52 protein-coding genes, 1 tRNA gene and 1 pseudogene (2 of these 54 running past the window's edge) are annotated in these 57,671 nt (G+C 57.7%); 31 read left to right on the top strand and 23 right to left on the bottom strand.

The window, feature by feature from the left end:
- On the bottom strand, positions 1–502 hold the 5' portion of the coding sequence (locus GOV89_RS15855) for a hypothetical protein (RefSeq protein ID WP_171238595.1). 206 nt of this gene lie to the left of the window's left edge; the window shows 502 of its 708 coding nt (coding positions 1–502); its start codon is at positions 500–502; its stop codon lies off the left edge, out of view.
- Positions 503–994: 492 nt separating this feature from the next.
- Complete coding sequence (locus GOV89_RS15850; RefSeq protein ID WP_171238594.1) at positions 995–1,522, bottom strand: DUF2796 domain-containing protein; 528 nt, start codon at positions 1,520–1,522, stop codon at positions 995–997.
- Between the two features lie 256 nt (positions 1,523–1,778).
- On the opposite strand from GOV89_RS15850, the gene GOV89_RS15845 reads away from it, so the two are divergent.
- The 10 genes and pseudogenes from GOV89_RS15845 to speB all read left to right on the top strand — a co-directional run bounded on the left by GOV89_RS15845 (position 1,779) and on the right by speB (position 12,790).
- Positions 1,779–3,050, top strand: coding sequence for an imelysin family protein (locus GOV89_RS15845; RefSeq protein WP_171238593.1), 1,272 nt, complete (start codon positions 1,779–1,781; stop codon positions 3,048–3,050).
- A gap of 77 nt (positions 3,051–3,127) precedes the next feature.
- Positions 3,128–3,421: pseudogene (locus GOV89_RS22895) on the top strand (bacterioferritin-associated ferredoxin).
- The gene (bfr, locus tag GOV89_RS15840) at positions 3,369–3,854 is read left to right on the top strand and encodes a bacterioferritin (RefSeq protein ID WP_171238592.1); all 486 of its coding nucleotides are present in this window, start codon (positions 3,369–3,371) and stop codon (positions 3,852–3,854) included. The pseudogene GOV89_RS22895 and the gene bfr overlap by 53 nt, the downstream one beginning before the upstream one ends.
- Positions 3,814–5,361, top strand: a complete 1,548-nt coding sequence (locus tag GOV89_RS15835) for a di-heme oxidoredictase family protein (RefSeq protein ID WP_171238591.1) — start codon at positions 3,814–3,816, stop codon at positions 5,359–5,361. The genes bfr and GOV89_RS15835 overlap by 41 nt, the downstream gene beginning before the upstream one ends.
- A gap of 2 nt (positions 5,362–5,363) precedes the next feature.
- Positions 5,364–6,374, top strand: a complete 1,011-nt coding sequence (locus GOV89_RS15830) for an imelysin family protein (RefSeq protein WP_171238590.1) — start codon at positions 5,364–5,366, stop codon at positions 6,372–6,374.
- Positions 6,375–6,377: 3 nt separating this feature from the next.
- Positions 6,378–7,463 (top strand): DUF1513 domain-containing protein, encoded by a 1,086-nt coding sequence (locus GOV89_RS15825; RefSeq protein ID WP_171238589.1) that lies wholly within the window; start codon positions 6,378–6,380, stop codon positions 7,461–7,463.
- 101 nt (positions 7,464–7,564) lie between these two features.
- Positions 7,565–9,454: a biosynthetic arginine decarboxylase gene (gene speA / locus GOV89_RS15820; RefSeq protein WP_171238588.1), complete on the top strand. Its 1,890-nt coding sequence runs from the start codon at positions 7,565–7,567 to the stop codon at positions 9,452–9,454.
- A gap of 15 nt (positions 9,455–9,469) precedes the next feature.
- A complete protein-coding gene (locus tag GOV89_RS15815; protein ID WP_171238587.1) occupies positions 9,470–10,681 on the top strand; it encodes a saccharopine dehydrogenase family protein in 1,212 nt (403 codons plus the stop codon).
- Between the two features lie 100 nt (positions 10,682–10,781).
- Positions 10,782–11,951 (top strand): carboxynorspermidine decarboxylase, encoded by a 1,170-nt coding sequence (gene nspC, locus GOV89_RS15810; RefSeq protein WP_171238586.1) that lies wholly within the window; start codon positions 10,782–10,784, stop codon positions 11,949–11,951.
- Positions 11,948–12,790, top strand: coding sequence for an agmatinase (gene speB, locus GOV89_RS15805; protein ID WP_171238585.1), 843 nt, complete (start codon positions 11,948–11,950; stop codon positions 12,788–12,790). The genes nspC and speB overlap by 4 nt, the downstream gene beginning before the upstream one ends.
- Here the strand turns inward: speB and GOV89_RS15800 are convergent.
- Complete coding sequence (locus GOV89_RS15800; protein WP_171238584.1) at positions 12,787–13,377, bottom strand: HD domain-containing protein; 591 nt, start codon at positions 13,375–13,377, stop codon at positions 12,787–12,789. The two genes, speB and GOV89_RS15800, sit on opposite strands and share 4 nt — an antisense overlap.
- A gap of 101 nt (positions 13,378–13,478) precedes the next feature.
- Here GOV89_RS15800 and GOV89_RS15795 point away from each other — a divergent pair, with 101 nt between their 5' ends.
- Positions 13,479–14,312 carry a LysR family transcriptional regulator gene (locus tag GOV89_RS15795; RefSeq protein WP_171238583.1) on the top strand — a complete coding sequence of 278 codons (834 nt, stop codon included), beginning with the start codon at positions 13,479–13,481 and terminating at the stop codon, positions 14,310–14,312.
- On the opposite strand, the gene lptF is transcribed toward GOV89_RS15795, so the two are convergent.
- The gene (gene lptF / locus GOV89_RS15790) at positions 14,309–15,448 is read right to left on the bottom strand and encodes an LPS export ABC transporter permease LptF (RefSeq protein ID WP_171238582.1); all 1,140 of its coding nucleotides are present in this window, start codon (positions 15,446–15,448) and stop codon (positions 14,309–14,311) included. The genes GOV89_RS15795 and lptF overlap by 4 nt on opposite strands.
- A 195-nt stretch (positions 15,449–15,643) precedes the next feature.
- Between lptF and GOV89_RS15785 the strand changes: the two genes are divergently transcribed.
- On the top strand, positions 15,644–16,570 hold the full coding sequence (locus GOV89_RS15785) for an alpha/beta hydrolase (protein ID WP_171175963.1): 927 nt from the start codon (positions 15,644–15,646) through the stop codon (positions 16,568–16,570).
- A gap of 74 nt (positions 16,571–16,644) precedes the next feature.
- The gene (locus GOV89_RS15780) at positions 16,645–16,953 is read left to right on the top strand and encodes a hypothetical protein (protein ID WP_171238581.1); all 309 of its coding nucleotides are present in this window, start codon (positions 16,645–16,647) and stop codon (positions 16,951–16,953) included.
- 128 nt (positions 16,954–17,081) lie between these two features.
- Here the strand turns inward: GOV89_RS15780 and GOV89_RS15775 are convergent.
- Positions 17,082–17,157, bottom strand: a tRNA-Trp gene (locus tag GOV89_RS15775).
- A gap of 142 nt (positions 17,158–17,299) precedes the next feature.
- On the opposite strand from GOV89_RS15775, the gene GOV89_RS15770 reads away from it, so the two are divergent.
- Positions 17,300–18,004 carry a DUF374 domain-containing protein gene (locus GOV89_RS15770; protein WP_171238580.1) on the top strand — a complete coding sequence of 235 codons (705 nt, stop codon included), beginning with the start codon at positions 17,300–17,302 and terminating at the stop codon, positions 18,002–18,004.
- On the opposite strand, the gene GOV89_RS15765 is transcribed toward GOV89_RS15770, so the two are convergent.
- From GOV89_RS15765 to GOV89_RS15745, 5 genes are all read right to left on the bottom strand, one after another.
- Entirely contained in the window at positions 18,001–18,246 is a 246-nt protein-coding gene (locus GOV89_RS15765) for a MoaD/ThiS family protein (protein WP_171105585.1), read from the bottom strand. The two genes, GOV89_RS15770 and GOV89_RS15765, sit on opposite strands and share 4 nt — an antisense overlap.
- Positions 18,239–20,494, bottom strand: a complete 2,256-nt coding sequence (locus tag GOV89_RS15760; protein WP_171238579.1) for a xanthine dehydrogenase family protein molybdopterin-binding subunit — start codon at positions 20,492–20,494, stop codon at positions 18,239–18,241. The genes GOV89_RS15765 and GOV89_RS15760 overlap by 8 nt, the downstream gene beginning before the upstream one ends.
- Complete coding sequence (locus tag GOV89_RS15755) at positions 20,494–20,973, bottom strand: (2Fe-2S)-binding protein (RefSeq protein ID WP_171238578.1); 480 nt, start codon at positions 20,971–20,973, stop codon at positions 20,494–20,496. Before GOV89_RS15755 ends, GOV89_RS15760 begins: the two co-directional genes overlap by 1 nt.
- Positions 20,970–21,836, bottom strand: coding sequence for a xanthine dehydrogenase family protein subunit M (locus GOV89_RS15750; protein WP_171235668.1), 867 nt, complete (start codon positions 21,834–21,836; stop codon positions 20,970–20,972). The genes GOV89_RS15755 and GOV89_RS15750 overlap by 4 nt, the downstream gene beginning before the upstream one ends.
- 125 nt (positions 21,837–21,961) lie before the next feature.
- Positions 21,962–25,174, bottom strand: coding sequence for a reductive dehalogenase (locus tag GOV89_RS15745; RefSeq protein ID WP_171238577.1), 3,213 nt, complete (start codon positions 25,172–25,174; stop codon positions 21,962–21,964).
- A gap of 75 nt (positions 25,175–25,249) precedes the next feature.
- Between GOV89_RS15745 and GOV89_RS15740 the strand changes: the two genes are divergently transcribed.
- Positions 25,250–26,152: a LysR family transcriptional regulator gene (locus GOV89_RS15740; RefSeq protein ID WP_171175978.1), complete on the top strand. Its 903-nt coding sequence runs from the start codon at positions 25,250–25,252 to the stop codon at positions 26,150–26,152.
- Here the strand turns inward: GOV89_RS15740 and GOV89_RS15735 are convergent.
- Complete coding sequence (locus GOV89_RS15735) at positions 26,143–26,994, bottom strand: LysR substrate-binding domain-containing protein (RefSeq protein WP_171238576.1); 852 nt, start codon at positions 26,992–26,994, stop codon at positions 26,143–26,145. The two genes, GOV89_RS15740 and GOV89_RS15735, sit on opposite strands and share 10 nt — an antisense overlap.
- Before the next feature lie 103 nt (positions 26,995–27,097).
- Here GOV89_RS15735 and GOV89_RS15730 point away from each other — a divergent pair, with 103 nt between their 5' ends.
- Positions 27,098–27,799: an SDR family oxidoreductase gene (locus tag GOV89_RS15730; RefSeq protein ID WP_171238575.1), complete on the top strand. Its 702-nt coding sequence runs from the start codon at positions 27,098–27,100 to the stop codon at positions 27,797–27,799.
- Positions 27,800–27,801: 2 nt separating this feature from the next.
- Here the strand turns inward: GOV89_RS15730 and GOV89_RS15725 are convergent, their stop codons facing one another.
- The 3 genes from GOV89_RS15725 to GOV89_RS15715 form a co-directional block, all read right to left on the bottom strand.
- Entirely contained in the window at positions 27,802–29,073 is a 1,272-nt protein-coding gene (locus GOV89_RS15725) for an FAD-binding oxidoreductase (protein WP_171238574.1), read from the bottom strand.
- A gap of 187 nt (positions 29,074–29,260) precedes the next feature.
- Entirely contained in the window at positions 29,261–30,418 is a 1,158-nt protein-coding gene (locus GOV89_RS15720) for an acyl-CoA dehydrogenase family protein (protein ID WP_171238573.1), read from the bottom strand.
- A 142-nt stretch (positions 30,419–30,560) separates the two neighbouring features.
- Positions 30,561–31,124 (bottom strand): TetR/AcrR family transcriptional regulator, encoded by a 564-nt coding sequence (locus GOV89_RS15715; RefSeq protein ID WP_171238572.1) that lies wholly within the window; start codon positions 31,122–31,124, stop codon positions 30,561–30,563.
- Between the two features lie 305 nt (positions 31,125–31,429).
- On the opposite strand from GOV89_RS15715, the gene GOV89_RS15710 reads away from it, so the two are divergent.
- Genes GOV89_RS15710 through GOV89_RS15700 form a run of 3 tightly spaced genes read left to right on the top strand, consistent with a single transcriptional unit; the run spans position 31,430 to position 32,734 of the window.
- A complete protein-coding gene (locus GOV89_RS15710; RefSeq protein ID WP_171238571.1) occupies positions 31,430–31,894 on the top strand; it encodes a nuclear transport factor 2 family protein in 465 nt (154 codons plus the stop codon).
- Positions 31,895–31,905: 11 nt separating this feature from the next.
- A complete protein-coding gene (locus GOV89_RS15705; protein WP_171238570.1) occupies positions 31,906–32,526 on the top strand; it encodes a pyridoxamine 5'-phosphate oxidase family protein in 621 nt (206 codons plus the stop codon).
- Positions 32,527–32,575: 49 nt separating this feature from the next.
- A complete protein-coding gene (locus tag GOV89_RS15700; RefSeq protein WP_171238569.1) occupies positions 32,576–32,734 on the top strand; it encodes a hypothetical protein in 159 nt (52 codons plus the stop codon).
- 7 nt (positions 32,735–32,741) lie between these two features.
- On the opposite strand, the gene GOV89_RS15695 is transcribed toward GOV89_RS15700, so the two are convergent.
- Positions 32,742–33,404: a TetR/AcrR family transcriptional regulator gene (locus GOV89_RS15695; protein ID WP_171238568.1), complete on the bottom strand. Its 663-nt coding sequence runs from the start codon at positions 33,402–33,404 to the stop codon at positions 32,742–32,744.
- 65 nt (positions 33,405–33,469) lie between these two features.
- Between GOV89_RS15695 and GOV89_RS15690 the strand changes: the two genes are divergently transcribed.
- The 8 genes from GOV89_RS15690 to GOV89_RS15655 all read left to right on the top strand — a co-directional run bounded on the left by GOV89_RS15690 (position 33,470) and on the right by GOV89_RS15655 (position 44,445).
- Positions 33,470–34,786, top strand: coding sequence for an NAD(P)/FAD-dependent oxidoreductase (locus GOV89_RS15690; protein WP_171238567.1), 1,317 nt, complete (start codon positions 33,470–33,472; stop codon positions 34,784–34,786).
- Entirely contained in the window at positions 34,783–35,685 is a 903-nt protein-coding gene (locus tag GOV89_RS15685; protein WP_171238566.1) for a bile acid:sodium symporter family protein, read from the top strand. The genes GOV89_RS15690 and GOV89_RS15685 overlap by 4 nt, the downstream gene beginning before the upstream one ends.
- The gene (locus tag GOV89_RS15680; protein ID WP_171238565.1) at positions 35,682–36,614 is read left to right on the top strand and encodes an SDR family oxidoreductase; all 933 of its coding nucleotides are present in this window, start codon (positions 35,682–35,684) and stop codon (positions 36,612–36,614) included. The genes GOV89_RS15685 and GOV89_RS15680 overlap by 4 nt, the downstream gene beginning before the upstream one ends.
- Positions 36,611–37,375 carry an SDR family oxidoreductase gene (locus GOV89_RS15675; protein ID WP_171238564.1) on the top strand — a complete coding sequence of 255 codons (765 nt, stop codon included), beginning with the start codon at positions 36,611–36,613 and terminating at the stop codon, positions 37,373–37,375. The genes GOV89_RS15680 and GOV89_RS15675 overlap by 4 nt, the downstream gene beginning before the upstream one ends.
- 78 nt (positions 37,376–37,453) lie before the next feature.
- The gene (locus tag GOV89_RS15670) at positions 37,454–39,922 is read left to right on the top strand and encodes a heavy metal translocating P-type ATPase (protein ID WP_171238563.1); all 2,469 of its coding nucleotides are present in this window, start codon (positions 37,454–37,456) and stop codon (positions 39,920–39,922) included.
- Positions 39,919–40,308 (top strand): Cu(I)-responsive transcriptional regulator, encoded by a 390-nt coding sequence (gene cueR / locus GOV89_RS15665; RefSeq protein ID WP_171238562.1) that lies wholly within the window; start codon positions 39,919–39,921, stop codon positions 40,306–40,308. The genes GOV89_RS15670 and cueR overlap by 4 nt, the downstream gene beginning before the upstream one ends.
- A gap of 90 nt (positions 40,309–40,398) precedes the next feature.
- Positions 40,399–41,271 (top strand): NAD(P)-dependent oxidoreductase, encoded by an 873-nt coding sequence (locus tag GOV89_RS15660; RefSeq protein ID WP_171176010.1) that lies wholly within the window; start codon positions 40,399–40,401, stop codon positions 41,269–41,271.
- A gap of 108 nt (positions 41,272–41,379) precedes the next feature.
- A complete protein-coding gene (locus GOV89_RS15655) occupies positions 41,380–44,445 on the top strand; it encodes an aminotransferase class III-fold pyridoxal phosphate-dependent enzyme (protein ID WP_171238561.1) in 3,066 nt (1,021 codons plus the stop codon).
- A 50-nt stretch (positions 44,446–44,495) separates the two neighbouring features.
- Here the strand turns inward: GOV89_RS15655 and GOV89_RS15650 are convergent, their stop codons facing one another.
- A complete protein-coding gene (locus GOV89_RS15650) occupies positions 44,496–44,972 on the bottom strand; it encodes a hypothetical protein (RefSeq protein WP_171238560.1) in 477 nt (158 codons plus the stop codon).
- Positions 44,969–45,136: a hemin uptake protein HemP gene (gene hemP, locus GOV89_RS15645; RefSeq protein WP_171176275.1), complete on the bottom strand. Its 168-nt coding sequence runs from the start codon at positions 45,134–45,136 to the stop codon at positions 44,969–44,971. The genes GOV89_RS15650 and hemP overlap by 4 nt, the downstream gene beginning before the upstream one ends.
- Before the next feature lie 206 nt (positions 45,137–45,342).
- On the opposite strand from hemP, the gene gph reads away from it, so the two are divergent.
- Positions 45,343–46,014 carry a phosphoglycolate phosphatase gene (gph, locus tag GOV89_RS15640; RefSeq protein WP_171176023.1) on the top strand — a complete coding sequence of 224 codons (672 nt, stop codon included), beginning with the start codon at positions 45,343–45,345 and terminating at the stop codon, positions 46,012–46,014.
- A gap of 327 nt (positions 46,015–46,341) precedes the next feature.
- Positions 46,342–48,045: a SulP family inorganic anion transporter gene (locus tag GOV89_RS15635; protein WP_171238559.1), complete on the top strand. Its 1,704-nt coding sequence runs from the start codon at positions 46,342–46,344 to the stop codon at positions 48,043–48,045.
- Between the two features lie 7 nt (positions 48,046–48,052).
- Here GOV89_RS15635 and dld read toward each other — a convergent pair whose 3' ends face one another.
- The 4 genes from dld to GOV89_RS15615 form a co-directional block, all read right to left on the bottom strand.
- On the bottom strand, positions 48,053–49,732 hold the full coding sequence (gene dld / locus GOV89_RS15630; protein WP_171176027.1) for a D-lactate dehydrogenase: 1,680 nt from the start codon (positions 49,730–49,732) through the stop codon (positions 48,053–48,055).
- Between the two features lie 19 nt (positions 49,733–49,751).
- Positions 49,752–50,903 carry an alpha-hydroxy acid oxidase gene (locus GOV89_RS15625; RefSeq protein ID WP_171238558.1) on the bottom strand — a complete coding sequence of 384 codons (1,152 nt, stop codon included), beginning with the start codon at positions 50,901–50,903 and terminating at the stop codon, positions 49,752–49,754.
- Positions 50,904–50,915: 12 nt separating this feature from the next.
- Positions 50,916–52,979 (bottom strand): TRAP transporter large permease subunit, encoded by a 2,064-nt coding sequence (locus GOV89_RS15620; RefSeq protein ID WP_171238557.1) that lies wholly within the window; start codon positions 52,977–52,979, stop codon positions 50,916–50,918.
- A gap of 116 nt (positions 52,980–53,095) precedes the next feature.
- A complete protein-coding gene (locus GOV89_RS15615; protein WP_171238556.1) occupies positions 53,096–54,145 on the bottom strand; it encodes a TRAP transporter substrate-binding protein in 1,050 nt (349 codons plus the stop codon).
- A gap of 335 nt (positions 54,146–54,480) precedes the next feature.
- On the opposite strand from GOV89_RS15615, the gene GOV89_RS15610 reads away from it, so the two are divergent.
- On the top strand, positions 54,481–55,254 hold the full coding sequence (locus tag GOV89_RS15610) for a FadR/GntR family transcriptional regulator (protein ID WP_171176034.1): 774 nt from the start codon (positions 54,481–54,483) through the stop codon (positions 55,252–55,254).
- Between the two features lie 39 nt (positions 55,255–55,293).
- Here GOV89_RS15610 and GOV89_RS15605 read toward each other — a convergent pair whose 3' ends face one another.
- Positions 55,294–55,860, bottom strand: a complete 567-nt coding sequence (locus GOV89_RS15605) for a hypothetical protein (RefSeq protein ID WP_253284467.1) — start codon at positions 55,858–55,860, stop codon at positions 55,294–55,296.
- 30 nt (positions 55,861–55,890) lie between these two features.
- Positions 55,891–56,373, bottom strand: coding sequence for an Lrp/AsnC family transcriptional regulator (locus tag GOV89_RS15600; RefSeq protein ID WP_171176036.1), 483 nt, complete (start codon positions 56,371–56,373; stop codon positions 55,891–55,893).
- Between the two features lie 108 nt (positions 56,374–56,481).
- On the opposite strand from GOV89_RS15600, the gene putA reads away from it, so the two are divergent.
- On the top strand, positions 56,482–57,671 hold the 5' portion of the coding sequence (gene putA / locus GOV89_RS15595) for a bifunctional proline dehydrogenase/L-glutamate gamma-semialdehyde dehydrogenase PutA (protein WP_171238555.1). It continues 2,209 nt past the right edge of the window; 1,190 of the gene's 3,399 nt are visible here — the first part of the coding sequence; its start codon is at positions 56,482–56,484; its stop codon lies beyond the right edge, outside the window.

Genomic DNA, 57,671 nt, shown 5'->3' with positions numbered 1-57,671 from the left:
TTGGCTGCGTTGAACCGGCCTCGGTCAACGCGCGGATCAGCAATTTCTTGTCTTCTGACGCCCTTTGTGGATTCTGAAGCGCAAGGCCAATCGCTCTGATTGCAGATGTATTTTCAGCCTCTATCCCAGCTAGGGCCCATTCGTAGCCGTTGAAACCACCGGACTTCAAGGACTTGGCGAAGCCGGAGCGTACGACTGAACGCGCGTGAGGATCAGTTTGTAACCCCAGCAAACGAATTGCAGCCGACCTGTAGGCAAAGCGGTTCAAGTCATTCAACTCGCTCACAATCTGCTCTGTCGAATACCCGCCACCCAAGGGACGCACGCGTGCATACGGCGCAAGGCCGATTTCGACCAATGCCATGTTATGCAGCGCTTGATCCGGGTGCCACAGGTATTCAGCAAAGAACAAAACTCGCTCTGCGCTGTCTCTTTCTCCATAGGCCCACAGCCGACCCGTGGTTTGAAGTTTCTCAAAAAACGCAGTTCGGTCCGGGTTCATCGTGAATATGCGCTGCCATCCCCTTGAAAGACCACGGCCGGCGCTATCCCTGTAAGTCGGCCCATACGTGAGCAGAACGGTTCGCGTCGGATCGGCACGGAATGCTCTGCGCGTAACACTATCAATCAAAAAAGGGATTTCCGGCACAGCACTAAGACGTTCGGGACTTCCTTTAAGGATTTTGCGCGCTGTAAATCTGAATGGATTTTCTGTTGTCGGGCCAGCCAGCACAATGACTTCCGCCGATAGTATGTGATCCGCGATGGATGCGTCCGGCAGGTCTGTACAAACTACACAGGCATATGAAGCCCGAGGCGCAACCAGCCCGAGAATGCATATCAGAATTGCAAGATGCTTTCGCAGCATCGGGCATACAATCTTAATTATCCAGCTTTGAACTGCCATCGGTAAATACAGTTACCAAAAAAGATGGTGTGACGGAATGCTGTCGCATGTCTTTGGTCATCGCGTCGCCCGAGGCTATCGAAACTTCTACGGAAGCGTCACTTGCGGCACGGCGCGCGTAGCTTCACGGGTTTGTTCCGTCCCATCAGCTTTAATGCGGACAGTCAGCGTTTCCGATCCGCTGAAACGGTCGAAATAAGCAAAATCGAACCTGTCCAGCGCGCTCATGTCCTGACATTGAACGACATAGTCCGCCTGAAATTCAGCATGACTTTCGTCGGTCGGCGATCCGCTGGACGCACGGCCCGTATCGTTCTGATCCACAATCTGGTGCATTAGGATCACATTGGCAGAAGTCGTGAAGCATCCTGCTTCGAGCGGGACAACAAACAGGTCAAGCGGCTTGGACAGCTCGGACATCGCGATTGCAACTTTCGTGCGCTCATCGTCGTTGGAGATCGGAGCTTCGAACCCCACGACATCCACGGTTGGCACATTGAGTTTCAGGGAAAACCCGGTCTGGGACAAGACAACATCCAGTCGACCAGCATCACGGTGATCAGGCGTTGTAACTTGCGTCGCTTGCGCCGCAAGAGCTGCGGGGAGCAGGGACATGGCCAAAACAGCACACTTCATCAACCAAACCACCACAAACAGAATCACCGAGTTAATTCTAACGGGAAGCACCCGCCGCGCAATCGCAACCGCCCGCTCCGGCCCTACCAGATATGGGGAGGGTAGCGTCACTTAAACATAGATTCTAAACCTGACAATAAAACTCAGGTTGACATTGTTGACTATTTCAATCAGTTACTCCAAGGCAATACCAGCGGGGCATTCCCGCACGAGTAGATAAGAAAGCACCACTTCCATGACAAAATTGTTTGCTGCAGCCAGCTCTCTGACACTTTGTACAGCGACCGCTGCATTTGCCGCTGACGCGCCCGTGAAAACGGATGTGCTTGAAAACTACGCCAATATTGCCGAAGCGAAATTTGAAGACAGCCTCATTGCCGCGCAGCGTTTGCAAGCATCGGTCGATGCCCTGATTGCCGATCCGTCGGATGACACGTTGAACACAGCCCGTGCGGCATGGATCGCGGCGCGCGTACCCTATCAGCAAACCGAGGTTTATCGCTTTGGCAACGCCATCGTTGATGACTGGGAAGGCAAAGTGAATGCGTGGCCGCTGGATGAAGGTCTGATCGATTATGTGGATGCGGCCTATGGCGGCGCCACCGACGAGAACGAATTCGCCGTATTGAACGTCATCGCCAACCCGAGCTTCGAGTTGTCGGGCATGCCCATTGACGCGAGCGAAATTACCCCCGAACTGCTGAGCGAAACGCTGCACGAGGCCGATGGAATCGAAGCCAACGTGGCAACAGGCTATCATGCGATCGAGTTCCTGCTATGGGGGCAGGATATGAATGGCCACGGCGCAGGTGCAGGCAACCGCCCGGCCACCGACTATGCGAAAGGCGATGACTGCACCGGCCGCAATTGTGACCGTCGCGCCCAATATCTGAGTGCTGCTACCAATCTGTTGGTCACTGATCTTGCCTGGATGGCAGATCAGTGGAAGGAAGGCGGAGCAGCCCGCGCCGCCCTGATGGAGAACGAAGCCGCAGGCATCAGTGCGATCCTGACAGGCATGGGGTCACTGTCTTACGGTGAGCAGGCCGGTGAAAGGATGCGTCTGGGGCTTATGCTGAACGATCCAGAAGAAGAGCATGACTGCTTTTCGGACAACACCCATAACAGCCATTACTACGATGGCCTGGGTGTCCAGAACGTCTATCTGGGCAGCTACACACGCATCGACGGCACCCCGGTTTCGGGCGCGTCCCTGTCGGATCTGGTTGTCGCAACCGACCCGGCGCTGGATACCGAGATGAAGGCGAAACTGGCCAGAACCATGCAAGCATTGGGCAAGATCAAGTCGACCGCCGAAGCGGGGTTTGCCTATGATCAGATGCTGGAACGCGGCAACGAAGGTGGCGAAGCCCTGATCATGGGTGGCGTCAACGGTCTGGTCGATCAAACCAAAACCATAGAACGCATCGTGACAGCACTTGAACTGGACGGGATCGCGTTTGAAGGGTCCGACAGCCTGGATAACCCCAACGCCGTTTTCCAATAACCCCCGAGCGGGCCGGGAAGATCTGTTTCCCGGCCCATATCCCCACCTGATCGCCTGAAAAAACCGAGCCAACGACAATGATTGTCTGCCACTGCACCAACATCTCCGATCATGATATCCGCGCGACCATTGAATGGATGCGATCGGCGGACCCGTAGACAGTAATCACCCCCGGTAAAATCTATCATGCCCTTGGAAAGTCGGCGGATTGAGGCGGGTGCATGCCCCTTTTCCTAGCCACGATGCGGTCAAACGATAGTCTGGAATTACCGATGCAACTCCGCGCCTTGCGTGCCGGAGTAACACAGGAGAAAGCAGATGAAGGGCGATCCAAAGGTCATCGAATATCTCAACAAGTCTCTGCGGCATGAGCTGACCGCGGTAAGCCAGTATTGGCTGCATTATCGGCTGCAAGAGGATTGGGGTCTTGGCCACATGGCCAAGAAAAGCCGCGAGGAAAGCATCGAAGAGATGCAGCACGCGGACAAGCTGATCGAGCGGATCATCTTTTTGGAAGGCCACCCCAACCTGCAGAAACTGGACCCGCTGCGCATTGGGCAAACGCCCAAGGAAACACTGGAATGTGACCTTGCCGCCGAACTGGACGCGCGTGCACTTTATGCCGAAGCACGCGATCACTGCCGCGAAGTGGGCGACTATGTCTCAATGTCGCTTTTCGAAGGATTGATAGCGGATGAAGAAGGTCATATCGACTTCCTCGAAACGCAGCTCGACCTGTACGAAAGGATCGGCGAAGCAAATTATGCGCAACTCAACGCGTCAAAAATGGACGAAGGCGAGTAGCCTTTTTACGCTGTCGGTGGCCGCTTTTGCGGCCGCCCCTGCCCTGTCTGCGGATCTGAAGGATCTGCATCTGAACATCACCCCTCGAACCACGGATGAACGCGCCCGCATCGCCGTCGTCACAGCCCCACCGCAGGACTTCAGCGCACCGCAGCCGTTTGAAGAGCTCTCTGCCGGGGCCGCGACTGTACGAGTGCGCAATGACGCAGATGCGTTTTCACAGCCCTCTGGCAATCTGAGCTTCGATCAAGAGCTGGACTTCAAGGTCGGCAATGGGTTGTTCAAAAAAATCTGGGTCTCGTCGCCTTCCTCCACGCTGGCCTCTGACGGGTTGGGGCCGCTGTTTAACGCACGATCCTGCCAACGCTGCCATATCAAGGATGGACGCGGGCATACCCCGAACGGGCTTGAAGACAAGGCGATTTCCATGTTCCTTCGGATCTCGATCCCCGGAGCGCCAGAAGATGGCTATGCCGAGATCGCAGACTATGTCGCCACCCTTCCCGAGCCCACCTATGGCGGACAGATGCAGGATTTTGCACTAGCAGGGCATCCGGCGGAGTACCGGCTGGATATCTCGTACGAGGAAATCCCGATCGCGTTGTCAGGGGGTGAAACCGCGTCACTGCGCCGCCCAACCTACCGGGCAGCCGACCTTGGCTACGGGCCCCTGCACCCCGAGGCGATGCTAAGCCCACGGGTCGCCCCTCAGATGATCGGGCTTGGCCTGCTTGAGGGGATCCCAGTCGAAGATCTATTGGTCAACGCTGATCCTGAAGATGCGGATGGGGATGGCATTTCGGGTCGTCCCAACATCGTCTGGTCCTTGGAATATGGCGCACCGATGATGGGTCGGTTCGGGCATAAAGCGGGAATGCCGACGATCATGGAACAATCGGCTGCGGCATTTGCCGGGGATATTGGAATCTCCAGCCCACTTTATCCTGCCCCGCAAGGCGATTGCACCGAATTGCAGGTGAATTGCGTTGAAGCACCTCATGGCGACAATGATTTGCGCGGGTTCGAGATTGATCAGTTGGGCATGGACCTGGTGGCCTTCTACAGTCGCAATCTGGGGGTGCCCGGTCGCCGGGATGTAGACAGCCCCGAAGTGCTGCGCGGCAAGGAAGTATTTCACGCCACCGGTTGCGCTTCCTGCCACACGCCGTCGCATGTCACCCACCGCATGGACGACCGGCCCGAACATAGTTTTCAGCTGATCTGGCCCTATACCGATCTGCTGCTGCATGACATGGGCGACGGTCTGGCAGACAATCGCCCCGAGGCCCGCGCAACGGGCCGCGAATGGCGCACACCGCCCTTGTGGGGTGTCGGCCTGACTGAACGCGTCTCGGGCCACACTCAGTTCCTGCATGACGGGCGGGCGCGCAATCTGTTAGAGGCGATCCTATGGCATGGCGGCGAAGCACAAGCTGCACGCGATAGCGTGGTGTCGATGCCCAAACCGGACCGCGATGCCCTGATCCGTTTCCTGGAGAGCCTTTAAACATGCGTTACCTTCCTCTCCTCGCTGCGTTGATAATGCCCGTCGTGTCACTGGCACAAGATCGCGCCCCAATCCTGATGGATGTGACCGAAACGCATATCCTGCCTCGGTTCGACAAGCTGCCAGAGACAACAGGTGCTCTGGTCAGTGCCGCGTTGGTGGATTGCACCCCGACCTCACCCGGGCTGCGTGCCGCATACGATGACGCCTTTGACAGCTGGATTTCCGCCAGCCATCTGCGATTTGGCCCAACCGAGGTAGATGACCGCGCTTTCGCAATGGCTTTTTGGCCCGACACGAAAGGGTTCACCTCCAAGGCGCTGTCGCAACATATCGCCAGTAAGGATGAAGCGGTCCAAAGCCCCGAAGCTTATGCCGAGACGTCAATCGCAGGGCGCGGTTTCTTTGCCCTGGAACAGATGCTGTACGACCCTGCGTTTGCTGATCAGGGCGATGCAGAATACCGCTGTGCTCTGATTCAGGCTATCACGGCGGATATCAGTGCCAACGCACAAGCAATGGCCGAAGACTGGCTGAGCTATGCCCCAAACCTAACCCGACCCGGAGAGGACAGTCGCTATCGGACGCAGGATGAGGCGATGCAGGAGTTATTCAAAGCCCTGTCTACAGGTCTTGAGTTCACCGCCGAAACCCGGCTGGGTCGTCCATTGGGCACATTCGACCGCCCCCACCCCAACCGCGCAGAAGCACGCCGGTCCGAGCGGTCCCTGCACCACATAGAGCTCTCGCTGATCGCCCTGCGCGATCTGGCCGCCCGGCTGTACTTCGATTACCCCGAAATTGCAACCAATCTGGACGCTGCGTTTGCGCGCGCCATCGAGAAAGCCCAATCCATTGATGATCCCGCGTTGGCGGGTGTCGCTGATCCGCAAGCGCGGTTCCGCATCGAGGCCCTGCAACAATCCATTCGCGACATCCGTGCCATTGCCTTCACAGAACTTGGCCCGACACTGGGGATCAGCGCAGGTTTCAATTCGCTGGACGGAGATTGATCAGTGCCGTCACGCCGTCACTTCCTGGCCGGTCTGACCGCAGCCACTCTCTCGCCGATCCGCGGCTGGGCTTCGGTTGGGGCGCCCGACTTTCTGGCTGCAGGGCTGTTTCCCGATGGTTCACATAGGCTGGCGGGTCTGAATGAGCAGGGCGAAACCCTGTTCTCGGTGCCCTTGCCTGCGCGTGGGCATGCCGCCGCAGCGCATCCGTTCAAAGCACAGGCCGTAGCTTTTGCCCGTCGCCCCGGAACATTTGCCGTGGTGGTCGACTGCGCCACCGGCGCGCAGATTGCGCAACTCACCGTTCCTGAGGGCCGCCATTTCTATGGCCATGGCACCTTTTCACCCGATGGTACAACTTTCTTCGCGACCGAGAACAACTATGAGGCCGGAATAGGAGTCATAAGTGTCTGGAACGCGGACAGCTTTGTACGGATAGCAGAGTTTCCCTCGGGTGGCGTCGGACCGCATGACATGCGCTTGATGCCCGATAGGCAAACGCTGGTGATTGCCAATGGCGGGATCCAGACACATCCCGAAACCGGACGCACCAAACTGAACCTGCCGGTGATGGACCCCAATCTGACCTATCTGAGCCTTTCCGGCACTTTTCTTGAGCAGATTTCCTTGCCCCGATATCTACACAAGAACTCGATCCGGCATCTGGCCGTTCGACAAGACGGGCTGGTGGGCTTTGCGATGCAGTGGCAGGGCAGCACGTCTGAACACCCGCCGCTGCTGGGCCTGCACCGTCTCGGCGAAGCCCCGCGCCTGCTGTCGGCCCCCGACAAGGATCAAAGCATGCTCCAAGGCTATGCGGGGAGTGTCGCGTTTTCGGCGGACGGTACGGCCATTGCCATCACTTGCCCGCGCGGCAATGTACTACATCAGTTTGACGTCACCAACGGGACCTTTGCGAATGCCCATGCATTAGAGGATGTCTGCGGCTTGGGTGCAGGGTCAGACGGGTTGGTCTTTACCACCGGAACTGGCTTGTTTGGTACTTTGACCGGTTTGTCCCCTATGATCCGCGCCCACGCACACTGTCAGTGGGACAATCACCTGATACCGATCCGCCACCCTGAGTAAAACTCGGTTTTATTCGTCACTTAGTTTACACTTGGAAGAATCAAACTGCTGCCGTATTGGCGGGCGCGAAACTGGCACCCTTACGTTAAGGATCAACTTGATTGAAACAGACGCCCGATGCACCGCATTCCATCTACGGGATTGAGAAATGGGGCAAAGGCCTCATCGAGGTGACGGATCAGGGCGAGATCGGTCTGCGCAACCCCATGTCGCCAGAGACAGCAGCGATCAGCCTGCTGGGTATTATCAGCGATTTAGATGACCGTGGCATCAAAGCCCCCATGGTTCTGCGCGTGACCTCTTATTTGGAACATGAAATCGCGCATCTGAACGATAGCTTCCGCGAGGCCATCGCGCGTGTTGGGTACAAGGGATCCTATCGCGGCGTTTTCCCGATCAAGGTGAACCAGCAGGCACAGGTCGTCGACCGGATCGTCGAGTTCGGTAAGAAGTACAACTATGGCCTCGAGGCCGGGTCCAAGCCTGAACTGGTGGTAGCCCTTGCGCATCGACTGGCGTCTGAGGCGCTGATCGTCTGCAACGGTGTCAAAGATGCCGAGTTCATCCAGCTGGCGATCCTGTCTCGTAAGATTGGTTTCAACACAGTCATCGTTTTGGAAAGCCCGAAAGAGGCCGACACGGTGATCAAGGTCTACAACGAACTGGGCATCGAACCTCTGATCGGTGTCCGGGTCAAACTGACCAACCAGATCAGCGGCAAATGGGAAGAAAGCTCGGGCGACCGCTCGGCCTTTGGCATGAACACGGATCAACTGGTCGCTACGGTGGACAAGCTGCGCGACGCAGGGCTGTTGCATTGCCTAAAGCTGCAACACTCGCATCTGGGCAGCCAAGTTCAGGACGTCAACGATGTGCGCCGTGCTGTGGGCGAAGCCTGCCGGTACTACACCGAGTTGACCCGTGAAGGCGTGCCGCTGACCCATCTCGACCTCGGCGGCGGCATGGGAGTGGACTATACCGGCGAGAAGAAGGCCGCCGAAAACTCGATCAACTACACGGTCGAAGAATACTGCGCCAACGTCGTTGAAACCGTGGCCTATGCAATGGATGAGGCCGAAATCGACCACCCCACGTTGGTCACCGAAAGCGGGCGCGCAGTGGTGGCGACGTCCTCAATGCTGGTGTTCAACGTGCTGGAAAGCACATTGTATGATGCGCCAAACGGCCCCGAGGTTGAGCCCGATGATCACCACATGGTCTCGGACCTTGCTGCAGTGCGTGGATATCTCAGCAAAGATCGCCTGCAGGAATGCTGGAACGACGCCACCTTCTATCGCAACGAGTTGCGCGCCCTGTTCCGCCGTGGCTATGTCGACTTGCGGCAGATGGCGCGTGCCGAACGTATCTACCTGTCCCTGATGGCGCGTCTCAAGGCGCTTGCTGCCAGCGACGATCTGGAAACGGATGTGGATGATCAGCTTGAGAAAGTGGCCGATATCTACCACTGCAATTTTTCGCTGTTCCAATCCCTGCCCGACGTCTGGGCCATCGACCAGCTCCATCCAATCGTGCCGCTGCAGAGTCTTAACCGGACACCCGACCGCCGCGCGGTGCTGTCCGACATTACCTGCGACAGCGATGGCAAGATTGATCGGTTCATTTTGTCCGACGGCGTCTCGCCCAGCCTGCCGGTGCATTCTCTGCCCGAAGATCAGGAATACTTGATGGGTGTCTTCTTCGTCGGCGCCTATCAGGAAACGCTGGGCGACCTGCACAACCTGTTCGGCGACACAAACGTCGTCACCATCGACCTGCGCGCCGATGGCGGCTTTGACCTGCTGCACGAACAAGAAGGCGACACGATTTCCGAAGTCTTGTCTTATGTCGAGTTTGATCCGCAGGATTGCGTCGCCGCCTTCCGCAAAATGGTGGACGAGGCGATCTCGACCGGTACTTTGAAAGCCAAGGACCGCAAAACCCTGATGAGCGCCTATCGCGACTCGATCAACGGCTACACCTATTACGAATAATAAGGAGACGACCCAATGGGAAAAACACTGGTTGTCGGTGCAGGCGGCGTATCCCACGCAGCCGTGCACAAGATGGCGATGAACTCGGACATCTTTACCGAAATCACCCTGGCCAGCAGGACCAAGTCGAAATGCGACGCCATAGCCAAAGCGGTGAAAGAGTGTGTGGGTGTTGATATCGCCACCGCCGAACTGGACGCCTACAAGGTCGAAGACACAGTCAAGCTGATCAAGGACACCGGCGCGGAAATCCTCGTGAACCTCGCCCTGCCCTATCAGGATCTGGTCCTGATGGACGCCTGCCTTGAGGCCGGTATTCACTACCTCGACACCGCAAATTACGAGCCCGAGGATGAGGCCAAGTTCGAATACCATTGGCAATGGGCCTATCAGGAACGGTTCAAAGAGGCCGGCCTGACCGCCATCCTCGGTTCGGGCTTCGATCCAGGCGTGACCAGCGTGTTTGCCAAATGGCTGAAAAAACACAAACTGGACACGATCCGCCAGATCGACGTGCTGGACGCCAATGGCGGCTCGAACGATCAGGAATTCGCCACCAACTTCAACCCGGAAATCAACCTCCGCGAGGTTCTGGCCGAGGTGCGCCACTGGGAAGGTGGCGAGTGGAAACACTCCCCCGCCATGACCCACAAGGTCGAGTTCGACTTTCCTGCCATCGGCCCCAAGAACATGTATCTGATGTATCACGAGGAACTGGAATCGCTTTCGACCCACTTCCCCGAGATCGAGCGTGCCCGCTTCTGGATGACCTTCGGCGACGCCTATATCACCCACGCAAAAGTGCTGGAAAACGTCGGCATGACCCGCATTGACCCTGTGATGCATGACGGCAAGGAAATCATCCCGATCCAGTTCCTGAAAACCCTGCTGCCCGACCCCGGCGATCTGGGCGCGGAAACCAAAGGCAAGGCCTGCATCGGCGATATCGCCACGGGTCAGGCCAAGGACGGCTCGGGCGAGAAAACCTTCTACATCTACAACATCTGCGACCACGAAGAATGCTACGCCGAGGTAGGATCACAAGCCGTCAGCTACACCACTGGCGTTCCCGCCATGATCGGTGCCGCCCAGGTACTAAAAGGCAACTGGCGTGAGCCGGGCGTGTGGAACATGGAACAACTCGACCCTGATGACTTCATGGATATGCTGAACGAACACGGTCTGCCATGGCAGGTCCACGAACTTGACCGCCCGGTCGAATTCTGACTAACCAGTGGGGATATCGCTCCCCTTCTTCTTGTTCACAAATACGGCGGGGGTCCGGGGGCAGAGCCCCCGGCCTCTCCACAACCCAGAGACGCCGGACATGCCCGACATGATGACCACGCAGGCCGGAGACGCCGGTGCCTTCCGCAATTTCGATCTCAGCCGTGTACCCACGCCTTGCTTTGTCGTCGATGAGAACGCTGTAGAACGCAATCTGCGTATCCTCGCGGATGTCGGCACAGGGTCCGGTGCACATGTCCTAAGCGCGCTAAAGGCGTTTTCGATGTTCTCGCTGGCTCCGTTGGTGCGCCAACACCTCGGCGGCACTTGCGCGTCCGGCATCTATGAGGCCCGCCTGGGTCGCGAGGAATATGGTGGCGAGGTTGCCACCTTCTGCGCGGGATACAAAGACGCCGACATAGATGAAATCCTGTCGCTTTCGGACCACATCATCTTTAACTCTCCGGCACAAAAGGACCGGTTTCTTGCCAGGGCTCAGGCTGCCAAGGTGCAAGTCGGTCTGCGCATCAACCCGGAACATTCCGAAGGCGAAATTCCAAAATACGATCCCTGCGCCCCCTGTTCGCGGCTTGGAACCCCAGTGAGTCAATTGACCACCGAGGCTTTGGCCGGTGTCGATGGCCTGCATATGCACACGCTCTGCGAACAAGGGTTCGAACCGCTTCAACGCACTTGGGAGGCCGTTCAACCCAAAATCGCCCCCTTTATGGGCCAACTCAAATGGCTGAACTTTGGCGGTGGCCATCATATCACCCGTGACGATTATGACCGCGAAGGGCTGGTTGCCTTCATCAAAGCCATCCGCGAGTCCCATGGCGTCGACGTCTACCTCGAGCCCGGTGAAGCCGTCGCGTTGGATGCGGGAATTCTGGTTGGGGAAATCCTCGACCTGCCGAAAAACGGCATGAACCTCGCAATTTCTGATATCTCAGCCACATGTCACATGCCCGACGTGATCGAAGCCCCCTATCGCCCCGCCCTGATGGACGAGGCCGAGGCGGGCCATACCTACCGCTTGGGTGGTCCCTCCTGTCTGGCCGGCGACGTGATCGGCGACTACACTTGGGACAAGCCATTGCAGATCGGTCAGCGGTTCGCCTTTCTTGATCAGGCCCATTATTCAATGGTCAAAACCAACACCTTCAACGGCGTTCCCCTGCCAACCATCGCCTTGTGGAACAGCGAAACGGACGAACTGAAAATCATCAAAAAGTTCGGCTATAACGACTTTAAGGACCGCCTCTCATGAGCATTTTCCTCGATAGTGAACTGACCGAAGCCGAGCGTACCGAGGACGCCCGTTTTCGCGTGATCCCGGTCCCGCTGGAACGCACCGTGTCTTACGGGTCAGGCACAGCCAAAGGCCCCGAGGCGATTATCGAAGCCAGCAACGAACTGGAACGTATCACCGGCCACGCGGAACCCTGTGTCGAAGGTATCTTCACCGAAGAGCCGCTGGATTGCGACGCTGCCCTGCCCAACATCATGGAACGCCTCGCCCAACGCACCGAAGCTGCCGTCCGAGCAGGCAAAGTGCCCGTAACATTGGGAGGCGAGCATTCCCTCAGCTACGGCGCAGTGATGGGCGTGGCGCGCGCGCTGAACCAACCCATCGGTATCGTTCAAATCGACGCTCATGCTGACCTACGCAACGCCTATCAGGGCGAAAAACACAGCCACGCCTCGGTCATGCATCTGCTGGCCGAGGAAGGCATCCGTTTGGCCCAGTTCGGCGTCCGCGCCTTTTCCACAGAAGAAGCCAAAAGCCGTCTGAAAAACCACGTCTTTCACGTGGATGCCGAGGAACTGGTCACCGGCAACATCCACGCAATCGACCTGCCCGAAGATTTCCCCGAGCTGGTCTATGTTAGTTTTGACGTGGACGGCCTGGATCCGTCACAGATGCCAGCGACCGGCACGCCAGTACCCGGCGGTCTGGGCTACTATCAGGCGCTTCGACTGGTCGAACACGCACTGAAGGGCCGCACATGCGTAGGTTTCGACGTGGTCGAACTGGCCCCGGACGGCAATGCCGCCTGGGACTTCACTGCCGCGCAGATCGTTTATCGCCTGATGGCGGCCTGCTAAGCGTCAGAGGTTTCGTTCAACTCCATATGCCCCTCGCCTTTGTTCAGGACACGGCGCAGCATGGGCTCGAAAAACTCCAACGGTTTGGTCGGATAATCCGGGTCGAACGCTTTCTGATCGTATTCGTGACAGAAATAGCGGCAGTCCTCCCAATAGGGGCTGTCGCGGTACTTGTCACGGGCGTTGCGGTCACCGCCGAGGTGATGGTTGTAATAATAGCCCTGAAACACACAGTGATGCTTGAGAATCCAGTAGGTCCGCTCGCTGACATAGGGCTTCATCATCGCCGCTGACAGCTCACCATGGTTGTAGGGTGACAGAATATCGCCAGTGTCGTGGATCAGGGCCGCGACCACCAACTCTTCATCTGCCCCGTCTTCATACGCGCGCGTCGCGGCCTGCAGGCTGTGTTGATAGCGGTTCACGGGATAGGGTGTCCATTCCTCGTCCAATGACCGTATGGCGTCGAGGATGCGGTCAGGCAATGCGGCATTATACGCTTCCTCATATTCCAATACGGCGTCCCAGTCGGCCTTGGTCGCTTCTTCAAAACTAGTCCAGGTCGGCTTGTGGCTTTTATCCAGCATGGTTGTTTCTCCGGCGTGTTTCCTGCCCCGCAGAATACAGCGAGTCTCCTACTCAAAAAAATGAATTGATTTTATCGCTTCGATGAAAAAATACTTTCAATATGCAAACCAAAGCTCTTGAGACTTTTCTATGTGTTGCTGAAACGGGTGGGTTCCACGCGGCGGCCCGAAAGCTGAACGTGACCCAGACAGCCGTTAGTGCCCGCATTCGCCTGATCGAGGAGGAAACCGGCAGACCGCTTTTCACACGTGGTGCCGGTGGCACGGCGCTGACTGGATTCGGGCAGCAATTCAAGCCTTATGCTGAGCAGATGCTGTCGCTATGGGCGTTTGCCTCGCGCGAATTACCTGATCAGACCCAAAGCCGCCCTGCGCTGCGCCTGGGTGGGCAACTCAGCATATGGGACCCATTGCTGGTGGACCTTGCCGTACGCTTTGAACAGCGCTTTGACAAGCTTCTACTGACGCTCAACTACGACCACGATCTGAACATGATCGAGGCAGTGGCAACTCATGTGCTGGATGCAGCCATCACGCATGAAAAGCCTGCGGACCGGCGGGTGACTTGGTGCGAATTGGAACCTGAGGCTTTGTCATTGGTGCAGACGCCACAGAAGCATACCGCCGAAGAGGATCTGGTTTTCGTCAATCTGGAGCTGGGCGAAGTCTATCAGGACCATGTCAGATCCGCCGCGCGACAGGCGTCTGGTCAGACCCTGTTTCTGGGCAATTGCATAATGGCGCTGCGTTATGTCCTAAAACGGGGCGGACGCGGCTATTTCCCCGATTACGTCATTTCAGACCATTTGAAATCTGGCAATCTGGAACGTGTTGCAGAAAGCGTTCCATTGCGGTTGCCAGTGTATTTGGTCACACGCAGTGACCAGCCGGACCTTGACGAGCTTCTGAGTTGCCTCACCGACCTGCGCGCCTAGGCGGGCGTGACCAACGTCTTGTCCGAACGTAGTCGCTTGCGCAGGATCGGACGCCCCGCGATCAACAGGAAGACACCGGAAATCAGCACCCCCATTATAGCCGGAAGATAGAGTAGGATCCAAAGCTTGGGGTCGTCGATAACAACAGGAGATACAAACCCGCGCACACCTTCGAGCAGCACCAGAATCGTGAACGCACCCAGGATTTGGGGCCAGAGTCCAAACCGCGAAAAGCTGCCCAGCATAAGTGTCGAATACCCTGCCAGGGCAACAGCGACACAAATGGCGATCCAGGAAAACCGCTGATGCAATTCTTCGACCAGCTTGCCCTCGCTATACCCTTCGGCGGCAGAAATCTCACTGCGGTTCTGAATCAGCTCAACGGTTGGGATAGCCTCAAGACTACGTTTGGCCATCGGGCTTGTACTGGTCAATTCGGAGATGTCGTATGACGCGTCCTGAAACAGGGTCGAAGATAACCGTCTGCCTTCTTTGGTCAGGCGCAGCGCCACGCCGTCAACCATAACAAGGTGAATGCCGATGTCATTGTTGACCAGATAGGCAGTGGCACTGGAGTAGCTGACCGCGTTTTCAGGATCGCGCCGGTCCGAGACAAATACCTCACGCAGTGTCCCGTCCAGATCGATCTGGCCGATATATACAGTAACATCTTCGGCCGGGTGCAGGAACTCGCCTTCGTTCAGCAACTGCGCCGTCACATCGCCAGCGACCTCTGCTTGCCGAATCTCCAATTGCTCGACCGAAGCGGGGCGCAGAAAAACACTGATTGCCGCCATCATCAGGCCGGTAATCGCCCCAAACAGAACGACGGCACGGGCTAACCTGCGAGGGCTGGAGCCCGTGGCCAGCATTACCGTCAACTCACTTTCCCGGCTCAGACGATTGGTGGCGTAAACAGCAGCAGCAAACACGGCCATGGGCATGACCGTGCGGATCAAAGTTGGCAGGGTCAGGGCAGTGAATTCCAGAAAAACCATCGCGGACTGACCACCGCTGATCACGCGGTCAAACAGGCTGACCGACCGGGTGATCCAGAAAACGCCGACTAGCACAAGGGTGAAAAAGCCAAACAGAATCAGCAATTGCCGCAGGAAATATCCATCAAAGCGCGACATGGGTCCTCGTGCGTGTGTTCGTTTGCACCGGACACTAGGGCATTCGGCGGTCAGAGGAAACAGGGATTGGTTGGCCAGAGGAACCCTGTTTGCGCTTTGGCTGAAGAAGTCCAAAGCATTGATCAGAACATAGAGCTTTGTGAAAAGGGCGCTTCGTGGCACATTTCGACGATTACTTGGAATGGAGTTTGACACATGGCCCTGTTTTTTTCCCGCCGCACCTATAACGCGCAAAAAAAGAAATTCACTTTCAAGCCCGCTGCAAAAACCAGATACGTTCACATCACGCAAAAAAGCCCGAGCGGTAAAATTCGCAAAGGCGGCATCGTCAAAAAGGCCAAATGGCTTGATCTTGTCCGCCAAGAGGGCGGAGATTCGGACGTCCTGATCTATGTCCATGGTTTCAACACCAGCCAGAAGAGTATGCTGGACCGGCTTGAAAAGATTGAAAACGGGGTAAGGGCCAACGGGTATCAGGGGGCCGTTGTGGCCTTTGACTGGCCAAGTGATGGGTCGATTCATGCGTATGACTCAGACCGCTCCGACGCCAAGGCAGTTGCCCCACACCTCGTGGGGGATGGAATTTTACCGCTGTTGGGGATGCCTTCTCGCCCAAGGGTTCACCTGATTGCACATTCCATGGGGGCTTTGGTCGTTCTGCGCGGTTTCTCGGATTTCGGGGATTCGGCTGGACCGGGAAACAAGATTTGGTCCGCGGGTCAGATCATGTTTGCGTCTGGCGATGTCGACGCAGAGTGGCTTGAAAAAGGCGCTTGGGGAGATCTGGTTCTCAAAAAGCGTAGCAAGCGATTCACCAACTATTACAGCAGCAGGGACAAGGTTTTGGCCCTGTCTGGCGGACTTGTGCATGGCGGGCGGCAACGCGTGGGTCGCGTTGGAATGCCAAAGCTGACCTCGAAAGGTCATTGGGACATTTATTGCAACGAGCAATACAAGCGCGACGTACCAAAGGCGCAGCGCAAAATGATGAAATCCCATCGCTGGTGGTTCGACAGCGACGGGTTTTATCAGGACCTTGCGCTGACGATCGGCGGGCATCCTGCAAAAACGATGCCTACTCGGCGGAAGACAAACATCGGAGACCAAGCACTGCTGGTCTGACCCCTCGGTCGCCTAGCTTTTATCCGTCGAAGCAAACTGTTTTCGCTAATGGTTAACAGTCCGTGGACGCCCCGTTGGCCACACGTTCATGTGGCAGCTGCATAACGGACCATGAAAAAGTGGCCAATTCACGCGCCACGCCTTTATTGAAACGGTTTCGACTGACGCGGGGATTTGGCGCCAACGCACAAGTCGTCAACACTGGAAGCCGCTGCACTGCACGCTCAAATACCAAAAAAAGCGACGCCGAATACGGCATCGCCACTTGGGCCGCTTGCTCCTTGGCAACTCTTCACCCAAAGAATTCCGAACTGTTTCAGGATTATCGGCAAATTTGGGCACAGAAACCGAAGCCAATCTCTCTTCCTGAAAATTCAGAATGACTTGAACCACATCGCAAGACGCGTCCCGGCGCGCTTCAGGTTGTCAGCAGTGTTTACACCTAAAAAACGTGCGAACCAATGGGCGTGCTCTGCACATTACCAAACCAAGTTCTTGCTGTGGTTTTTAATGGCAGGGGCAGCAGGGTTCGAACCCGCGACCTACGGTTTTGGAGACCGTCGCTCTACCAACTGAGCTATACCCCTGTGGTGAGCACCCAGATATGCCAGCCGCGCAGCGGACTCAAGAGGCTTTTTCAAATTCCGCTCCACTATCTGATCCGACAAACAAGTTGCGCAAAATGTGCAGTGCGCTAAGACAAGGTCCGGTCAACTAAAGGAAGCCCGAGTGAACCTCCGCAAGAAGATCGCAGACAGCGAAGTTGTGCTGAACTGGGTGGCACGTCGGATCGCCAGCTATATTCGATGGGTCAACCGCAACACGCGCTGGCAACGCATCGGGTATGAAGAACTGGACCAACTGGCTGAACAGGGAGAGCCGGTCATCGTTGTGCTGTGGCACCAGCGGCTGGCGCAGTCCCCGTATTTCTTTCCGCTGGACAAGGGCAGGATCTGTTCGATCACGTCCGCAGCCCGCGCCGGCAGCATGGTGGGCCGGGTGCAGGAACAGTTCGGCATGGACACAATCGCCATGTCCAGCCACAAGCGGCACGTGGCCCTGTCGCGTGAAGTGCTTGGTAAGATGAAGCAGGGTATTTCCATCGGTATTGCTGCTGATGGGCCGCGCGGACCAGAACGGGTGCTGTCGACTGTACCGCTGGTTTGGGCGCGCACCTCCGGCAAACGGGTGTTCGGCATCACCTTTTCTGCGAAACACGCGCGCGAGGCCGGTACATGGGACCGCCTGCTGATGCCACGCCCCTGGCGCAATGAAGGAGTGTTTTTGTGCCGCGAATGGACCGAAACGGTGCCTCGCAAAGCCAGCGAAGAAGAGTTTGAGGCCCTGCGCCTGAGCCTTGAGCAGCACATGAACGACATCACAGCCGAAGCCGACAGGATGGTCGGGCGCGAGCCTTGGTCGCCTGATGCCTAACCGCCCCTGAGGCGTTGCATCAGATAGACCTCGCTGCCCTCGGGGATTGGTTCCGTAAGCCCCGTGGCAATGACGCGCCCGTCAATCGCGATGGAGACCCCCGCATCGATGGGGGCTTGCAACTGCGGGTGGGCCTGAACCAACGCACGTAAAAGCTCGCCGGTGGTTTTGGCCTCGACCTCCACCACCTGTTGGCCCCCGGTCAATGACCGGAGGCCGGACCAAAGGTGAACCTCAACCATTGTCCTTGAGCGCGGCCAGAATGCGCGGCGGGGACATCGGCAGTTGCTTCATCCGAACGCCAGCGGCGTTGGACACCGCATTGGCGATGGCCGCCAGCGGCGGGACAATGCCCGTTTCGCCGACACCACGAACCCCAAACGGGTGGCCGGGGTTGGGCACTTCGACAATCACCGTGTCAATCATCGGCAGGTCGCTGGCAACGGGAATGCGATAGTCGAGGAAGATCGAGTTCTGCAAGCGCCCGTCCTCGCCATAGATGTACTCCTCGTTCAGAGCCCAACCGATGCCTTGTGCGGCTCCACCCTGGAATTGACCCTCAACATAGGTCGGGTGGATCGCTTTACCGGCGTCCTGAATGACCGTGTAACGGGTGATCGAGGTCTTGCCGGTTTCAGGATCGACTTCGGCATCGACAATATGAGTGCCAAAAGACACGCCCGCACCTTCCGGGGTGGCTTCAAAGTGGCCCGAGATCGGGCCGCCGGCTGAACCCATATCCGCAGTGATGTCGGCCAGCGGCATCGGATCGAAATCGCCTGCATTGGGCCCCGAAGGCACCGCGCAACCGTCTTCCCATTTCACTGCATCGACCGGGATGCCCCATTTGGCCGCCGCTCGTTCGCATAGCTTCTCGACCGCATGTTTTGCGGCTTTGATCGTAGCAAGACCCGAGGCATAGGTTACGCGCGAGCCGTGGCTCACGTCGTTGTAACCCAGTGTCGCGGTGTCGGCGACGGTGACACGGATGTTCTCATAGGCAATGCCCAGAACCTCGGCCGCCATCAGCGCCATCGACGCGCGCGACCCGCCAATGTCAGGCGTTCCGACCATCAGCTGGGCCGAGCCATCTTCGGACAAGGCCAAAGATACGCTGGTCTCACCACCATGGTTGAACCAGAACCCGCAGGAAATCCCCCGCCCCTGCCCCGGTTTCAGCGGTGCTGCGTAATGCGGATGCGCCTTGGCAGCCTCAAGCGTTTCGACCAGACCGATGCGTTCATAGGTCGGGCCATAGCTGGCCTTGGTACCCTCATGGGCGGCGTTTTTCAGGCGCACGTCGACGGGGTCGAGACCCAGCTTGTTGCACAGCTCATCGATGACCGATTCAACCGCAAACGCCCCCATCGGCGCGCCCGGTGCCCTGTAGGCCGCCTGCTTGGGCCGGTTCGACATCACGTCATAGCCAATTTGCTTAACGTTGGTCAGATTGTAGGGCGCAAAGGCACACATAGCGGTCATGTCGCCCGGTGCGCCGGGGAACGCCCCACCTTGCAGGCGGAACACGCCTTGTGCTGCCGAAATTGTACCGTCCTTCTTCATCCCGATCTTTACATCCATCGACGCAGAAGAGGTTGGGCCGGTTGCTCGGAATACCTCGGATCGCGTCATGACGATCTTGACCGGACGATTGGCCTTGCGGCTCAGCGCCAGTGCAACAGGCTCGATGAAAACGGTGGTCTTACCACCAAACCCGCCACCGATCTCGGACGCAGTCACCCGCAATTGCGAGGTTTCGATGCCCAGCAAAGCTGCACAGGTTTTCTGCGCGATCCAGTGGCCTTGCGTTGTGCACCACAGTTCGCCCTTGCCGTCATTACCCAGCATGCCCAGACAGGCGTGCGGTTCGATATAACCCTGGTGCGTCGCCTCGGTGACAAAGCTGTCTTCGATCACCAGATCGGCCTCGGCAAAACCTGCCTCGACATCTCCGTGACCGCTTTCGTGATAGCGCACGACGTTGGGGTGCATCCCTTCGGGTACGGAATAGTCTGCCGCGCCGTCGCGGATGATAGGTGCGTCCGAAGCCATTGCCTTGTCCACGTCGGTGACATGGGGCAGTACTTCGTATTCAACCTCGATCAGCTTGAGCGCATCACGGGCCGCCAGCGCAGACGTTGCCGCCACGGCCGCCACCGCGTGACCGTCATACAGAGCTTTCTCACCGGCCATGACGTTTTCCAGAACATTCCAGAACTCGCCTTCTAGCCCCGGCTTGAAGGGCACGTCGGCAAAATCCGCTCGGGTCACAACGGCTTTGACATCATTATGCGCCTCGGCCTTTGACGTATCGATGTTCACAATCCGTGCATGGGCGTGAGGGGAGCGCAGAACAGCGCCGTGCAACATTCCGGGCGCTGAGATATCCGCGCCGAACTTGGCGCGGCCTGTCACCTTGTCCAGACCGTCAGGACGGTTGGGGCGGGTGCCCACAAATGTGAAGTCTGATTTCCGATCGTCCAGAGCCATTACGACGCCTCCCGCATCTCAGCCGCCGTATCCATCACGGCGCGAATGATCTTGTCATACCCGGTGCAGCGGCACAGGTTGCCTGCCAGCCAATACCGGGTTTCCTCTTCGGTCGGGTTCGGGTTTTTCTCCAGCAGCGACTTTGCCGCCACCAGAATACCCGGAGTACAGATACCACACTGCAAAGCAGCGTATTCGATCATCTTCTTTTGCAGCGGATGCAGAACGTCGCCGTCTGCAATGCCTTCGACGGTTTCGATTTGCTTACCCTCGGCCTCGACGCCCAGCATCAGGCAGGAACAGACCAGACGGCCATCAACGGTGACGGAACACGCACCGCAATCTCCTGTACCGCAGCCCTCTTTCGCGCCGGTCAGGTTCAGCTTGTCGCGCAGACAATCCAGCAAGGTTTCGCGCGGGTCGCAGAGGTATTCAACGGCGTCCCCGTTCACGGTGGTGGATACGTGGAGCTTTCTCATGCGTTTTCTCCCTTTGCGCGGGCATAGGCAATTTTCGCAGCGCGCTTGGCCAGAACGCCAGCGACCTCGGTGCGGAATGCGATCGTGCCGCGTTTGTCGTCGATCGGGTTGCAGGCGGCAGAGGCGGCGGCCGCCAGCGCATCCAGCGCGGCATCGTCCAGCTTGCTGCCGACAAGGGCTTTCGCGCAATCCTCGACCAGCAGAACCGTGGGAGCGACCGCCCCCAGCGACACCCGAGCCTCGGTGATGGTATCCCCATCCAGACGCAAGCTGACACCTACACCAACCACGGCAATGTCCATTTCCGTACGCGGGATAAACCGCAGATATGCGTCGCCTGCATTCTCACCGCGCGCGGGAATGTTGACGGCGGAAACAACTTCACCCTTCGCCAGTGAGATCTTGCCGGGGCCGGTTGGGATATCCTCGACTGCAATCTCACGGGTGCCATCCGGACCAGTGACCGTGACAGTTACACCCGCTGCAACCATCGCTGGCACGGAATCAGCCGCCGGAGACCCGTTGCACAAGTTGCCGGTCAAAGTTGCACGCCCCTGCACCTGGGTGGATCCGATCAGGTCCATCGCCTCGACCACACCAGGCCAGTCCTTGCCCAGATCAGGATGCTCGCTCATCTCGGCGCCTGTAGTGGCCACACCCAGTGTCCAACTGCCATCGGCATTGCGAGTGATGTCGTGTACACCGTTGATTTTCTTGATGTCGATCAGCGTATCGGGTGTCACCAGTTCCGAGCGCAACTGCACCAAAACATCGGTGCCACCCGCCAGAAACCGTGTAATACCCGTCGCATTCGCGGCCAGAGCCGAAGCTTCGGCAAAGCTGGCGGGGCTGTGATAATCCATGAAGCTACCTCGTACCTGTTGGTCAGGAATATCTGGGTTCCGGGCGACGTTAATTCACCCCTCGCCCGGCGTCTATGGGCCGAGCGACTAAAATTAGCGCTCCAAATGTCACGTAAGGTTAGGGTTCACAGATCGATTTCGATCACCCCATCGGCTTCTGCTGCGCGGCTTTGGCACAGGATCATGGCCCCTTCGCGCTGTTTCTTTGATAAAACGAAATCTCGGTGTTCGACCTCACCCGAGATAACACCGCATTTACAGACGCCGCAGATGCCGTCTGCGCATTTCACATCCACATGAAAACCCGCCTCGTTCAAAACCTGCGCCGCATCCTTGTCTGCGGGCACGGTCAGCGTTTTCCCGGACCGTGCCAGTCTGAGCTTAAACGGTTGGTTCTCATATTCGGGTTGTTCGGGAACCGAAAAGTATTCTAGATGCCGGGCCTCTTCGGGGAAGCCTTGCTGTTCTGCCGCTTGCATTACCCCATCCATGAAGCGATCTGGCCCGCAGGTGTAGACATGCCAACCCTCCTTGTACCCAGACAGGACCGCATCCAAATGGGCGCGGGTACCTTCATCTGAGAAATGATAATGCACGTGATCTGCCCACGGCATCGCAGCCAGATCCTCCAGATACCCCGCCCCGCCCCGCGTGCTAGCCGAGTAATGCAACTCGAACTCTCGACCCAAGGCGTGCAGGCGATGGGCAAAGGCGATCATCGGAGTGATGCCGATACCACCGCCCATCAGGAAGGTCTTGGTAGCCGTTTCGTCCAGTTCGAAATGGTTAATGGGTTTTGAAATGAAAACCTTGCGCCCCTCAGAGAAGATACGGTGCAGCAACGCCGAACCACCGCGCCCCTCATCCTCGCGCAGCACGCCGATCTGATAGGTCGACCTGTCTGACGGATCGCCGGACATCGAATATTGCCGCAGGTATTCCGGTGCGACCAATACGTCCAGATGTGCGCCCGCTGTCCATCCCGGCAGGGGCGCACCGTCCAGCGTTGAGAATTCATACTTCGTTACATCAGCAGTCATCTTATCGACCTTGGTCACGGCAACCCGCATCACCGGTGCATCACCGCTGATCTGATAGCGGTGGATGACCGACATATCCCCGCTGGCCTTGCGCGACTTGTATTCATCGGTTGTCACCATGGCCTCATAGGCCGCAATCCCGGCCTCTCGATCCATAGCAAAGGGATAGGGCCAAGGATGCGGGGCCAGATAGGCGGGATAGACAGCCAGCGTCTGATCTTCGTATTTCAGGTCCAGATCCGTTTGCAGGTCACGCCGGTTCAACGGGTGCGTTGTGGGGCGATAGGAACCGTCCGGCTGCAGCTCGATATCCCACCACCATTTCTTGATGTCGTTCAGACCGCCATTGCCGACCGCATCGTCCAGCTTGGCCAATGCAGGCGCGGCAGAGGGGATGTTCATCGCGGCCCAGCGGAACGGCCGTTCCTTGAAGATGCCTTCAAGGTTCCACGGGCAGGTTTTCATGCACCGCCCACACATCGCCCCTCCCGGTGTTGTCACACGATAGGTCGCACATTTCTGACTGTCGGATTTCCAGATTTCATAGCCGTTGAACATCAGCTTCGGCCCGGCCGTGATCGCACCCGACGGACATTCGCGCGCGCATTTGTTGCAAGACTCGCAAAAGCTCTGCAAGCCGAAGTCAACCGGCTTGTCATGCTCCATCGGCATATCGGTGGTCACAGCCCCGGATTTCAAACGAGGGCCCAGATATGGGTTCAGGATCACTTCTCCGATCCGACTGACCTCACCCAGACCGGACAGCAACAGAAGCGGCGGTTGCAGCACCTCACCATCCATCACCGTATGCGCCTTGGCCTTGTAGCCGAGGTTGCGGATTTGTTGCGCAATCACGCCGCCCAGCAGCGAAAAGCGCAGATAGGCGCGCATGGATTGGGCAACGCTGATCCAGTCGTCACCGCTGGCGCCTTCCATCGTTTCATAGCCCTGATCGATGATCATGCTGATCGCCTGATCATGGGGCGGTACGATTTCTTCACCCGTCGCATCATGAGAATACCACGCCCATTCTGGGCAGCGGCTAAGGCCCACCGCATCGACTCCGAGGAAATAGGTCGCCGCTTTTACATTTGCCGCATTCCTTTGGGCGTCAGTTGGTTTTATAGCCTCAGCGCTTTCGCCATCCTGCAACAGCACGAAAGCCCCCAAGGCACGCCGTTGGGCAAAGCTGGGCGCGGCCTTGCGGACATAGTAACCGCCCTTTGCCGCATCCTGCAGCCATTTGCCCATATCCCCGAATTGCGCACGGGCAAACATGTCAGCGCGTTTGGGAACGCGGGCGACGTTTTCTTCGTCGATATACGTGGTTGGTGTCTCGACCCGTTTGAGTTTCTCGAATGGATGCGCCCCGTCCACGTACCGTCGTTTGGAATACGGATCACGGTTCAGGGCATTCTTGGCAAAGCCCGTTCCCAACCACCATGCTGGCCCTTGCGTCCGGAACCACGGCTGTTGCGCCATGGGTCGGAGCGGTCGGTCATGGGCAATCGGCATCTCAGTCGTGACGGCAGCCAGACCAAATCGCGTGCCCAGCCACGGCGCAATCAATTCACCGTCTTCGACTGTGACCAGCCCGGCGGCCACGGCCAACTTGCCCAAATCAACCTCAGAGGACATCACGCTATGCGCGCGCGCGTCATAACCCAGCAGACGGATATAGTTGGCGATGACCACGGCATTCTCGGTGGCCAGCAGACAGGCGCGATGATCCTGCGCATCGGTTATCCAGTCTGCGCCGGGTTCTGACGGGTCTGGGTCGCGGTTGTGTTCGTACAGAAACACGATGCTATGCTTGTGGCTGTCAATCGGCCCGGGCGAAGCCTCCATACTGTCTTTCAGATCGGCCATGATGACGTCGATGCCCGAAGCCAATGTCTTGGTTTGTCGCGTGCGCAATGCATGGGCAAGCCGGTCGATATCCGGGTTGCGTCGTGGCTCAGCCAATAATGCATCCGATGGTAATGGCCCGCAGCCCATCATTGACGCATCGTTAAAATACCCAAATGCCTTTAGATGATTGGCCCGTTCCTGCGGGTCTGAAGGTATCTCTGACGCAACCGGGTTTACCAACCCGTCGCGGATGGCGTCCATCATCGCCTGAAACTCGCCCATCGCGTTGACGATGCTGTCGGGATGTTCCGGTCGATGAAAGCTCAGTTCAGCCATCGAAGGCACAAGCGACAGGTCTGGCATATCATCCTGTCGGGCCAAACGCTCCAGCGGATAGCGGCCCATATGAACGGGCCGGTTCTTATCCGAGAAAAAGCGGATTCCCATTATGCGCCTCCTGTTGCTGCCCGTCCCCTAACCCGCCATGGACAGAAAAACCATTCATGCTTAATCATAAATGATATGAGCAAAATCGATTTCACTGACCTCGACGGCAAAGTCCTGCGCACATTTCTGACCATACTCGAGGAAAGCTCGGTCTCGAAAGCTGCGGACCGACTGGGCGTCACACAATCCGCGATCAGCCACACCTTGGCCAAGCTGCGGCAGGTGTTGGGTGATCCGCTGTTTGTCCGTTCGGGTCAGGGCCTGACCCCAACCGAGCGTGCCTTGTCCCTGAAAGACCCGGTGCAGAGCGTGCTGGACGGGATGCGCGCGCTGACCGACGAGCGGCCGTTCGATCCGTTGTCTGAACGGATGGAAATTCGCATCGCAACCAATGACATGCCGCGCGAGTTGATCTTTCCACGGTTGCTGCGCGAATTCCGAGCCGAGGGTGCGCGTCTGCAATTGGAATTTATTCCCTCAGGAGTACCAGAACCTGACTTGCTACGCAGTGACCGATGCCAGTTGATGCTTACTCCGCTTCCACCCGACGGGCCGGACATCTTTCAGAAACGGCTGATTAACAGCCCTCTGATGGTGTTCTACGACGCCGCGCAACGCAATCCGCCGGACACCTGGCAAGCCTATTGCAACAGCGATCATGTCGAGGTGCGCTTTGCTGATGGCCGAAGCGCCCGTGCGGTCATGCGTGGCGTGGATCAAAGCCAGATCAGACCCTCTGTTGTGACCTTGCCGCATTTCAATGCAATCCCCGCGTTTGTGCGGGGCAGCAATCTGATCTCGACCGATACTGCGCTGATGAAACAGGGGCCACTCGCCACTCTGGATTGTGCCCCGCTGCCTTTCGAGTGCCCGCCTGTGTCCATCTACATGGTCTGGCATCAGCGATCCGCAAATGACCCTGCCCACCGCTGGTTGCGTGCCCGGATCGAGGCAATCGCAACCACGCTTCAGACCTGAGACAACAGCCAGCTGCGCATGATCTCAACCAGTTGCGGCTGGCGCGGCTGGCCCGGCCCGACGATGTAAAATCCAAGATCTTCGATCAAAACATCCTCAAGCGGCCGGACAAGACGGCCCGAGGCAACCTCGGGTGCGACCAGCGGTGCATTGGCCAGCGCGATCCCCTGCCCTGAGAGCGCGGCATCAATCGCAAGACTGGTCTGGCTGAAACTCATCATTCGGGGCTTGCCGTTTACGCCCACCCTCTCAAGAAACAAGGGCCACAGTCCATGAGTGTCATTGAGCAGCACTTGGCCCAGCAGGTCAGAGGGATGGGTGACTTGTCCGGCAATGGCGGGGCTACACACTGGGACGAATTCGGTTGAGAACAATGGCTCGGCAACCAGGTCAGATCCAAACGGCGCCCTGCCCTGCCTGACCGCCAGATCCACGCCATCCGATTTGAAATCCGCCAGGCGCTCGCGTGCATCCACTTGAACCGAGATATCCGGATACAGGTCTGTGAACCCCGACAATCGCGGTACCAGCCATTTTGAGGCAAAGCTGGGCGTGACGGACAATGTGACCCGGCGGTCAGGAGACAAATCTTCAACGGCTTCTTCGATCAACCTGAAAGCCCGGCGTAAAGGTGAGTGAAACCGGCGCCCGGCTTCCGTCAACCGCAAGCCACGTGGCAGACGGTCGAACAGCACCTCGCCCAATCGCGCCTCGAGCCCCCGTACCTGCTGCGCAACGGCGCCTTGCGTCACGCCCAGTTCTTCGGCGGCCAGCCGAAAGTTCAAATGCCGCGCAGAGGCTTCGAATGCCCGCAAGGCGTTCAGAGGGGGAAGGGCGGCCATGGCATGATCCTGTAGATTTTCTACAGCATAGAGCCAGCATAACTGATTGGTCAAACCGGGCCTTGATCGCCATCTTGGAACCAAATGAAAACGGAGATGTCAGATGGAAAAAGTAGCTCTTATTACAGCCGGCGGTAGCGGCATGGGTGCAGATTCCGCACGCAGACTGGCTGCAGACGGATACAAGGTGGGAATTCTGTCCGCCTCGGGCAAAGGCGAAGCCCTGGCGCATGAGTTGGGCGGCGTCGGTGTGACCGGCTCGAACCAGTCCACTGAAGATTTGCAAAAGCTTGTCGATGCGGCGATGGCCCATTGGGGTCGCATCGACGTTCTGGTCAATTCTGCAGGTCACGGCCCCCGCGCGCCGATCCTTGAGCTGACGGACAACGATTGGCACACAGGCATGGATGTCTATTTCCTGAACGCGGTCCGTCCGACGCGACTGGTGACGCCGATCATGCAGGCGCAAGGTGGTGGGTCGATCATCAATATCTCGACCTTTGCCGCATTCGAACCTGATCCGGTATTTCCGACATCTGGTGTGTTCCGGGCTGGTCTGGCCGCTTTCACCAAGCTGTTCTCGGACAAATATGCCTCTGAGAACATCCGCATGAACAACGTTCTTCCGGGCTTCATTGACAGCCTGCCCGAGAAAGAGGAGTTCCGCAGTCGCATTCCAATGGGTCGCTATGGACGCAGCTACGACGAGATCGCTTCGGTCGTGGCCCTGCTGGCATCCGAAGGGGGCGGCTACATCACCGGGCAGAATATCCGGGTGGATGGCGGCATCACCCGGTCTGTCTGACCTCAGAACCGTGCCTTTATCAGATGTGTCAACGCTGCGCCGGATTCAAAAAAGGCGCGGCGCACGCGTGTCCAGCTTTCGCGATGCTCAGGCACGGCGGGCACAGGTAAACGTGACGGGTCTTCGGCAAGAAGGCTCTCGGCCATCATGCGACCAAACACCGTGCCGGGTCCGATGCCGCGACCGGAATACCCGTGGGCGGCCAAAGCGTTCGGACCGATCTGCGTGATCTTCGGGATATGGTCCGAGGTCATGGCGATCCGCCCGTGCCAACCCTGCTCAAACGGCTGGTCGGCCAATTGCGGGTAAAGCTCTGCCAGTTTACGCCGGACCCAGGCGGTGTGTGCGCTCTGACCTGCATTGCCAAGGTCGCCCATGCCGCCAATAATCATGCGCCCCGCCTGATCCAGGCGAAACGACGTCATGATCAAACCGGTATCCCAGCACCCTTCTTCTTGCGGCAGAATGCTGGCGCGCAAGTTATGCGACAGCGGAGCGGTCGCGTATTGAAAATAATAAACCGGCACATAGGCGGGCGCGGTATCTGGCAAGCCAAGGTGATAGGCGTTGGTCGCCTGAATGACGGACTTGGCTCGCACCACCCCGCCCGGTGTGGTCAGCACCCATTGGCCGTTTTCATGGCGCATGGTCTGCACCGGGCTTTGCCCGTGTATCTGCGCCCCGGTCTGCGCCGCCGCTCGCGCCAATCCGACCACATAAGCCATCGGCTGTATGGTTCCGGCGCGAGGATCGAACAACGCCCCATGGAAGGCATCGCTACCGGTTCTTTCCCGCGCCTGATCCATCGAAAGCAATTCCACCGGTGCACCTGCTGCGCTCAACTGCGCGTGGCGCGTTTGAAGGTTTTTCAAACCAGCTGCGGAATGCGCGCAATGCAAGGTTCCGTTACGCACAGGCTCACATGCGATGCTGTGTTTTTCGATCAATGCAAACACATCAGACGGGGCCCGCGCCAGCAGATCGATCAGGCGATCTCCGGCCACCTGTCCGATATGCGCGCGGATTTCGTCCGGCGGCAACCAAAGCCCTGCATTGGCCAAACCGACATTACGGCCCGATCCGCCAAAGCCGATCTCCTGCGCCTCAAGCAGACAGACCGAAGCACCGGCCTGGGCAGCTTCCAAAGCCGCTGAACATCCGGTGTATCCACCGCCAATGACCGCCAAATCAACAGAAGTATCAGCGGTCAGGCGAGGTGCTGAAACAGTCTCGGCACAGGTGCTGCGCCACAGAGCATTTTCGGGATCGTTCACGTCGGGCCTCTGAGTCTTTGGCCCGGATCATCATATCGTTTTCCCCCCTTGGCAAGCGGGCACGTCAAAGCGTGCCTGCGACGAAAAAGACTCCGCAGTCGCGGGCTTTTCCGGGGTCTGGCAGGCCCAACCGAAGAAGGTATTCCGGCAGGAATGATGACGACGGAGGTAAGCCCCTTGGAAACCGTCAAACGTCGATCGAGCGTGCGATCAACTCTTTCATCACCTCATTGGTGCCGCCGTAGATCATCTGCACGCGCGCATCCGCATAAAGACGTGCAATCGGATATTCCATCATGAAGCCATAGCCGCCGAACAGCTGCAGACATTCATGCATGATCTCGTTCTGCACCTCAGATCCCCAATATTTGGCCATCGAGGCGGTGGCCGCGTCCAGCTCTCCAGCTTCCAGCTTTCCGATACAGTCGTTGATGAAGCTGCGCAGAACCTCGGCTTTGGTCTTGCATTCGGCCAGCTTGAACCGGGTGTTTTGGAAGTCCATCACCCGTTGCCCAAAAGCCTTGCGTTCCTGAACGTATTTCACCGTTTCAGCGATAGCGAAATCAATAGCGCCCAGCGCCATGATCGCGATGTTCAGCCGCTCCCACGGCAGTTGTTTCATAAGCTGATAGAAGCCCTGCCCTTCCTCAGCTCCCAGCAGGTTCGTCATTGGCACTTTGACATCTTCAAAGAACAACTCGGCCGTGTCGTTGCCCTTCATTCCCAGTTTTTTAAGGTTGCGCCCCCGGCGGAAGCCATCGGCCCCTTCGGTTTCAACCACGATCAAAGACACACCACGCGCGCCTTCGGATTTGTCTGTCTTGGTCGCCACAATAATCAGGTCAGCTGACTGCCCATTCGTGATGAAGATTTTCGAGCCGTTCAAACGATAAGAGTTTCCGTCTTTTTCAGCCGTCGTCCGCACCGCCTGCACGTCTGACCCGGTGCTAGGTTCCGTCATCGCCAGCGCGCCAACCATCTCGCCCGAGGCAAGTTTAGGCAGCCATTTCTGTTTTTGATCTTCGTTGCCATAAGCGGTGAGGTAATGCGTCACAATCGACTGAATGCCATAGCCCCAACCGGCATCGCCACGCGCGCCCTGTTCGTAGGCAGTGATTGCATCGAACCCCATGCCGCCGCCGACACCACCATACTCTTCGGGGATTGCTCCCGCCATAAGTCCGGTTTCACCCGCCTTACGCCAAAAGTCGCGATCCACCACACCGTTTTCGACCCAGGTTTCGATATTCGGCGTCAGTTCGTCATCCATGAACCGGCCCGCCATCTCGGCAAACATGCGGTGTTCATCGGTGACCCAAGCTGCGGTTGAAGTGAAAAGTGGCATCGAACGCTCTCCAGACAGTCTTTTGTTAAAGCCTAGCGCTCAGTCCGATTCACGCCAATGCGTGTGACGCCGCGTCCTGAAGTGGAACAACGAAACGTTCATTGCCCGACAATCCAAGCAGAAAAAGTTTAGCTGAGCAGGTTTAGTTCAGTGCCGAGGCCAGCAGTTTTTTCGCCGCATCCTTGGCGTCCCGCGCAGGATCACAGTGGTGAAGCAGAACGGCAGAGACAATGGCTCCCTCTTGCAAAAGTACAATCTGGCAGGCCAGTTTCTGCGGATCCTGAGCACCGGCCTGTTCAGCAACCGAAGTGAAATGGTCCAGCAGGAATTGCTTGTGCTCGGCAGCCTGCACATGGATCGGGTGATCCGGGTCCTGGAATTCAGCGCCTGCCTTGATGAACATGCACCCCCGGAACTCATCTTCTTCGAACCATTCTTTCAAAGCGTCAAAACTGACAAGGATTTGCTCGGCCGGAGTCTCTGCCATCTCATCGATGCGTTTCAAGAACCAATCGCGAAAGTTTTCGTCCCGCAGACGTAGTGCCGCAAGGATCAGTTCTTCCTTGGTGCGGAAGTGCTTGTACATCGATGTTTTGGACACGCCCGTTTCCACCACCAGCTTGTCCATGCCGGTCGCGTGAAATCCATCGCGGTAAAAGACCTTCAGGGCCTTACTCACCAGTTCGTCCCGTTTGTTTGGGCGCATGATTCGGCTCCATAGTGTACCGTTCTGTACATATTAACCCAAAACGCAAAGTGCAATAACATCAAATCAAGCTCCTGATTTTATAAGACTTTATTGACTTCAACAGTCTCAAACCGAAATTTTTTGAAGATTGCCCTTGCAAAAGTTAACAGATCGGTACACTTTGAGGTCGAAAGTTAACCGATCAGTACACCAGAGGATTTGACCGATGAAACGTCGCGCCAGCATTTTTCCATCTCAGTACGTTCCGTTCCTTCTGACCATGGCCCTTCTGGCCGCATCACTTGCCTGAAAGCTCTTGCCTTATGTCTCGCCCCCCTCAGCCCCCTTTCACGCTTGAAACCGCGACTCAGAAAGTGCGGATGGCGGAAAACGCCTGGAACAGTCGCGACCCCGACCGGGTGACGCCCGCCTACACCGAGGACAGTCATTGGCGAAACCGGGCCGAGTTTTTGACTGGCCATGCCGACATCCACGCCTTCTTGACGCGCAAATGGCGGAAGGAACTGGACTATCGCCTGATCAAGGAACTCTGGGCCTTTTCCGGAAATCGCATTGCAGTGCGCTATGCTTATGAATGGCGAGACGACAGCGGCCAGTGGTTCCGCTCTTATGGTAACGAGAACTGGGAATTTGCCGAAGACGGGCGCATGTCGCATCGCCACGCCTCATTGAACGATCTGCCGATCACCGAAGAGGACCGTCTGTTTCACTGGCCGCAAGGCGAACGCCCCGAAGATCATCCCGGACTGTCAGATTTGGGTCTTTGAAAGGACTTACCATGCCCCGTGCCTTTTCCCAACGTGCCTTCACCCCTGCCGTCCGCGCCCATCAAGAGCGGATGGGATCGGCAAAAACCTATGCCAAGTTCATCGAAAGTGGACCACAGCAGGGCCACTTGATCGGCGAGCCCGAAAAAGAGTTCATTCAGACACGGGATGGGTTCTATCAATCCACTGTGTCCGAAACCGGCTGGCCCTATGTGCAGTATCGCGGTGGTCCTGTGGGGTTTTTGAAAGTGCTGGGGCCGCAGACCATCGGCTATGCGGATTTTTCCGGCAACAAGCAATATATCTCGCGCGGGAACCTAGATGGGAATGATCGTATCGCGATGATCCTGATGGATTACGCCAACCAACGCCGCCTGAAGATCCTGGGGCGTGTCGAATTTACCGAAGGCGAAGCAGCCGCAGCCAGTTTGTATCCCGAAGGGGCCGAGGCCCCGGCGGAACGGGCCGTGATCATCCGTGTCGAGGCACTGGACTGGAACTGCCCGCGTCACATTACCCCTCGCTTCACCGAAGCCGAGCTGCGCCCCCATCTGAACACGCTTGGACAACAGCTGGCCCAGTTGCAGGCAGAGAATGAACGGCTGAAGCAACAACTGGCCAAGTCAGACTAACCCGCCGGACTTTCAAAGAAATTCGATATTCAGGAAAGGAATTTGCGCAATGGTTCGTTCAGTCTTTCAACTCTCGGCGGCGTGTCTTGCAGCGGCGGCCCTGATATTGCTGATCCTGATGCTTGGGTTTTTCGCCTCACCCAGCGCTGTGCGCACGTCTCCTTCCGTGTTCAGCACAATGCTATTTGATCACCTGAAGCAGGAGTGAAAGGCGATCAGCCCCGACCGGCTTTGACAATTGCTGCAATACCTGCGGCGCAAAACTCGACCAAGGGCTCTATGTCAGGCTGATCACCACCTTGCGACAGCGCCCTAACGCGCCAGCCGCTGTTGAGATGCGCCAACATGGCTGAAACCGAATACACCTGACCACTGGCCAACACTGCCGGATCAACATCGGGGTAAAGCGTAGCAATCTCTGCGATAAAATGCTGGGCCGTCGGATCGAAACACTCAGCCGCAATGTCGCTCCACCTTGGATCGACGGACACATGCGCCACTAGCCGGCCATAGGCCATCCAGCCCGGACCACCTGTTTCAGCCAGCTCCACATAAGGGCGGATAAAGCTGTCCAGAATGCTGTGCAATGTCAGCGACCCCTCGGCCCTAGCTTTGTTCAGCGTCTCGACCCGTAACTGCGCCAGTTCATCCGCGCGGCGGGCGACGGTGCGATAGAAAAGTTCTTCTTTTCCACCGCCGTGATGGTGCACTAGGCCGATCTGCACACCCGCCAAAGCGGCAATATCGCGGATCGAGGCGCCTTCGAATCCCCGTTCGGCAAAGACCAATTCCGCTGCATCCATGATCCGCGCCCGGGTCTCCAAAGACCGCTTGGACGGTGCTCTTTGCCTTGGTTTTTCAGTGTTTTTTAGAGTCATGAATTTCATCTTGCCTTATTTTGGTCGTTCGTTCAAGTTAAGCCTCACGAACTTTGGGAGGGTTCATGGAAGAAACGCGCGACGCATTCGCCCTGATCGGGGCGGGACCGATGGGATTGGCCGCGGCCAAGGTGCTGAAAGAACAAGGCATCGCATTTCAAGGGTTCGAGCTGCATTCGGATGTGGGCGGTCTGTGGGACATCGATGCCCCCAGATCAACCATGTATGAGACAGCGCATCTGATCTCGTCCAAGCGCATGACCGAGTTCGAAGACTTCCCGATGGATGAGGCTGTGGCCGAGTACCCTTCTCACTGGGCGATGCGCGACTATTTCCGTGCTTTTGCAGATCATTTCGGGTTGCGTGAGAACTATAGGTTCAATGCCGAAGTCACCCAGATCACGCCGCTGGGCAACTCGGGAGACGGTTGGCGCGTGTCTTGGAGGGATGCCGAAGGTGACCATCAGGCCGACTTCGCAGGGGTTATGATAGCAAACGGCACCCTGTCGGAACCGAACATGCCAGAATTCCCCGGAACCTTCGACGGCGAATTGATCCATGCCTCTCAATACCGGTATCCCAGTCAATTCGACGGCAAGCGCGTATTGGTTGTGGGTGCAGGCAACTCCGGTTGCGACATTGCAGTGGACGCGATCCATCATGCAAAACGCTGCGACCTGTCGATGCGGCGCGGATACTATTTCGTCCCGAAATATGTCTTTGGCAAACCTGCTGACACGATGGGTGGCAAGATCCGCCTGCCCATGTGGTTAAAGCGAAAGGTCGACAGTCTGATCCTCGGCTGGTTCGTCGGAAATCCGCAGAAATACGGCTTTCCCAAACCCGATTATCAGCTTTACGAAAGCCATCCGGTGGTAAATTCACTGGTCCTGTATCACGCAGGCCACGGCGATCTGCGCATTCGCCCCGATATCGACCGGCTTGAGGGTCACACCGTTCACTTCAAGGACGGCACCAGCGAAGACTACGACATGATCCTCGCCGCAACCGGATACAAGCTGCACTATCCTTTCATCGATAAGGACCTGCTGAACTGGCAGGGCGATGCCCCGCATCTTTTCCTGAACACCATACACCCCGAACGCGACGATCTGTTTGTGCTGGGCATGGTCGAGGCCACGGGTCTTGGCTGGCAGGGGAGGCACGAACAGGCCGAGATGGTGGCGCGCTATATCAAGGGTCTTCAATGCGGTTGCCCGGCGGCGGCCGATCTGAAAACCGAAAAACAAAAAGACTACACGCGCGCCACCGGAGGCATGAACTATATCGATCTGCCCCGCATGGCTTATTACGTGGACAAGGCCACATATAGAAAGGCCGTCACTGGCTGGATCGACCGGCTGCGGAAAGCCGCCGCATGAGTGGTATTGACGAAGTCACGCTGAATTTCAGCCCGGCGTCGCTGACGTTGCTGAACGCCATTCTGGCGATTGTGATGTTCTCGATCGCGATCGACCTGACGCCGCGGGATTTTGATCGCCTGAGACGCGCGCCGAAACCGGTGATTGTCGGGCTGTTGTCTCAGTTCGTGGTCCTGCCCGCACTGACCTTTGCGCTGGTGTGGATCACAGAGCCACGTGCATCCATCGCGTTAGGGCTGATCCTTGTTGCGGCTTGTCCCGGAGGCAACATCTCGAACTTCATAACGCATCGCGCGGGCGGCAATGCAGCTCTGTCTGTGTCGATGACAGCGTTTGCCACTATTGGCGCAATCTTCATGACGCCTTTCAACATCGCGCTTTGGGGCGGGCTGTATCCACCAACCCGAGCGATCCTGCAGCAGACCCAGATCGATCCGGTGCAAATCGCCATTCTCGTCGGCTTGATGCTGATCCTGCCCCTGGTTCTGGGTATTGCGTTGAATCAGCGTCGACCAGCCCTGACCGCCCGTCTGCGGGCGCCGTTGCAATACCTGTCGATGGGTATCTTCGCGGCCTTCATCCTGCTTGCCCTGGCCGCCAACTGGGGATTCTTCCTCAGCTTTGCCGGGGCGGTTGCCGGGCTTGTGATCCTTCACAACGCCCTGGCGCTGGGGGGCGGTTGGGTCGTGGCCACTCTGACCCGGCTATCCCCCTTTGATCGTCGCGCAATCACCATAGAGACCGGCATTCAGAATTCAGGGCTTGGACTGGTCTTGATCTTCGCTTTTTTCCACGGGCTGGGCGGCATGGCGGTTGTGGCCGCGTTCTGGGGCATCTGGCACGCGATATCGGGCATTGCGCTTGCGTCGGTCATGGCCCGAACCGAGGCCGCGCGATGACCCGTATTCTGATCACAGGCGCAGCCGGTATGGTCGGGCAAGCACTGTTGCCGGAGCTTGAGGGGCATGAGGTCTTTGCCACCGACCTAAGACGCCCGGAGTCTTTGCCGGAATACGTCGCCTTCCTGCCCATGGACGTGACAAGCGACGCCCCTGCCCGCGTGATCACCAAGGTGAAGCCGGATGTCATCGTGCATCTGGCCTCAATCGTGACGCCCACGCCCAAGATGGGACGCGCCGCAGCATACGCTGTTGACGTCGAAGGAACACGCACGGTGGTGAATGCGGCGATTGCCAACGGCGTACGCAGACTGGTGGTCACATCATCGGGGGCTGCGTATGGGTATCACGCAGACAACCGCATTCCACTGCGCGAGCGTGACCCGCTGCGGGGCAATCCGGAATTCCCTTATTCCGACCACAAGAGACAGGTCGAGGAATTGTTGGCGGAAGCCCGAAGCGCTGCCCCTGATCTTGAACAGGTCGTTCTGCGCGTGGGGACGGTGCTGGGGGCTGGCACTGAAAACCAGATCACCGCCCTGTTTCACAAGCCGCGCCTGCTGGCTGTGGCCGGCAGCGAAAGCCCGTTTGTGTTTATCTGGACGCACGATCTGGCCCGTATCCTGCGGCGCGCAGCGACAGACGGGCCACCCGGCGTTTATAACGTCGCCGGGGACGGAGCGATGGGTGTCACCGATCTGGCCGATGCCATGGGGAAATCGGTTCTGCGTCTTCCTGCTTGGGCACTGAAGGCGGCTTTATCCGTGGCACGCCCGCTTGGCTTGTCTCGCTATGGGCCGGAACAGGTACGGTTTCTGCAATATCGACCTGTTTTGGACAATTCCGCCCTCAAATCAGAATTCGGATATACACCCGAAAAAACCAGCGCCGAGGTGTTCGCGTTCTGGCAAAAGCAGGCCGGGCTATGAAGACAGCTGTCATATCAGGTGGAGCAGGTGGTTTGGGGCAAGCCCTGAGCCATGCCCTGCAAGCCCGCGGTTGGCGGGTCGTGTTGCTGGACCTTGACGTCTCAGGCTTGGACACCAGGCCAAACCAGTTGCCAATCGCTTGCGATCTGACAGACCCCGAGCAGCTTGCTGACGCAACCCAAAGGGTGATCGAATCCAGCGAAAGTACTGATCTGGTCATCTACAACGCCGGGGTCACGCAAATTCGGGGGTTTGATCAGTCCGACGCCGCCAGCCACCGAATGGTGTTCGACATTAACTACTTTGCAGCCGTTGAAATGGCCCGCGCGTTTCTGCAACCAGTCCGGACATCAAAGGGATCGCATTTGGCGATTTCGTCCGTGGCAGGGTTTGCACCGCTCTATCACCGGACGGCCTATGCTGCATCGAAACACGCGCTTGAGGGGTTTTTCAAATCGCTCCGCTCCGAAGAAGCACCTCATGGTGTTCGGGTTCAGATCGCGGCACCGTCTTTCGTGGCCACCAACCCGGGCAACGCACAAGAGCAGGCCGATGGAACGGCAAGACCCGGATCGGCAAAGGATGGTATGGATGAGATGAGCCCTGAGGCCGCCGCCAAAGCAATCCTGCGAGGATTAGACAAATCGCAGCCGATGATTCCGGTTGGACGTGTGGCGCGTTTGTCTTGGTGGCTGAACAGCCTCTCACCGCGCCTGTATCAACGCATGATGGAGCGCAATATACGCGGGCCAGCAGAATAGATTTTTGCCATGACCCCTTGACCTTCCCGTGACTGGAAACCCCATTTGAAGGGCAAGGTAAGCTGCGGAACGAGTCGCATGGCACATGAAACACTCAAAGAGCTCAAAATCACCGGCATGGGCTGCGCGTCCTGTGTGGGCCGTGTCGAAGCGGCCCTGCGCGATGTGCCAGGTGTCGATGCGGCTTCGGTCAACTTTGCAACCAAATCAGCGCAAGTGGCGTTTGACGGGCCGGTTACGGCTCTGACTACGGCGCTGGATGCGGCAGGGTATCCTGCTGAAACCAATTGCGTAGATCTGAGTGTCGACGGGATGAATTGCGCCTCGTGCGTGGCCAAGATCGAACGCGCGCTAGTAGCCAACCCGGGTGTAATAGACGCTCAGGTAAATCTCGCAACTCAAACCGCCAAAGTGACATACGCGGCGGGGACAACCACGCCAGAGCAGTTAGCACAGGTAGTCACCGGAATCGGATACCCTGCGCGCCTTCAAAACGCCCAGGAACCTGAAAGCCGCGAAGATGACGAAATTCGCAATCTGAGCCGCACCACGATGCTTGCCGCCGTCCTCGCGCTGCCCGTGTTTGTTCTTGAGATGGGTGGGCACATGATCCCCGCATTCCATCATTGGGTACACGCCACCGTCGGTGTGCAGACCAGTCAGCTTATCCAGTTTGCTCTGACCTCGGCCCTGTTGATCGGTCCGGGACGAGTGTTTTACCGCAAGGGCATCCCATCCCTGCTACACGGCACGCCGGATATGAACGCGCTTGTCGCGTTGGGGACCGGGGCGGCCTATCTCTATTCCGTGGTGGCCACATTCACCCCAAATGTGCTGCCGCAAGGCACCGCCAATGTCTATTTCGAAGCTGCAGCAGTCATCGTTGTTCTGATCCTTCTGGGTCGGCTTATGGAGGCGCGCGCCAAAGGCAGAACCGGGGCCGCAATCCGGAAGCTGGTAGGCTTGCAGCCCAAAACCGCAAGGGTCGAAGTGGATGGCCGAACAGAGGACCGTCCGATTGCTGAAATAGTTGTCGGAGACATTTTGCGCGTTCGTCCGGGCGAGCGCCTGCCAGTAGATGCCGAAGTGCTTGAGGGCACATCTTACGTCGACGAAAGCATGATCACTGGCGAGCCTGTGCCGGTCGGAAAATCGCAAGGGGCCGCTGTTGTTGGCGGCACGGTGAACGGGACCGGAGCCTTGCGGGTACGCGCCGCGCGCGTTGGGGACGACACGGTTCTGGCTCAGGTCATCCGCATGGTGCAGCAGGCACAGGGGGCCAAATTGCCCATTCAAGGGCTGGTCGACCAGATCACCTATCGCTTCGTCCCCGCCGTCATTCTCGTTGCTGTAATCACCGTCCTAATCTGGCTGATTATCGGTCCCAGCCCCGCCTTGCCGCTCGCGCTTGTGGCAGGTGTTTCGGTGCTGATCATTGCCTGCCCCTGTGCGATGGGGCTGGCGACGCCCACTTCTATCATGGTGGGCACGGGGCGCGCAGCAGAACTGGGGGTATTGTTCCGCAAAGGCGACGCGTTACAGCAGCTTCAACAAGCACGCATTATCGCGCTGGACAAAACCGGGACACTGACGCTCGGCCGTCCCGAGTTGGATAGCGTGATGACGGCGAACGGGTTTGACAGGGATGAGGTTGTGCGACTAGCTGCATCCCTCGAAGCACAGTCAGAGCATCCAATTGCATCGGCCATCACTCGGGCCGGTCCTTCTGCTCTGCCCAGGGCGTCGAATGTCCAATCAATCACCGGACTGGGTGTACAGGGCCTCGTTGAAGGTCAGGAAGTTTTGGTCGGGTCGTACAGGCTGATGAAAAACCGGGGGATTGAACTTGGCCGCTTGGCGGACGAGGCCGAAGAGCGCGCCTCTGAAGGGGCAACGCCGCTATTCGTTGCCTTAGATGGGCAGGCCGCTGCGACGATTTCTGTGTCCGACCCGATTAAGTCCGGCACCGAAGAAGCGCTGCAGAGGTTGCACCAGATGGGGCTGACTGTGGCCATGGTCACCGGAGACAACGCGCGGACGGCACAGGCGTTGGCTGATCGGTTGGGGATCGATCACGTCACTGCCGAGGTGTTGCCGGACGGTAAAGTAGATGCGATCACGGCTTTGCGGGGTAGTTTCGGAACGCTGGCTTTTGTTGGCGATGGGATCAACGATGCCCCGGCGCTTGCATCTGCGGATATCGGCATCGCCATTGGGACAGGTACGGATGTGGCGATCGAAACGGCGGACGTTGTGCTGATGTCGGGTGATTTGCGTGGCGTTGCAAACGCGACCGAGATCAGCCGTCGCACAATGCGAAACATTCGCCAGAACCTCGGATGGGCGTTTGGTTACAATGTCCTGCTGATCCCGGTGGCGGCTGGCGCACTGTATCCGTTTGGCGGTCATCTGTTGTCGCCTGCTTTGGCAGCAGGCGCGATGGCTTTGTCGAGTGTTTTTGTGGTCTCAAATGCTTTGCGTCTGCGTCGCGTTCGCACCAGAGTGTCGGAAACCCCGACCTTGGCCGCCAACGAGGTGCACCCATGAATATCGGAGACGTATCTGCACGCACAGGTCTGCCCGCCAAGACGATCCGCTATTATGAGGATATCGACTTGATCAAGCCTCTGCGCGACGACAACGGGTATCGCCGTTTTCGCGATCAGGACGTGCACAAGCTGAACTTTCTGGGCCGCGCCCGTGCGCTTGGGTTCACCATCGAAGATTGCCGTACCCTGTTGGCGTTGTATGAGGATGAAACCCGCGCAAGCGCCGATGTGAAACGGGTCGCGCGGGATCATCTGGCGCAGATCGAGGCCAAGATCGCGGACCTGAACGCGATGCGCGATACGCTTAGCCATCTCATCGATGCGTGCGCCGGAGATGACCGCCCTGATTGCCCGATCCTGAAAGATCTGGGAGGGAAAGGCTGACACGGGGTTGCCCTTTGGGCGCAGCTTTGCTTTGTCTTCGCCAAAGATTTCGGCCTGAGACCATGGTCGAACAGTGGAGAGGATCACAAAATGGCAAAAGTCGCGTTCCTTGGCCTTGGTGTCATGGGCTATCCCATGGCCGGACATCTGAAAGCCGCAGGTCATGACGTTACCGTCTACAACCGCACCACAGCCAAGGCCGAAGCCTGGGTGGCCCAGTATGGCGGGGCCATGGCGGCTACTCCGAAAGACGCCGTCCTGGGCGCGGAATTTGTCATGGCCTGCGTGGGCAATGATAACGATCTGCGCATGGTCTGCTCAGGCGAGGACGGTGCGTTTCACGGCATGTCCGACGGAGCCATCTTCGTCGATCACACAACGGTCTCGGCAGATGTCACGCGTGAGCTTTGCAAGGCCGGCGCCGCGCAGGGGGTCGCCTTTGTCGACGCGCCGATCTCGGGCGGTCAGGCCGGGGCTGAAAACGGTGTTCTGTCCATCATGTGCGGTGGTGATCAGGCCGCATACGATGCGGCCGAACCGCTGATGGAGGTCTATTCCAAGATTTGCCGCCGCATTGGCGACAGCGGCGCGGGCCAATTGACCAAGATGTGTAACCAGATCGCGATTGCCGGTTTGGTTCAGGCCCTCAGCGAGGCGCTGCATTTTGCCGAGAAAGCAGGGTTGGACGGGCGATCCGTGGTAGAGGTAATCAGCCAGGGCGCGGCTGGAAGCTGGCAGATGGTGAACCGTCACGAGACGATGTTGGACGATCATTTCGAACACGGGTTTGCCGTGGATTGGATGCGCAAGGATTTGGGTATTTGTATGGATGAAGCCAACGTCAATGGTGCATCACTGCCCGTGACCGCATTGGTCGACCAGTTTTACAAGGACGTTCAAAAACTCGGCGGTGGGCGGTGGGATACGTCGTCTCTGTTCAAGCGCTTGCGCGCGTTGGACTGAGGGTTCAGGGGGCTGTCTGCCCCCTCTTGGCCCGTTGGGCCAATTCACCCCCGAAGGTATTTTTAGCCAGATGAAGAGGATCCCGGGTGCACCGGGGCGGAGAGCGACATGAGCGAATTGGTGAAGTTCTGGGCGGATGCATTGCGGCAGCACTGGGGGCTGGACGCGCGTTTGAAGCGGTTGGATGGCGAATACGACCTAAACTTTCTGGTGCAGGCCACCAATGGGCAGGACTATGTTCTGAAGGTCATGCGAGCAGGTTGCGAAGCCGGTTTGGTGGACCTGCAGATACAGGCACTGGCCCATATTGCATCGGAAGCACCGGGTTTGCCTTTTCCCAAAGTGTTCCCCGATTTGAACGGCGATGTGTTACCCGAGATTACAGACTCTGAGGCTCAGCCTAGGCTGGCATGGTTGCTGGAATGCCTGCCCGGGCGATGCTACGCAAAGGCGGCACCAAAATCCGAAGAATTGATCCTGAAACTTGGGCGCGTGCTGGGAGCAACCGATCGGGCCCTGGAAGGTTTCCAGCATGAGGGGCTGCATCGGGCCGATTTCAAATGGGACTTGATGCAGGCGGATTGGATTGCGGGTAAGCTGGACGCGATTTCTGGTCCTTCGCGACAAGCCTTGCTAAAGGAAATCTGCGGCGGGTTTGCTGCGATCTCCGGCACCCTTGCGGATCTGCCAAAACAAGCCATCCACAATGATGCCAATGACTATAACATTCTGGTCGAAGGGGAATTGAGTGAACGGCGGCGGATCTCGGGCCTGATCGATCTGGGTGACATGTGCGCGGCGCCGCGAGTCTGCGATCTGGCGATTGCCGGGGCTTACATAGTGTTGGACCATCCCAAACCAGAACGGGCGCTGTCTGCGTTGGTGAAAGGTTATCACGCGGCCAACCGGCTGAGCGTCGACGAAGTAGACTTGATCTGGCCGCTGCTGCGGATGCGGCTTGCCGTGTCGGTCGTCAACTCGACCCTGATGGCAGCCGAGAACCCGGATGACCCTTATGTAACCATCTCGCAGGCACCCGCATGGCGGTTCCTTGAGAACGCCTCGGTCAATGGCGGGTTGATGGCGGCGCGCTTGCGCGCGGCGTGCGGCCTGCCTGTTGTCGACGGAGCTGAGCGCATCCAAGCCTATCTGAAGGATCATCGTGGCCAGTTTGCCGATATGTTCGGTCAGGATCTGAGCGATGCGCCCATGGGCTCGCTGTCGGTTGAAAACTGTGTCTGGCCTCAGAACCCGTTCCACATGCCTTTGGCCGAAGCCGCGCGGGTCGGCGAGGAATATGGGCAAGATCTGTGGCTGGGCTATTACAACGAGCCCCGCCTGATCTATGCCGAACCGGGGTTCCGCAAGGGCCCGTGGAAAGCCTCGGACCGGCGGACAGTGCATTTGGCCGTGGATGTGTTTGCGTCTGCCGGGACGGTGCTGCACGCGCCCATGAGCGGGCGGGTTGAGGTCGTCGAGAAACGCGACAGCCACCTCGACTATGGCGGGGTGATCATCCTGCATCACGAAACGCCCGAAGGTGATCCGTTCTATACGCTCTATGGTCATCTGGATCCAGAATGCTGTGACAGGCTGAAACCCGGCGATCCGGTAGCACAGGGGGCGGCGTTTGCCCGGCTGGGCGATGCCAGCCAGAATGGCGGATGGGCACCTCATGTGCATTTCCAACTGGCCCTGACCACCGATGGTATGGAGGCGGACTGGCCCGGTGTTGGCGATCCTGACGAGATGGAGCTGTGGCACGCGGTCTGTCCGAACCCCGCCGCCTTGCTGAACCTGCCGGATGACAAGGTGTTTTACCAACCCACTGACAAGCAGGCGATCCAGCAAGGGCGACGCGATCATTTTGGCGGTAACCTGTCTCTGACCTATGACGATCCGGTCATGCTGGTGCGTGGGTGGAAACACCACCTGTTCGACGAATGGGGCCGCCCCTATCTGGACGCCTATAACAACGTTCCTCATGTCGGCCATGCGCATCCGCGTATTCAGGCCGTGGCAGCGGATCAGTTGAGGCGGATGAATTCGAACACCCGTTATCTGCATCCGGCCCAAACCGCTTTTGCCGACAAGATCCTGTCCAAACTGCCAGATCATTTCGAGGTCTGCTTCTTCGTCAATTCCGGGACCGAGGCCAATGAGCTGGCTCTGCGACTGGCCCGTGCCCATACCGGAGCGAAAGGGATCGTGACGCCGGATCACGGCTATCACGGGAATACAAACGCGGCTGTGGCGATCTCGGCTTATAAGTTCAACAAGCCTGGTGGCATCGGCAAAGCCGACTGGGTTGAGCTGGTCGAAGTCGCGGATGACTACCGCGGTTCGTTCAAGCGAGACGATGCGGATCGGGCCCAGAAATTTGCCGATCTTTTAGACCCGGCAATCACAGCCTTGAACGCGCGCGGGCAAGGCGTAGCAGGGTTTATTGCGGAAACCTTCCCTTCGGTCGGAGGACAGATCATTCCTCCCAAGGGCTATCTGCCTGCGGTTTATGAGAAAATCCGTGCCGCCGGTGGTGTCTGCATCGCAGATGAGGTGCAGACAGGTCTTGGTCGTCTGGGCGAGTACTACTTTGGCTTTGAACACCAGGGCGCGCTGCCTGACATTGTTGTCATGGGCAAACCGATCGGCAACGGGCACCCTCTGGGCGTGTTGGTGACGACCAGGGAAATTGCGGACAGCTTCAACAATGGGATTGAATTCTTTTCCACCTTCGGCGGCTCGACCCTGTCCTGCCGGATCGGCAAGGAGGTGCTGGACATCGTTGACGACGAAGGTCTGCAAGACAATGCCCGCCTCATGGGAGACCGTCTGATGACCGGGCTGCGTCAGATCGAAAACGACTTTGGCTGTGTTGGCGACGTGCGGGGCATGGGGTTGTTTCTGGGTGTTGAGCTGATCAACACTGACGGGTCAGAAGGAACCGAGATTTGCAGCTATGTCAAAAACCGGATGCGCGATCATCGCATTCTGATCGGCAGCGAAGGTCCCAAAGACAACATCCTGAAAATCCGCCCGCCGCTGACCATCGAGGCCGAGGATGTGGACATGATCCTGTGGGCCTTGCGGGACGTGCTGTCTGAGGTGGGCGACTACACCCCTGCGCCGGTTTGCGATCATGATCATCACCACGCAGGATGTGGATGCTGCTGAACAAGATAACCCCGGCGCAATGCCGGGGTTAAGCCGCCCTGAACCGGGGATCAGTGGAGAACGGCCGAGGGGGTATGGTGTCCGGTTGTCGGAATCCTGAACCGAGCCGTGATGCGCTTGAGGGCAAGACCCAACTCTTCTGACAACGATGCGAGCGCAGGCGCAAAATCCTGGCGCACGATCAGAGACGCCAACATCATCGCATCTTCACGCGCACCCTCGGATGCTGCGGCGATCATCTGGGCGAAGCAATTCTCATCAGCGCCCAGGCACGCGCATTTCAGCCCATGGCGGATTAGGGGGCGGCGTCCATAGGCGGCACAAAGGGAACACACACTTTCCAGCGTCTGCATCGCGGCCTCTCCGCATTCTGCGCCCAAGGCGATCTGGAAATCACTGGCTGCGTCGGTTCGACCGCCCTCACCCTCGCTCCACATCCGCAGATACATCACCGCACATGCTTCAACCGGACCAAGATCCGCAAGGTGGCCAACCGTGGCGCCACCGCGTGTGGATTGCATGCTCATTTCGTCAGGATCAGTTTGCCTGCGCGGGTGATCCGCAAAGTGTAAAGCTGATCGCCAAGTTCGATATGGGCAAGATTTCCGCCCTTTGTCAGCTCCTCGGCCTTGTGCGCGGGAAGCATCGAGACAGGATAACCTTGGGTGGGGGTCGGGTTCTGTATGTTCATCAGGACATCTCCAGAGCGTGTCGGCTTAGCGCCATACCTGTTGCGTTTCATATAGTCTGGCTGACCCCGACTGGGCTGGCTTTCTGTTCCTGCAGCTTAATCTGATTATTTTAGTAAGGATTGTCAAGTGTCGTTTTAACACAAGCGATTGCACCCCTGAAGAGGGCGGGTTACGTCTGCGGTCAGACGAAAAGGACGCGCTGGGCATGACCGCAACAGTTATTTTTGATCTCGATGGAACGCTGGTGGACAGCCTTGGCGATCTGGCCGCAGCGGCCAATCGAACATTGAATGACGTTGGGCATGACCCGCTGTCGATCGACATCATCAAGGGATTCGTTGGCAATGGCCTGCCCAAGCTAGTCGAACGCATGATCCACCATTGCGAACTGCCGCTGGACCGTCATGCGGAACTGACACAACTGACCCTGAAGCACTACAACGCAGCGGCCAGCGAAACGACCATTCCTTACCCCGGCATCCCCGAATCGCTGGATGCGTTACGACAGATGGGTTGCGCTCTGGGCATCTGCACAAACAAGCCCGAAGCCCCTGCCCGCCACGTGTTAGAAGCGCTGAACCTGTCGCGGTTCTTCGATGTGGTGATTGGTGGCGACAGTCTGCCGACCAGAAAGCCGGACCCCAAGCATCTTTTTGCAAGCTTCGATGCCCTTGAGGCAAAAGGTCCCCGCGTATTTGTTGGAGACAGCGAGGTAGACTCGGAAACCGCCGTCAGAGCGAAAATCCCGTTTCTGCTGTTCACGGAAGGATACCGAAAGTCCCGCGTGCAGAACATTCCACATGACATCGCCTATGAGGCTGCTGCAGACCTTCCCATTCATGTGGCGACGCTGGCCCAAAACGAACACGTGTCCTGAACTCGCCCACCAAATCTGCGGGCGGCAAGATCTGTTTCACATTCCCAAAAAGTTAAGAGGGGCCGGCCGAGGGGGTGTGACCAGCCCCTCATCGGGGAAAGTAATTACCGTGTGTTTGTGTGGTAAGTACGGTAGGTCATGTTTACCCCTGATCGTTGCCGCGCAAAATTGGGGGTTTCCCGTAGTCGCGCTATTTTCCCTGAAAACCTGTTAAAAAACCCAGCAGGAGCCTTTCGATTTGCCCATCATGCCTTGCTTAAATTTTGCCCCGACGCTCTGTTGGCAACCAAGATCACACGCAGAACAAATCGGGTAAAAAGGTAACCCATGGAAAACCCGGGCAGAAATCCAAAATCATCACCGTCACCGGTGCTGCAGGGCGTGCTGCCTTTTGACCGGTCGCGTCTTCCGACCGAGATGCTTGCCGGGCTTACCTTTGCCTGCCTCGCGATCCCCGAAGTCATGGGCTATACCAAAATCGCGGGTACGCCGGTCATTACGGGGCTCTATACGATTCTGATTCCCATGGCGCTGTTCGCCCTGTTCGGGTCGTCGCGACATCTTGTGGTCGGGGCCGATTCGGCAACGGCGGCCATAACAGCCTCGGCGCTGGCGGGCATGGCGGTCTCGGGTTCGTCGGAATACCTCGCTTTGGCGTCCCTGTTGGCGCTGATGGCGGCCGTGCTTTTGATCGCTGCGCGGATCATCGGGCTTGGATTTCTGGCCGACTTCCTGTCGCGCACCGTTTTGGTCGGTTTTCTGACCGGCGTTGGCGTTCAGGTTGCCACTGGCGAAATACCCGGTTTATTGGGGATCGAAGCCAGCGGACACGGTACGCTTGCGCGGCTGAACGACGTATACCTGAACTTGGCTCATATCAGCTGGCCAACTGTGTTTGTCTCTGCCGCCGTGCTTGGCGTTGTTGTCGCCTCCACAATGCTGTCGCGAAGAATACCCGGCCCCCTGATCGCAATCGTAGGAGTGATCTATTGCAGCTGGGCCTTTTCCTTCGAAACAATCGGCATTGCTGTTCTGGGGACAGTTCCAAGCGGCTTGCCGTCACTCTCGATACCGAATGTGGATTGGAGTTGGACTTTGTTCAAACAACTCCTGCCCACGGCACTGTCCATCTTCGTGGTTATTCTGGCACAGAGCGCAGCGACCTCACGAGCCTACGCTGCCCGGTACGATGAGAAGTTCAGCGAGAACACAGACCTGATCGGGTTGGGCCTTGCAAATTTCGGCGCGGCATTTTCCGGCACATTTGTGGTCAACGGTAGCCCCACCAAAACCGAAATGGTCGCCAGCGCCGGTGGGCGCAGTCAGGTGGCCCAATTGACTAATGTGGCCATTGTCCTTGTGGTGATCCTGTTTCTCACCAAACCGCTTGCTTATCTGCCAAGTGCCGCCTTGTCGGCCATTGTCTTCCTGATTGGTTTGAAGCTGATTGATCTGCGTGGTCTTACCACGATCTACAAACAAGCCCGCTCAGAGTTCTGGGTGGCCGCCGCAACGGCCGCCGTGGTCGTGCTTGTGGGCGTCGAACAAGGCATTGTCTTTGCCGTGGTCTTTTCTCTGATCGATCACACCCGCCGGGGGTATCGCCCAAAGAACGCCGCGATCGTCAAAACCGAAAACGGTGGCTGGCATTCAAAAGCCCTGACACCACCCAATCAATTTGAACCCGGCCTTGTGATCTATCGGTTCTCGCACGGCATGTATTACGCAAACACACAGCGTTTTACGAATGAAGCCACGGCCATTGTGCAAGGCTCGGACGCGAAACCTGAATGGTTCTGCATCGACGCATCGGCCATAGATGAGATCGATTTTACCGCCGGTTATGCCCTGCGCAGCTTGGTCGAGTTTCTGCATGAAAACGGCATTCGCCTCGTGTTCACGCTGGTTGAACCAGATGTAAAAGCAGAGCTTGATCGCTATGGCGTGACCGATCTGATCGGCGAAGACGCGTTCTTTGACACGGGCAACCGTTTGTTGGATGCCTTCGACAAACGTTCGGCCGCGTCGTGAAGCCCGCTTAGTTGTAGTATTTCGCCTTCGACATCTTACCGATACCAGGGTTGAACGAATTGGTCGGGTCGCAGCACTTGTAATGCGCTGCCAGGTCCGGCTTGGCCTTGTACAGGTGACCCACGTTGTGTTCAGCCGGGTATTCTGCCCCCCGTTCGTCAAACAGTTTGAGCATCGCTGCCTTCAACACCTTGGGGTCCGCGCCCTTTTTGACGATGTAATCCTGATGCATGACGTGGCACATGAAGTGGCCGTAGTAGAGTTTGTGCACCAGCTTATCCTCGATCTCAGGTGGAAGTTTTTCCAGCCAGTCGTAATCGTTGCGGCGCAGCGCGACATCCAGTGCAATAATATCTTCTACATCCGAGTTATGCAGCGCCATGTAACGCACGGCGGCTCCGGCGGCTGCGAAACGATGCAGGCCGGCAATCTTGGCCTCGCGCATATCGCATTCAAAGAACCCAGCTTCACGGTCTTTCAGAAAATCCGGCAACCACGCAGCAGCCTCTGCGATCCCGTCATCTTTCATCTTCAGGATCAGGTGATGTTCGTACTTGTCGCGGAACTCGACCATCCGCTTGGGCAGAACACGCGGCCAAAGCGCTACGGCCATTTGCATGAAACGATCAGTAAAATTGCCGAGGAGCGGTATACGCCGAAGCCGCGCATCAACCGCGCCTTTCATCGCGAAGAAGAACGGCAAGCGATCCGTCCCCAGTTTGTCGATCATCACAACTGTGTCCTTGCCGTATTTGGCGGTGATGTCGAACACTTCACGCTGCATATATTCGGCCGAAACAGGCAGTGACTTGAACCTAGACAGGATATGGCGGCGCAAAGCGGCCAGATCATCGGGGCTGTTCGTTCCAATATAGAACACTTTTTCCGCGTCGTTTTTCCGGAAGGTATCAAGGCGAACAGCAAAAACCGCCAGTTTTCCGGCAGAACCAGCGGATTCGAACAGTTTGGCCTTGTCTGCGTTGAAACGTGCAGGCGTTTCTGCGTCCACATCCCGCACGATCTGTGCGTAGTCACTTGCTGACGCCCGTTTGTTAGTGGCCCCCGGGTTGCGGTCGAAAGTACCGGCGTCAAGGCTTGCCAGAATTTCCTCGGGCGTGTCGCCCAGATCAATGCCCAGATGGTTGACCAGTTCCAGCTCGCCCTGCTCGGATATCCGGGCGTACACGGACAGTTCGGTGTAAACGGGCCCACGCTCGACCAAAGACCCGCCCGAGTTATTGCAGACCCCACCCACAATCGATGCACCGATGCACGAGGAACCGATCACCGAATGCGGCTCGCGCCCCAGCGGGGCCAGAAGTTTTTCCAAAGCAAACAGGGTGGCACCGGGAAAGCTGACGATTTGCTCGCCATTGTTCAACGGGACCAGTGTATCCATCCGGCGGGTGTTGATCAGAACGACATCGCGGTCATAGCTGCCCGACGGTGTCGATCCTTCTGTCAGGCCGGTGTTGGCGGCCTGCATGATGACGATCTTGTCCGATGCAACACAAGCTTGCAGAACCTTCCACTGTTCCGACAGCGTACCAGGCTGAATGACACACAGCGCCTCCCCCTCGCCCGAGCGGAACCCACGCCGAAACCGCTCGGTCGCGCGCTCGCCTGTCAGGACGTGGCGCGATCCAACGACGGAGCGGAAGTGCTTGATCAATTCTTCATTGGTCATCTCGGCCCCCATCTTGGGTTCAGGCGTTGCGGAAACGGATATTCTCGCGGCTCAACTGGTCAACGCTGGTGACGCCCATGAGTTTCATGTCGCGTTCGATCTCGGCCCGCATCAGGCCAAGGGCGCGCTCAACCCCCGCCTGCCCTGCGGCAGCCAACGGGTACAGGTAGTGACGACCAACACCCACGGCTTTGGCCCCAATTGACAACGCTTTGAGCACATGCGTGCCGCGCTGAATGCCGCTGTCCATCATCACGTCCAGCTTGTCACCAACTGCATCGACGATCTCGGCCAGTTGGTCGAAGGGCGTACGCGAGCCGTCCAGTTGGCGGCCCCCGTGGTTCGACAAGATGATCCCGGTGCAGCCGATTTCAGCCGCGCGTTTGGCGTCTTCGACGGTCATGATCCCCTTAAGGCAAAACTGCCCATCCCAGTCGCGCACCATCTGTGCCACGTCATCCCAGTTCATCGACGGATCGAGCATGTCGGTAAAGTAGCCGCCGATCGAGCTGGCCCCTCCACCCATATCGACATGTTCTTCCAGCTGCGGCAGGCGGAATTTCTCGTGCGTGACATAGTTGATCCCCCACATCGGCTTGATTGCAAACTGGATCATGCCGCCCAGCGTCAGACGGAATGGGATCGAGAAGCCGGTGCGCAGATCACGCTCACGGTTGCCGCCGGTGATGCTGTCGACGGTCAGCATCATGACCTCGACACCCGCCTCTTTCGCGCGCTGCATCATAGCGGCGTTCAGGCCGCGATCCTTGTGGAAATAGAACTGATAGACCTGCGGGTTCTTGTGTTTTTGCCGAAGCTCCTCCAACGACACGGTCCCCAGCGAGGATACGCCGAACATCGTCCCGTATTTCTCAGCCGCCGCCGCAACCGCGCGCTCGCCTTGATGGTGGAACAGGCGCTGCAAGGCGGTGGGTGAGCAATAGATGGGCATATCCAGCTTTTGCCCCATCACGGTGACCGACATGTCCACATCGGACACCCCACGCAGGACCGACGGCAACAGATCACACCGGTCAAACGCGCTGGTGTTTTCCCGATACGTCACCTCATCATCCGCTCCACCGTCGATATAGTTGAAGATGGGCCCCGGCAGCCGCTGTTGGGCCAGCCGCCGGAAGTCGTGGAAGTTATGACATTGGCTCAGACGCATCAGGCAGGCTCCTTAGTAGGCGACCGAGGGCAGCCAGGTGGCTAGTGTCGGCCATAGGAAGACTAACGCCAGGCCGGTCAACTGCAACAACACGAAGGGGATGATGCCTTTGTAAATGTGGGTCAGCTTTATCTCGGGCGGGCAAACGCCTTTCAGATAGAACAGGGCGAAGCCCACAGGCGGCGTCAGGAAGCTGGTTTGCAGCGTCACCGCCACCAGGATCACGAACCACACCAGCGCGGGTTCATCCAGAACGCCAAAGCCGGGGATGTCGATGCCCAACCCGTTCACGATGGGCCGCATCAGAGGCAACACGATCAGCGTGATCTCGATCCAGTCCAAAACGAAGCCCAGCAAGAAGACGATGAACAGGATGAAAAGGATTGTGCCGTTGGCTCCGAAACCGGTGGATTGCACCACATGCTCGATCAGCTCGTCCCCGCCCAATTCACGCAAGACGTAAGAGAATACGGTCGCCCCAAGGAAGATCGCGAAGATGTACGCAGTGGTGTTGAAGGTCGACACCAGCACGTTCCACAGTTTCGCAAAGGTCAGCTTGCGATAGCCCAGTGCCAGCAGCGTCGCACCCAGCGCACCGATGCCCGAGGCTTCGGTCGGCGTGGTCAGACCCGCAAAGATCGAACCTAGCACGGCGAGGATCAGCATCAGCGTTGGGATGACGGCGATCAGCACGTCTTTGACAGCGGCCCAGTCGGGGGCTTTTGCGCCCTCGGGCACAGGGGCTGCGTCACGTTTGATCAAGGCAAGTAGGAAGATATAGGTCAGGTACAGTCCACCGATGATGACACCGGGGAAAACAGCCGCCATGAACAGATCGCCGACAGACAAGGCCATCTGGTCGGCCATGATCACCAGCATGATCGAGGGTGGGATCAGGATACCCAGCGTACCAGAAGCCGAGACGACACCGGCGGCCAGCGCTGGCTGATATTTTTGCTGCATCATCGACGGCAACGACAGTACGCCCAGCAGAACCACCGAGGCTCCGATAATGCCTGTAGAGGCCGCCAGAATGATCCCAATCAGAGTCACGGTGATCGCCAAACCTCCACGCACGGTACCGAACAGGCGCTGCATCGAGGACATCAGACGCTCGGCCACACCGGATTCGTCCAGCATCAGGCCCATGAAGATGAACATCGGCAGGGCGACCAGAACCGCGTTGGACATGGTGGCATAAACGCGGTTCACGACCGCACCGAGGGTCAGGTAATCGAGCCCGGTAAAGGTGCTCTCCAGCCCCGTCCACAGCATCAGATCGTTGTCGAACAGGTAAGCCAGACCGCAATAGGCCACGCCGACACCGGCCAGCACCCACGCCACCGGATAGCCGGTGAACAGCAGCGCGATGAAGGTCAGGAACATCGCGATGACCAGCTTTTCCTCGGTCGTTTCGACAAGGAAGGTCAAGCCCACGCAAACAGCGGCGAACACGGCCAGAACCAGCAGAATACGACGCAGTGGCGCGCCTTCACGTTCCGAGGCCGGTCCATAAAGCAGCGCGTGCCCATCGTGGATCAACCGTGCGAGTGCAGCCAGGGCGAGCAGGATGAAACTGATCGGAATGACCGCCTTAAACGCCCAGCGCGCAGGCAGACCAGTTGGGCTGTCCGAGCGTTCATTGACGCGGAAGCTTTCGTAGAAATAGTCGTACCCCTGGTCGACCATCAAATAGATGAACGGTGTCAGCAGGGTCAGGATACCGATCACTTCGATGATCCGCTGCGCGCGGCGTGACAGCTGCATATGCAGGACGTCAACGCGGACATGGCTGTCTGTGATCAAGGCATAGGAAATGCCGATCATCGTGACAATGCCGTAGAAATGCCACTGGATCTCGTCCAGCTTGGGATAGTTCTGGCTGAACAGGTAGCGCAGCGAAACCTGGCTGAAGATCGCAGCCATCAGCAGGATATTCGCCCACATGACCACATGGCCTACCGCTTTGACGCCCGTGTCGATAGCGACGGCAATTTTCTGGCGGTCTGTTTCGGGATGCTCCAGAATGCCTTCATAGGCTTCGACCGGATCATTTGTATATAGTTCGTTGGCCATGGTCATTCCTCGCTCAGCACCCCGGCGTGCGGGGCAGTGAAAGGTTAGAAATTCCGTTTTTGGGAGAGTTCGGAGCGGCGGATTCCGCCGCCCCGGTAACGTCAGTTAGGGAGAGTTTACTGACGTGGGAGGAACGCGTTGGTCTTCCACAGGTTGTAGCCGTCGCGGAATTCGTTCATGTCGGCCAGGACTTGTGCAAAAAAGGCATCGTTTGCGGCTTCTTCAGCGGCAACTTCGTCCCAGGTGGCGCGGAAGGTATCCAGCATCACGGGCGACCACTGCTTGATGGTGACACCGTTGTTTTCAACGTTGTCGATCAGCGCGGCATGCTGGATCGCTTCACCTTCGGCAAAGCTGTCCGCCATCGACGCCTTACAGGCGCTTTCAATGATTGCCTTGTGCTGGTCGCTGGTTTCATTCCAGACGTCTTTGTTGATCAGCAGTTCGAACACAGTCGCCTGCTGGTGCCAGCCGGGGAAATAGTTGAACTTGACCAGTTTATGGAAGCCCAGGCGCGCATCAATGGCGGGCATCGAAAATTCAGTCGCGTCAATCGCGCCTTTTTCCAGCGCGGGGAATATCTCACCACCCGGCAGCAGCGACGTTGCAACACCCAACTTCTGCATAACTTTGCCGCCCAGACCAAAGAAACGCATCTTCAGACCGTTCAGGTCTTCGGGCGAGTTGATCTCGGTTGCGAACCAACCCGAGGTTTCGGGTGCGATGATTGCGCAAGGCAGAACTTTTACGTTGTAACCGGCCTGATCATACATTTCCTGATACAGAGTCATGCCGTTGCCGTAGTAGAGCCACGCCATGTATTCACCCGCTTCGGGGCCAAAAGGCACAGCCGAAAACAGCGGCGCAGCCGGGATTTTACCGGCCCAATATCCGGCTGTGGTGTAGCCCGAGTTGATCTTTCCAGTGGATACCGCGTCCAAAATTTCGAACGGCGGAACCAGCTTGCCCGGCTCGTACACTTTCATCTTCAGCGTGCCGCCCGACATCACGTCAAGCTGTTCGGCAACACGCGGGATCGGCGAGCCCAAGCCCGGCAATTCGGTCGAGAACGCAATCGGCGTTTTCAACAGCAGTTTGTCTGCGGCAACCGCAGGCGCGGCCATAATGCTGGCCGCCACGGCCAAGCTCGTCAGGGTCTTCTTCATGAATTCTCCTCCAGGGTTGGTCGGGGTTTCAGCCCGATCATTTGCGCAGGCTCTTCCAGCGCCGCTCCGGTGGTAAACTAACTTTACCATAGTTAGCCAGTCAACAATTTTATTTACCATTGGTTGATTCCCAAAAATCCCTGCGACGTTAGACGCGGCCTAAAGAACAACTTTTGAGATCTGCTAAAAAATAGGACAAATCCCAAAAACCTTTCACGAACAACAAAGTACCTAGCTACTTGTAAGAACGCTCAGAAGCTTGAGTTTCGCGCGGATACGGTTATGTTTGTTTACCAGTTGCTGCGGATTTCCAGCTTCAAACAGGGCAGTGCATCATGAACACCAAGGCAATTTTTGAACCGGTTGGACACGAATCGTTGGCCGAGGCTGTGGTTGCACAAGTCGAAGATCTGATCGCCTCGGGCATCCTGAAACAGGGCCGGAAACTGCCTTCGGAACGCGATCTTGCCGAAATGTTGCGCGTATCGCGCCCAAAGCTACGCGAGGCGCTTCAGGTGCTGGAAGAACGCGGTCTGGTTGCCACGCAGCACGGCGAAGGCACGTTCGTGGCAGCCCTGACCGGACAGGCCATGATGCCTGCTCTTCTTGCACTGTATGAACGGCACGAGCCTGCTTTTTTTGATTATCTGGAATACCGCCGCGAGCAGGAAGGCTTCGCGGCCCGCCTTGCTGCACGTCGGGCAACCAAGGCGGACAAGGAGCGGATCGCCGAAATCCTAGACGAAAATGAGCGTGCGTGGCAGGAGCAAGACGCCAAAGCCTCGCAAGAGGCAGACTTTGCGCTTCACTCAGCGATTGTCGATGCCAGTCAGAACGCAACCCTCATCCATATGATGGCGTCGATCTACGAACTCACCCGTAAAGGCGTTTTCTACAATCGTGATTTCCTGCGCACGATTGACGGAACGGGGGAAAAGCTGCTGCAGCAGCATCTAGAATTGGGTCGCGCGGTGATCGACGGTGATGAAGAACGAGCCGAAAAAGCGGCAACCGAACACATCGACTTTGTCGAAAAGTCTTTCAAACTGGGAATTGAACAGAGACGACGTGAGGCCATGGCTGAAAAGCGGCGAATACTATCACGTTAATGCGTGCCCACCGGCTATTCGGATACCAAGGCCCTATTGTCAGATGTCCTTTCCAGGCGGTTCCAACAGACCACCCGGCTCTATCAACGCCCGCTCTGACAGCCAGGGATTGAGATCAAGAGCCTCAGACAGTGCAGCGCGCGCGTCCTCCTGGCGCTTCAAACCCAGCAAAGACAAAGCACGCCCGCTGAGTGCCCCAATGTGGTTTGGCGACAATTCAATTGCGACGTTCAAGTCTTGCAAAGCCGCACCAAAATCCTGCCTGAGGTAGTTTACAAAAGCTCGCTGATTGTAACCTTCAGCGTAGGTCGGACAATAGTCGACAAGTTGGTTGAAGTCGTCCAAGGCGCCCAGCAAATCCCAAGCTTCTCGTCGTGCCATCCCCCGATCCAACAAGGTTTGTGATCGAGAATCCGGTGCATCCGTCCAAAGCACCCACATCTGATCCGAGATGGCACGCGCGTCGCTTTGCGACTCTGCCTTTTGAACCTGCTTAATGAGCGCCTCAACCCCTTCCGTATGATCCGGAGACATAGGGCATGTTTCAGCGAGCGCCAAAAGCGGAAAGGCGATCATAAGACTCGTGGCAGCGAATACTCGTTTCATGCCCCTAGGGTGGGTTGAAATCCTGTTCCGTCAAGCCTGTTGTTCAAACCCGCCAAGCATACCGGTTTCTTTAACAGCCTCCATCGCCACAAAAGTTGACGTGCTGGCAACATGCGGCAGGGATGAGATTTTCTCGGCCAAGACACGACGGTACTCGGACATCGTGGCGGTGCGAACTTTTAGAAGATAATCGAAATTCGATGCAATCATATGCGCCTGCTCGACTTCGGCGATCTTACGGACAGCGGCATTGAACTCGGCCAGCGCCTTTTCGCGCGTGTCCGTCATGCGCACTTCGACAAAAGCCACGTGATCCAGCCCAAGGCGGATCGGATCCAGCATTGCCCGATACCCCTTAATCACTCCGCTCGCCTCCAACCGCTTGAGCCGCGCCTGTGTCGGGGATTTCGACAAGCCGATCTCGCGCGCCAGATCGGCGACCGAAGCACGACCGTCTTCAGCCAAAATTTTCAGAATCGACCGATCGAACCGATCCAGATCAGGAAAGTCCATTTGCACTGCCTATTTCCACAAAATCAGAACACTTGCCTTCGGATACATAAATTTTGGGCCATTGTCCTGTATTTTCCACCCTATATTAGCGCAAAGACCGGAGGACTCATGTCACACAGCCTGCGCACACTTATCGACACGCCAACCTATGCCGATCAATCGGCTGTCCTTGATACCCTGATCACTCAAGCAGACCTGACGGATGCAGATCGTGTCACAATCTGCGCCGCCGCGGCGCAGTTGGTTCGCGACATCCGCTCCAGCACTTCGCCGGGGTTGATGGAAGTGTTTCTGGCCGAATACGGCCTGTCTACTGATGAAGGCATCGCATTGATGTGTTTGGCCGAAGCGTTGCTGCGCGTGCCGGATGCTGACACTATCGACGCGTTGATCGATGACAAGATCGCTCCGTCCGACTGGGGCAAACATCTGGGAAAATCCTCGTCATCGCTGGTGAACGCGTCCACGTGGGCGCTGATGCTGACCGGTAAGGTTCTGGACGAGGGCAAAGCCTCTCCGGTCGGGGCATTGCGAGGGGCCATAAAACGACTGGGTGAGCCAGTGATCCGAACCGCCGTGGCCCGAGCGATGAAGGAAATGGGACGGCAATTCGTTCTGGGTGAATCCATTCAATCCGCGATGGATCGCGCCCGTGGAATGGAGGGAAAGGGCTATACCTACTCCTACGATATGCTGGGCGAAGCCGCGCGGACTGAGGCGGACGCAGCGCGCTATCACCTGTCATACTCCCGCGCTATTTCGGCCATTGCCGATGCTTGCACCCATGACGACATCCGTGCCAATCCAGGTATCTCGGTCAAGCTGTCCGCCCTGCATCCTCGCTATGAGCTGGCGCAAGAACAGAGGGTCATGGACGAGTTGGTCCCGCGACTGCGGGCTCTGGCATTGCTGGCCAAAGCCGCCGGCATGGGTCTGAACGTCGATGCAGAAGAGGCAGACCGCCTGTCGCTATCGCTGCAGGTTATCGAAGCGGTCATGTCTGATCCGGCCCTCGCCGGGTGGCACGGGTTCGGTATCGTGGTGCAGGCTTACGGACCGCGCGCCGGGCTGGTTCTGGATACGCTGTACGACATGGCGCAGCGCCACGACCGCAAGCTGATGGTGCGCCTGGTCAAAGGGGCCTATTGGGACACCGAGATCAAACGCGCGCAAGTCGAAGGCGTGGATGGGTTTCCAGTGTTCACCCACAAGGCAGCAACCGATGTCTCGTACATCGCCAATGCCCGCAAACTGCTGAACATGACCGACCGGATCTACCCGCAATTTGCCACCCACAA

The sequence above is a fragment of the Ruegeria sp. HKCCA5763 genome (assembly GCF_013034545.1).
In the GTDB taxonomy this organism is placed as follows: domain Bacteria; phylum Pseudomonadota; class Alphaproteobacteria; order Rhodobacterales; family Rhodobacteraceae; genus Ruegeria.
Note: the sequence above shows the minus strand (reverse complement) of the source record. Positions and strands in the feature narration are given on the sequence as shown.

Bases quoted from the DNA above. Each gene is read 5' to 3' on its own strand.
- GOV89_RS15660 (WP_171176010.1), top strand. From the start codon at position 40,399: ATGGCAAAAGTCGCGTTCCTTGGCCTTGGTGTCATGGGCTATCCCATG.
- GOV89_RS15680 (WP_171238565.1), top strand. From the start codon at position 35,682: ATGACCCGTATTCTGATCACAGGCGCAGCCGGTATGGTCGGGCAAGCA.
- GOV89_RS15615 (WP_171238556.1), bottom strand. From the start codon at position 54,145: ATGAAGAAGACCCTGACGAGCTTGGCCGTGGCGGCCAGCATTATGGCC.
- lptF (WP_171238582.1), bottom strand. From the start codon at position 15,448: ATGTCGCGCTTTGATGGATATTTCCTGCGGCAATTGCTGATTCTGTTT.
- GOV89_RS15830 (WP_171238590.1), top strand. From the start codon at position 5,364: ATGCGTTACCTTCCTCTCCTCGCTGCGTTGATAATGCCCGTCGTGTCA.
- GOV89_RS15735 (WP_171238576.1), bottom strand. From the start codon at position 26,994: ATGGCCGCCCTTCCCCCTCTGAACGCCTTGCGGGCATTCGAAGCCTCT.
- gph (WP_171176023.1), top strand. From the start codon at position 45,343: ATGACCGCAACAGTTATTTTTGATCTCGATGGAACGCTGGTGGACAGC.
- GOV89_RS15845 (WP_171238593.1), top strand. From the start codon at position 1,779: ATGACAAAATTGTTTGCTGCAGCCAGCTCTCTGACACTTTGTACAGCG.
- GOV89_RS15750 (WP_171235668.1), bottom strand. From the start codon at position 21,836: ATGGATTATCACAGCCCCGCCAGCTTTGCCGAAGCTTCGGCTCTGGCC.
- GOV89_RS15765 (WP_171105585.1), bottom strand. From the start codon at position 18,246: ATGGTTGAGGTTCACCTTTGGTCCGGCCTCCGGTCATTGACCGGGGGC.
- GOV89_RS15690 (WP_171238567.1), top strand. From the start codon at position 33,470: ATGGAAGAAACGCGCGACGCATTCGCCCTGATCGGGGCGGGACCGATG.
- GOV89_RS15760 (WP_171238579.1), bottom strand. From the start codon at position 20,494: ATGGCTCTGGACGATCGGAAATCAGACTTCACATTTGTGGGCACCCGC.
- GOV89_RS15850 (WP_171238594.1), bottom strand. From the start codon at position 1,522: ATGTCCCTGCTCCCCGCAGCTCTTGCGGCGCAAGCGACGCAAGTTACA.
- GOV89_RS15625 (WP_171238558.1), bottom strand. From the start codon at position 50,903: ATGCGTCTGAGCCAATGTCATAACTTCCACGACTTCCGGCGGCTGGCC.
- GOV89_RS15815 (WP_171238587.1), top strand. From the start codon at position 9,470: ATGGGAAAAACACTGGTTGTCGGTGCAGGCGGCGTATCCCACGCAGCC.
- GOV89_RS15670 (WP_171238563.1), top strand. From the start codon at position 37,454: ATGGCACATGAAACACTCAAAGAGCTCAAAATCACCGGCATGGGCTGC.
- GOV89_RS15635 (WP_171238559.1), top strand. From the start codon at position 46,342: ATGGAAAACCCGGGCAGAAATCCAAAATCATCACCGTCACCGGTGCTG.
- GOV89_RS15700 (WP_171238569.1), top strand. From the start codon at position 32,576: ATGGTTCGTTCAGTCTTTCAACTCTCGGCGGCGTGTCTTGCAGCGGCG.
- GOV89_RS15835 (WP_171238591.1), top strand. From the start codon at position 3,814: ATGCGCAACTCAACGCGTCAAAAATGGACGAAGGCGAGTAGCCTTTTT.
- GOV89_RS15610 (WP_171176034.1), top strand. From the start codon at position 54,481: ATGAACACCAAGGCAATTTTTGAACCGGTTGGACACGAATCGTTGGCC.
- cueR (WP_171238562.1), top strand. From the start codon at position 39,919: ATGAATATCGGAGACGTATCTGCACGCACAGGTCTGCCCGCCAAGACG.
- GOV89_RS15620 (WP_171238557.1), bottom strand. From the start codon at position 52,979: ATGGCCAACGAACTATATACAAATGATCCGGTCGAAGCCTATGAAGGC.
- dld (WP_171176027.1), bottom strand. From the start codon at position 49,732: ATGACCAATGAAGAATTGATCAAGCACTTCCGCTCCGTCGTTGGATCG.
- GOV89_RS15740 (WP_171175978.1), top strand. From the start codon at position 25,250: ATGAGCAAAATCGATTTCACTGACCTCGACGGCAAAGTCCTGCGCACA.
- GOV89_RS15695 (WP_171238568.1), bottom strand. From the start codon at position 33,404: ATGACTCTAAAAAACACTGAAAAACCAAGGCAAAGAGCACCGTCCAAG.
- bfr (WP_171238592.1), top strand. From the start codon at position 3,369: ATGAAGGGCGATCCAAAGGTCATCGAATATCTCAACAAGTCTCTGCGG.
- hemP (WP_171176275.1), bottom strand. From the start codon at position 45,136: ATGAACATACAGAACCCGACCCCCACCCAAGGTTATCCTGTCTCGATG.
- GOV89_RS15715 (WP_171238572.1), bottom strand. From the start codon at position 31,124: ATGCGCCCAAACAAACGGGACGAACTGGTGAGTAAGGCCCTGAAGGTC.
- GOV89_RS15710 (WP_171238571.1), top strand. From the start codon at position 31,430: ATGTCTCGCCCCCCTCAGCCCCCTTTCACGCTTGAAACCGCGACTCAG.
- GOV89_RS15720 (WP_171238573.1), bottom strand. From the start codon at position 30,418: ATGCCACTTTTCACTTCAACCGCAGCTTGGGTCACCGATGAACACCGC.
- nspC (WP_171238586.1), top strand. From the start codon at position 10,782: ATGCCCGACATGATGACCACGCAGGCCGGAGACGCCGGTGCCTTCCGC.
- GOV89_RS15800 (WP_171238584.1), bottom strand. From the start codon at position 13,377: ATGCTGGATAAAAGCCACAAGCCGACCTGGACTAGTTTTGAAGAAGCG.
- GOV89_RS15655 (WP_171238561.1), top strand. From the start codon at position 41,380: ATGAGCGAATTGGTGAAGTTCTGGGCGGATGCATTGCGGCAGCACTGG.
- GOV89_RS15730 (WP_171238575.1), top strand. From the start codon at position 27,098: ATGGAAAAAGTAGCTCTTATTACAGCCGGCGGTAGCGGCATGGGTGCA.
- GOV89_RS15755 (WP_171238578.1), bottom strand. From the start codon at position 20,973: ATGAGAAAGCTCCACGTATCCACCACCGTGAACGGGGACGCCGTTGAA.
- GOV89_RS15795 (WP_171238583.1), top strand. From the start codon at position 13,479: ATGCAAACCAAAGCTCTTGAGACTTTTCTATGTGTTGCTGAAACGGGT.
- GOV89_RS15785 (WP_171175963.1), top strand. From the start codon at position 15,644: ATGGCCCTGTTTTTTTCCCGCCGCACCTATAACGCGCAAAAAAAGAAA.
- GOV89_RS15675 (WP_171238564.1), top strand. From the start codon at position 36,611: ATGAAGACAGCTGTCATATCAGGTGGAGCAGGTGGTTTGGGGCAAGCC.
- speB (WP_171238585.1), top strand. From the start codon at position 11,948: ATGAGCATTTTCCTCGATAGTGAACTGACCGAAGCCGAGCGTACCGAG.
- GOV89_RS15650 (WP_171238560.1), bottom strand. From the start codon at position 44,972: ATGAGCATGCAATCCACACGCGGTGGCGCCACGGTTGGCCACCTTGCG.
- GOV89_RS15600 (WP_171176036.1), bottom strand. From the start codon at position 56,373: ATGGACTTTCCTGATCTGGATCGGTTCGATCGGTCGATTCTGAAAATT.
- GOV89_RS15605 (WP_253284467.1), bottom strand. From the start codon at position 55,860: ATGAAACGAGTATTCGCTGCCACGAGTCTTATGATCGCCTTTCCGCTT.
- GOV89_RS15705 (WP_171238570.1), top strand. From the start codon at position 31,906: ATGCCCCGTGCCTTTTCCCAACGTGCCTTCACCCCTGCCGTCCGCGCC.
- GOV89_RS15745 (WP_171238577.1), bottom strand. From the start codon at position 25,174: ATGGGAATCCGCTTTTTCTCGGATAAGAACCGGCCCGTTCATATGGGC.
- GOV89_RS15685 (WP_171238566.1), top strand. From the start codon at position 34,783: ATGAGTGGTATTGACGAAGTCACGCTGAATTTCAGCCCGGCGTCGCTG.